This is a genomic window from Paenibacillus oleatilyticus (assembly GCF_018998565.1).
In the GTDB taxonomy this organism is placed as follows: Bacteria; Bacillota; Bacilli; order Paenibacillales; family NBRC-103111; genus Paenibacillus_G; species Paenibacillus_G oleatilyticus.
Map to the genome: position 1 here is coordinate 115343 of NZ_JAHNZO010000015.1, position 57671 is coordinate 173013.

A 57671-nucleotide genomic window follows, 5' to 3' on the forward strand; every position below is an offset into this window, starting at 1 on the left:
CAGCTTGGACTGGAGCCGCCGATGCTGCTGGAGCTTTGGCAAGCGCTCCCGGCGGCCGTTCGCAGAAGCCATACCCCGCCCCGCAGCATCGAAGCGATGAAAGCTTTTTTGCAAAGCGGCTATGGGGCCGCAGGCGCTCTTTAGCAAGCAAACCAAGCGGCTCCGCCTCCGCTGGAAATACTGCCTTTTTAAAATAATACTTGTATCATTATCGGTTTAGTTGTATATTGTTACAGAATCACAACTGAATATTGTGGGAACAGGTGCTCCCCTACGTTCGCGTATCGGAGCTTAAAAGGGAAGCCGGTGAAAAACCGGCGCGGTCCCGCCACTGTAACGGAGGAGTTTTACGCCATACTTAGCCACTGATCTGCGGATTGGGAAGGCCGGCGCAAGACCATGATTCCGGAGCCAGGAGACCTGCCTGTTCTGACAGCACTGCTTTACCTACGGGAGATAGGGAGGTGTTAAAGATGGCAGCCGCCGTACGTATTCAACGAGGGGCATCTTTATCCTTTTTCGCTTTAGGGTAAAGATGCCTTTTTTTGTATGTTCAGCAGGAAAAAGTCAGATAAAAAACAAAACCTGAGGAGGCATATAAACATGAGTCGGATCGTAAGCAGCAATATCGGATACCCGCGCATCGGCGCGAAACGGGAATGGAAAAAGCTACTGGAATCGTTCTGGGCAGGCAAATTGCCGGAGGAGCAGTTCGTAAGCGGGCTGGAGGCACTCCGCCTGGCGCATCTCAAGGTTCAGCAGGAAAAAGGAATCGAGCTCATTCCGGTAGGAGATTTTTCGTTATACGACCATATGTTTGATACGGCGGCGATGTTCGGGCTCGTTCCGAAACGTTTTGCTTACGACGGCGGTCCGGTCCCTCTCGCCACCTATTATGCCATGGCCCGCGGAAACCAAGGCGCTCCGGCGTGCGAGATGACCAAATGGTTCAATACGAACTACCACTACATTGTGCCCGAATTGAACGGTCTGACTCCAACATTGACCGTGAACAAGCCGCTGGAAGCTTACCGCGAAGCGAAGCGCAAGCTCGGGATCGATGGGAAGCCGGTTCTGATCGGACCGTATACGTTCCTCAAGCTGTCCAAAGGCTATTCGCCGGAGCAGTTGGACGCCTTGATCGAATTGTTCCTGCCGCTTTACAAACAAATTTTGACCGAATTGGAGCAGGAAGGCGCGACATGGGTACAGATCGACGAGCCGATTCTGGTTACGTCTTTATCCGAGACCGATATGGAGCGAATCGCAGACATTTATTCGCAGCTGCACGCAGCCACTCCCGGTTTGAAGCTGATGCTGCAGACGTATTTCGATTCGGTCGAGCACTACGAGCGGACGGTCGCCCTTCCGGTACAAGGCATTGGATTCGATTTCGTCCACGGAGCGGAGCGGACTATCGCCGCCCTGCGGACGCATGGGTTCCCGACCGGCAAGGCGCTGGGCGTCGGTTTGATCGACGGGCGAAACGTATGGCTGGCCGACCTCGAAGCCAAGCTGCAGCTGCTGGATGAGGTGTCCGCTCTCGTTCCGTCGGGGACGTTGATCGTTCAGCCTTCCTGCAGCCTGCTGCACGTCCCGGTGACGACCCGGACGGAAGAGCAGGCGAACGCCGATCTGCTGCCCTTCCTGGCCTTCGCCGACGAGAAGTTGGACGAAGTCGTTCTGCTGGGCAAGACGGCGGCCGGAGAACGAACGGACGCCGTACGGTCCGGGCTGGAAGCAAGCGCACGGCTCGTCCGGGAGCTGAACGCCTCCCCGCTGCGCAACCGGGCAGCCGTGCGTGCGGCTACCCGCCATATTGCCGGGGGGCTATCGGCCAGACAAAGCCCTTATTCCGTGCGCCATATTCTCCAGCAAAATAAATTCCAGCTTCCGCTCCTGCCGACAACGACGATCGGCAGCTTCCCGCAGACGCCGGAAGTGCGACAAGCGCGCAAACGCTGGAGAACCGGGGAATGGAACGAAGCGCAGTACCGTACCTTCGTACAGGAGCAAATTCAAGCCTGGATTAACATTCAGGAAGAGCTTGGCTTGGACGTGTTGGTGCACGGCGAATTCGAACGGACGGACATGGTGGAGTTTTTCGGCGAGAAGCTGGACGGCTTCCTGTTCACCCGGAACGGCTGGGTTCAATCGTACGGCTCCCGCTGCGTCAAGCCGCCGGTCATCTACGGCGACGTCGAATTCGTCCAGCCGATGACGGTGGAAGAAACGGTCTATGCGCAGTCGCTGACGAGCAAGCCGGTCAAGGGCATGCTTACCGGTCCGGTCACCATCCTGAACTGGTCGTTCGTCCGCGATGATATTTCCCGGGAACAAGTCGCCTACCAGATCGCCCTGGCGCTGCGCCAGGAGGTGGAGGCGCTGGAGAACGCGGGCATCGGCATGATCCAGATCGACGAGCCCGCGCTGCGCGAAGGCTTGCCGTTGAAACAGCAGGATTGGCAGCATTACCTGGACTGGTCGGTGCACGCCTTCCGCTTGACTTCCGCCGCCGTGAAGGACACGACGCAAATTCACACGCATATGTGCTACTGCGAGTTTCATGACATTATCGATGCGATCCGCGCTCTCGATGCGGACGTCATTTCCATCGAAACGTCGCGCAGCCACGGCGAGCTGATGCAGAGCTTCGACGAGCACACGTACGATCAGGGCATCGGTCTGGGCGTGTACGACATTCACAGCCCGAGGGTGCCAGCCGTCGACGAAATGGTTCGCACGATCGAACGCGCGCTGTCCGTATTGGAGCCGGAGCTGTTCTGGATCAACCCGGATTGCGGGCTCAAGACGAGAGGCGTCGAAGAAACAGTCGCTTCCCTGCGCAACATGGTCGCTGCCGCGGAACAATTCAGAGCGCGCTGCGCCAAAGCGTAGCTCATACGGAGCCGTCCCTTAAGGCATAGAACGGCTTATGGCTCCCCTCTTCGACAATCGTAAAAAAAGAAACCGTTTCTTTGCACAATGGAGTTGGAGGCATACTCCCCATTGCAAAGGAGACGGTTTCTTTGTCGTCGCAGCTTTTGACGAAAGAAGGCTGCTTTAGCGTTGTTGGCTTCGCGCCGACAGGTCAGTTGACTTTGACAAACGACCACTTTTGCGCATCCGTTCCATTGTCGCTCCACTGCTGGACCGCCGCGCCGTCGGCGGTCGAGGAACCGGATACATCCACGACGAGCCCGTTCGTTTTTGAAACAATCTTATAATAGCCGCCGCCCGCATCGACGATACTCCACCTTTGCGCAGCGCTGCCGTTATCGTCCCATTGCTGCAGCTGCACGCCGCTGGAAGTCGACGAGTTGGGCACATCCAGCACTTTTCCGCTGTGAACGGCCGTGAGCTTGTAGTAGCCGTCCCCGGCGCTCTCCACCTTGAACTTCTGGTTATTGGCGACGTAGTTGGTCCATTGCTGTATTTTGGCCCCGCTCTGCGTCGACACGTCCACGACATCCATCACCTTGCCGCTGGCCTTGGAGGCTATCGTATAAATGCCTCCGTTGACAATACCCGGCGAAGCTTGGTACACGCGCACGTAATCCACCAGCATTTGCGCCGGGAACGGTGTGGAAGGATCGGGGCTGCCGGGCCAATTGCCGCCCACGGCAAGATTCAGCAGGAGGAAGAACGGCCGTTGAAACTCCTCCGTGTTCCCGGTGCCATTTTCAATATAAAAAGCGTTGTACTCCTGTCCGTCCACAAACCATCGGATATATTTGGAGTCCCACTCGATGCTGTACACGTGATACTGGGAAAAATCGAGATTGCCGGAAACCCGCCCGTAATCGGCGTGTCCTCCCGCATCCCAGTGTACGGTGCCGTTGACATGCGGGTTGTTGTTGACCCGTTCCATAATGTCGATCTCGCCGCACCCAGGCCAGCCCACCGCATTGATGTTCGAGCCCAGCATCCAGAATGCCGGCCACAGCCCTTGACCGGAGGGCAGCTTGATACGCGCTTCGATTTTCCCGTAAGTAAAGCTTTTCAAATTTTGGGTTTTGATCCGCGCAGAGGTGTAATTCATGCCGCCATAAGACTCCTTGCGCGCCGTAATGACGAGATTCCCGTCCGCAACCCGCACATTTTCGGGCCGGTTCGTATAATACTGCAGCTCATTGTTTCCCCACCCGTTCTGGCCCGTGCCGATTTCCGCAGACCAGTTGGCGGAATTTAAAGCATTGCCGTTAAATTCGTCGCTCCAGACCAGATTCCAGTTCGGGGCCGCATTCGCACCGCCGACGGGCACCAGGGCGACCAGGAGAGTAAACAGCAGAAAAAAACTTAGCAGCTTTCCTCTTTTCAACATGAAATTCCCTCCTCATTTTCGGATTCTGTCCCAAAACAGCATCAAATGACAACGTTTACACAAGCTGTAATTTCATTATAAACGGCCTCCACTGGGTTGATCAACCTAAATTATGGTTTTATTTACATTTTGAAGGATTTCGAGCACCTATGACAATAAGCACAAATAAAGCGGCAGCCTGGACAGACAACTAAAAACATTTCACTTATAAATCGGAAAATGTGGTGGTATTTTTCTAAAGACTTGATTTGTAACGATATCTTAGTACAATAGTTTTATGACTACTCAAAAAATAACAAGTGATGAGCTCAGAGTCAAAATATTCAAAGCATTAGCTGATGAAACAAGATTAGACATCATACGAGTTCTATACGCCGGCAAGAAGGAAATGAATTGCGGAGAAATAGGAAACATTCGCGATACTTCCAAATCGAATACTTCGTATCACTTGCGTACTTTGAAGGAGGCGAAATTAATCAACGTACGAAAAGATGCCCAAGCAAAGTATACGAGTCTCGATTTGGAGACTTTTCAAACTTACTTACCTGGATTTCTGGATACGTTGTAGAAGGGAATCTCTTTTTTTCTTCATTAGTTCAATTATCATTGAACTTTAGAACAAATAAATGGAAAGGGTGGATACCATGTTAAGATTAACAATCTTATTATTCCTCGTCATGTTTGTCATCGGCACGGATACTTTTTTGATTTCTCCGCTCATCCCCACGCTTCAACAATTGTTTCATATCCCGACCGAATCTGCCGGTTGGATGGTCGGAGCCTATGCTTTAGGTTATGCCCTATTCGCGCTGATTGCCGGACCGCTTTCCGATGGTTGGGATCGCAAAAAGGTTATGCTTTCCGGCATGGTATGCTTCTCGGTTTCAACCCTGTTATGCGGCTTTGCCACAGGTTTTTGGTCGATGTTCTTATTCCGTTTTTTAGCCGGAATCAGCGCGGCATTTACGGCTCCTCAAGTCTGGGCCTCGATCCCTGCCCTGATCCCGACGCCGAAGATCGCCAAAGTATCCGGAATCGTCATGGCCGGCGTGGCTGCTTCCCAAGCGTTCGGCATCCCTATTGGAAGTCTGCTTGCCTCCATCCATTGGTCTTATTCTTTTTTTACAATCGGAACATTCGCGTTATTCGTGGCAATATTCATCTACTATGCTTTGCCCGAAATGAAACCGGATCAAGGCCAAATCACCAAATCTCCTATTTTCAGTAGATACATCCCGCTATTGAATAGTCCAATGGCGAGAAGAGCTTTCTTCGCTCATTTCTTATTTCAATGCGGATTCTTTGCCTCCTTCTCTTTCATCGGAAAATGGGTGACGGATCGCTTTCACCTTCCAATCGATCAAGCGGGGTATGTGATGTTTTTTCTTGGTCTCGGGAATATAGTCGGGAGCCTCTGCGGTGCCTATGTGATCAAAACATTAAACCGTTTCAACACGCTGGTTGCGGGCATTCTTGTCTCTATTGCATGTTTTATCGTTTTGCCCCACTTGCCATCGGTTGCGGCTTTCGATAGTGTTTACTTTTTCATATTCGTTACCATGGGAATCGCTTTTCCACTCATATTGGGACTGCTGAATTCGTTAAATCCGACCATCCGCGGCACGATCTCCAGCTTGGCCAGTTCGATCATGTACGCAGCGACAACGCTCGGTTCTTGGATCGCAGGCCTGATTTACGCGTCTTTTAACGGTTTTTCCGCCGTTGGCTTGTTTGCGGCTATTTGCTTTGCCGGTTCGTTGTTATTGTTTATATTCAGCGGTATTTTGGCCAGTGACGCGAAAACAAAGAAGGAGATTGCAGCATAAATGCATAGAAGAAAATCAAATGGATATTTTAAATCTTTCGAAATTCAACATCCTAAGTATTTGTGAGAATGAATTCGATTTTCTAATTCAAGTGGTGGCGAACTCTCCACCTTTGACTTGCCCTCATTGTGGATGTATAGCCAACCTTTATAAACACGATAGCAGGGAACAGATTTGTATGGACTTACCTATTCACGGCAAGCGTGTAGAGCTTCTTATAAAGCGTCAGAGGTATCGCTGTAGAGACTGCAATCGAACCTTTTGGGAGCACCTGAACCACACCATAGACGAGAAACGAAATTGCACCAAACGTTTATTGTCTTATATAGAGAAGCAAAGCCTCAAACGCACGTTTGTCAGTATATCCGAGGAAGTTGGATTGCATGAAAAAACGATACGTAACATCTTTCGTGATTACATCAATCGTCTTAAGTAAACTATTCGATTTGAAACACCTAGTTGGCTTGGGATTGACGAATTGGGTTTGGGCCGCTCCTGTTTTTCTCAAAACATCCTGAATTTACATTGCTCTTTCCTATCCCCTGATCCAGCCCTTCTCGTAGGCATAGCGCATCAATTGCACCCGGTTGTCCAAATGCAGCTTATGCAAAATATTTTTCAAATGGTTTTTCACCGTATGCTCGGAGATGGATAAAATTTCCGAGATTTCCCGGTTGGAGTTCCCTTTGGCCACGCATTCCAATATTTCCTTTTCCCGCCCGGTGAGCGGCGAATGGTCGGGAATGCTCTGCCTGACGGAGGAAAACTCCTGAAGCAAGCGCACGGCGATTTCCCGGGACATTGGGGCTTCGTCGATGGCGACGGCACGCAAATATTCATGCCAGGACGCAGGATGAAGGTTTTTCAGCAAATAGCCCTGCGCCCCTTTCTTCAGCGCCTCGAACAAATGCGTAATATCGTCCGATACCGTAACCATGACAATTTTGACATACGGGAACCGTTCTTTGATCAGCTTGGTCGCTTCCAGGCCGTCCAACTCGGGCATGCGGATGTCCATCAGAATGACATCGGGCATCCACTGCTCCGCCAGCATCACCGCTTCTTTTCCGTTCGTTGCCTCGCATATGATCTCGAACTCCGGGTCCGCTTGAATAATTTCCCGCATCGCCTGGCGCGCATGCGCATGGTCGTCGGCCAGCATAATTCGAATCGGTTGACTCATGGAATGGAATCCCCTCTCTTTCCTTACCGGCGGCGCTCGTTTCGCAACTTCTCGCCGTCCGGATCAACGATCTTACTCCTGTGATTCCATCTAACCATACCCTTCCGCAAACCCCCATGACTCGGTCGGGCTATTTCCCGCCGGACGATCGACAATTTCGTGACAAATCCCCGGCGGAAGCGCTTCAGTCTGACTCCAAAGTGCTATATACAAGCCGGAAACGAAAGTGCTAGGATTATCCTGAAAATGAAAGGAGGCGCATGTATGCATCGATGGATTATGGTGTCCCTGTGCGGAATTGCCTGCGTTCTGGGCATGGGATTTTTGTTCGCCGAGGTGCAGCGGCATTCGAGCGAGGCCAAGCAGGAGGCGGCCGCTCCGGCCCTTCCCGATGCTCCGCTGAACGCCCAGGCCGCCGAAGCCGTCTACAAGCAGTCCTGCATCGCCTGTCACGGCAACGACCTGGAAGGCAAAATGGGACCGAATCTTCAGAAGATCGGCGGCAAGCTGTCGACCGAGCAGCTGTACAAAGTGATCCAGAACGGACGCGGAGGCATGCCGGCGTTCAAGAGCAGCCTGAAGGACGAGGAGATTGCCAACGTCGCCCGCTGGCTGGCCGAAAAGAAATAATACGCGCGGAATAGGCGAAACGAATGGCGAAAAGATAACGAAACCGGAGGTTGAACAATTCACGGATGAAGCCATGGATTCAAAAGAACGGATTTAAATTGACGGTTGCTCTCCTGCTGGTCGCTCTTGCGATCTCCCTGTTTACCTGGTTCAACCAAGGTCCGCCTCTCCCGGTTTTGAAGCAGGCGCCGAACTTTGAGCTGAGCGGGCTGGACGGCGGGAAGGTTTCTTTAAACGATACGAACGGCAAAGTGCGTCTGGTGGAGTTTCTGTTCACCAATTGTCCGGACGTGTGCCCGGCCACGACGTACAACATGGTCAAGCTGCAGAACGAATTAAAGAAAGAAGGCATGTGGGGAAACAAGGTCCATTTTCTATCGGTCACCTTCGACCCCGAACGCGATACGCCTCAAGTGTTCAAAACGTACGGAGACAAAATGGGGATGGATTACAGCGGCTGGACGCTGCTGACCGGGACGGAGAAACAAACGGCGGACGTCGCGAAAGATTTTGGCGTGATGGTGCAAAAGATGAAGGATGGCGGGTTCGTGCATACGGTCACATCGCTGTTTCTGGTCGACCAGCAAGGCCAAATCCGCAAAATTTATACGATGGGCGAAGAGATGGACAACGACGAGATTCTAAAAATGATCCGGCAAATCGCCGGATCAAAATAACGCTTACGGCGTCGGCTCAAGCAGGGGATCGGAAAGGTCCTCTGCTTTGTCTTTTTCTCTCCGGTACCACTGGAAGAACACGAGGCCGAGCAGACAGCCGTACGAAATTTCCTGCATAATCTTCATGATCACGCCCCCAAGCTGCTGGTCGGACAGCGGCGTCAGCCACGGGCTAGAGAACGTCACCGGCTCCACCGGAATCGCATAGAACGGCAGGCAAAGCAGATGCGCGCCGGCGATGTAGGTCTCGTACATCGGCGCTTTGGCAAAGATGATGAGCGCGCAGGCCGGCGTCAGCAAAATGCCGTTTATGAAAATATACCCCATTTTTTTCAGCTCGCTCATCGCATAGATCGCCCCGGCCGGACTGAACACGGACCACCATAAAGCGAACGCCGAGAAGAACAGCAGCAAATGCAGCGCATTATGAAGCGCATAATTGGACATCGCCGCATCGAAAATCATCGGGATGTGATAGAAAGAAAAAGCGCCGTTGAACAAAAACATCGCAAAGATCGGATTGCCGAAAACAAGGATCACCTTCCGGCTCCACGGATTGTCGCTGAGCGACCGGAAAAAGCCTTCCGGCATCCCCCGGAGCAGCAGCGGCGGAACGATCAGGTACATCACGGACTGCTGAAGCATATGAATGCTGAACCAGAAATGCCCGCCCAGATTCAGCGGCCCTCCGAGCGCAAAGTACAGCAAGAACAGCCCGACAAAAAAGCTCGCCATTTGCCGCCCGGACACCGTGCCGCCCTTGTAGCGCATGTAAAATACGGCCGCCAGCGCAACCGTCAGAAACATCTCCGGCCCCCACACTACCCGGAACCCGTACGTTTCCATCATCAACTGAAAGTCCAAGATCAAGCCTCCTTACCTTCTTCGACTTCTGGCATCCCCTCCATCTTACCTAATTTCGCTCCCGGTTCCTATGACACGAAAGGGCCATCTCGCTGTCACAAAGGAGACAAGCTTTGTTCACCGGACCGACGACGAAATGACTCATTCGGGGCATGCCGCCCGATCCGCCTAAGGCTACAATGAGAAGCGTGAAGGAGGAACTGTCATGACCTTAGCTTACAAAATGCTCATCGCCGACGACGAGGACCGGATCCGCCGCATATTGAACCTGTATTTGAATAAAGACGGCGCCGCCGTGGACGAAACCGGAGACGGCACGCAGGCGCTGCAAATGGCTTTAGACCGCGATTACGATATTTTGCTGCTCGATTGGATGATGCCCGGGCTGAACGGCCCTGAGATTTGCCGGCTGCTCAAACAGGTTAAGGCGACGCCGGTGATCCTGCTGACGGCCAAAGCGGACGAAAGCGACCGCCTCCTCGGCTTCGAAGCCGGGGCGGACGATTACGTCCTGAAGCCGTTCAGTCCGCGCGAGCTGATCTGCCGCATCCATGCCATTCTGAAGCGGACCGCTCCGGGAAGGCTCCGGCTGGAGAACAAATCGCGCCACGACATCGTGCTGCCGCATTTGGTCATCGAGCACCTGGCCCGGCGTGTGCTGATCGAAGGTCACGAGATCGCTCTGACTTTGAAGGAGTACGACTTGCTGCGTTATTTTGCCTTGAACGAGAACAAGACGTTGACCCGCGAAGAGCTGCTGAAGGAGGTATGGAAGTACGAGGTGATTGTGGATTTTCGGACGGTGGACTCCCATATCCGGCGCATCCGGGAAAAAATGCACGCCGTCTCGCCGCATGCCGCCTCGATGCTTCGCACGGTCTGGGGCATAGGCTACCGCCTGGATGTGCCCGCTTCCTTCGCCCGCGGAGGGGGCGCCTAGCCCCGGTTCGGGACCGTCCTCCGTACCGGGTGCAGAAAAGAGCCGCTTCCGAACGAGGCGGCTTGTCCGTCCTATGCGCTAATGAAGGTTAAAGGAAGCGTTGGCTCCCTTTTGGAAGACAACACGGTATGTATCCGGCTGCACCAGATTCACTTGTCGTTGACAAAAACGCTTTGGGCTACGGTAAGAAAGGCTCGAACGGCCGGCGAAGCATCGGAGACGGAAGGACATGCTAACGCCACATTACGCCAGTCGGATACGTTCAAGCTGCGGATTTGAAGATTTTGCTGGGTCTTGAGAAACAATTCCGGGCCGATCGTGATTCCGAGCCCTTCCTGAACCATGTTGGCAATGGTGCTGCAATCCTGCACTTCAAACCGGATAGACGGCTTGGCCTTCGCTTGTTGAAAAATTTCTTCGATGTGCGATTGATACATTCCTTTTGGCATAATAAAGGGCTCGTCTTGCAAATCTTCCACCGCAATTATTTCGCGCTGCTGAAATTTATGGCCCGCAGGAAAAGCGACAACCATCTTATCTTGGATGAGCGGTACCGTGTCCCATTTCGTATGCTTGTCCTGCTGCACAACAAATCCGATGTCGATGACTCCTGTATCCAACCATTCCGCCATTTCCTCATACGTGCCTTCGTAAAATCTGAATTCGATTCGGGGATGCTTCTTCTGGAATTTTGCAAGAATTTTAGGCAAAAGACAGGAGGAAGCGCTGTAAAAAGTGCCGATACGCACAGTCCCCGCCTCCAAGCTTGCCGCTAAAGCCAGCTCCTGTTGAATGCGTTCCGTCCGATTTAAAATTTCCCGGATATGAATCAGCGTTTTTTGTCCGACCTCGGTGAGAACAAGCTCCTTCTTCCGATCGCGAATCAATAGCGTCGCACCCCATTCCGCCTCCAGACTGGCGATCGCATGGCTCACGGCCGATTGAGTCATGTTCAGCTCTTCGGACGCTTTGGTGAAGCTGCCAAGCTCGATCACTTTGGCCAAAACCTTAAAGCGGGCAATAGTCATGAGCTTTTACTCATCCCCTTTATGAAAAATAACAATTTTACTCATGTTACCACGCGATATAGAATAAGGGCAACGTGTATGACGAGGAGTGAAAAGGAATGAACCGATTTTCCATTTATTTGCTAGCTTTAGGCGCGTTCGTATCGGGTACGGCAGAATTCGTCGTATCCGGCATTTTGGAAATCATCTCTAAAGATTTCCAGGTGCCGATTTCGTTGGCCGGACAGTTGGTCACGATCTATTCTTTATCGTATGCGTTAGGGGCTCTTGGATTGGTGATGCTGACGGCAAAGTTCGGGAGAAAAAAAGTGTTGCTCTATTCCATGGTTACTTTTATCGCTGGAAGCATGATTGCCTTTTTCAGTTCTCATTTCGGCCTGCTGATGTTTTCCCGAATTGTATTGGCCATGAGCGGGGGACTGTATATCGTTATTGCCACCAATTACGCAGCCCGGCTCGCCCCGCCTGCCAAACAGGGGAATGCGATGGCCACGGTCATTACGGGATTTACCGTTTCTTTAATATTGGGCGTCCCTGTCGGAACGCTGGTTGCCGCCTATATGGATTGGCGCTATATCTATCTCATGCTTGCCGCCGTTACGCTGATCGTTCTCCTGCTGCTGGCGAGATTCATCCCAAGGCTGGAGGGAGAAAAACCGATCCCTTTAAAGCATCAATTGCTTTTCATTCGCGACAGGCGGTTGATAAGCGGATTTCTCACTACCGTATGCTGGATTCTCGGGTATACGATGGTTTTTGCTTACATCGCTCCGCTGTTGAGCGCCTTTGCCGGTTTTTCGATCGAAATGGTCAGTATATCCCTTTTGACTTTAGGCATGTTTGCTTTGATCGGGTCGCGTTTTGGCGGGTATGCCGTCGATAAATGGGGACCTGTCCGCACCATTTCCATTAGCTTGAGCATTCACGCGATGGCCTTATTCCTATTGACCTTTACGGTGACTTCTACGATAGGGGTGCTGTTGACCCTTATGATATGGGGAGCCGCCGCATGGACAACGACTCCCGCAAAACAATTTTATTTTATTTCTTTAAAGCCTCAAGCGCCGGAAATTGTTTTAAGCTTCAATACCGCCTTAATGAATATAGGGATGACTTTAGGGGCCGGTCTGGGAGGACTGGTGACGGAGTATTCCTCCGTTCTGCATTTGTCATGGATTGGCGGCGTTATGGAATTGGCCGCCTTGGCCGCTATCTCTTATTCGTTTAGGTCGAATATAAAAGGCGCATAAACCGGGCGGGGCCCGCCCGCCGAAGTTACAACGGCAGGCCCGCTTCCAGCTTGCTCAGCGCTTCGTCCAGCAATCCGGCGAAGTCCGCATCCGGATGTTCCGCATAGTATAGCATCACCGAGATGTTGACGCCGATGACCGCTCCGGCGAAGGTTCGCACGGCCGCGTCGTCCGGCTCCCGGCCGGTGCGCTTGGCTGCCAGCTCTGCGATCAACTGCATCGTCTGCGTCAGGCTGTTCAGCGATGCCGCCCGCAGCTCCGGCACCGTCATAATGAGCTCATTTCGTTCGCGCATCGTGGTGAGCTCGTCGGCAGACATGTCGGCAATCGCCGAAACCATGGCCTGGCGCACTGCTTGTAAAGGACTCAGATGTGACGGTTGAGCTTCAAATGCATCAACGAGAACAGGGTCGTAATTGTCTCTTAACAGCACGTCTTCCTTGGTTGAAAAATACCGAAAAAAGGTGCTGGGCGAAATCTCCGCTGCCTCCGCAATCTGCTCTACCGTCGTGGCGTTATAGCCCAGCTCGCGGAACAGCCGCAGCGCGTGCATTTGAACCGCTGCCATGGTCTTTGCTTTTTTGCGCTCGCGCAGCCCCATGGTTCGTTTATCGTCCGGTGGCATCTTGCTCACTCTCCGATCTTGTTTTATGTATAGCTTCCCGCCGGGATGGTCCGCTCCAGAAATTGTTCAAGCTGATGATCCCGATCCTCCATTCCGAATTCGGCTAACAGCCGCTCTCCCTCGCCCGATGCATCGGCGGCCAGCACGGTGCGGACCGCTTCCGCGTTCAATAATGCCCGCGGCGATAGGAGCAAACCGTTCATCATCATATATTTTCCGAATAATTCCATATCGAGCTTGCCGACGGCTTGCTTGCGGTACAGCTCAAAATATTTTTGGGCGAAGGCGATCCCTTCCCGCGAATGCGATCCTGTGTATTCCACGCCGGGCCAACACAGGTCGGCAACGGCAGTAAGCCACCAGGCGGGATCGATTGCCTCCTGCATTCGCCTCAATGCCTCGCGTTCGAAGAACGGCTTCGGATATGTACGCCGTTCGCGCAATTGAGCCGCCAATAATTCCGCTTCGATGGCAGCGACGGTAATCCCTTGACCGTAAATCGGGTCGAAGTTGCAGAGCGCGTCCCCCATCACAAGCAGCCCGGACGGCCACCGCTCCATCCGCTCAAAGCGCTGCCGGAAGCATTCCGGCACCCGATACCCGCGCGGCGGCCCCAGCGGCTCGCACGCTTGCAGCAGCTCGGCAATCGAAGGATCCGGCAATGCGGCCAGCTCCTGTTCGTATAGCCCGGCATCGGTCGTCGGGTAACGCTGTCCGCCCGCGTAATACAATACGACTTCGGCCGTATCCTGTTCAACCGGTCCGAATACGGCGGTGCCGATTCCTTTGGCCGGAACGCCTTCGGTGACGACCACGCTCCATTGCTCCGCCACGTGCGAAGGGATTCTGTAATAGCGCGTGCTGTACCCGAGCGAGGCTTTCAGACGTTCCGGTTCCGGCACGTGATAGCCGAGAGCCTGAAGCCATTTTACCAGCTTGGAGGACCGGCCGCTAGCGTCCAGCACCAGATCGGCTTCGAGCGTCATTGACTGCGCCGTCTTACTCCGTTCCCGAACCGTCACGCCTGTAACTGTTGCGCCGTCCGAAGCCATCTGCAGCCCCGTCGTTTCGTACCCGCTTACAAACCGCACATTGGGGATCGCTTGAAGGCGCCGGCGAATGACCCATTCCAGCAGAGCCCGGCTGGCGCCCGCATCTTTCCGGTCAACCACTTCCATGGTTCCGTAAACACTGACGGACCGGATGCGTTTGCCCTCTTTCGGGAAAGCCCCTTGCGCCAGCAAATCGTCCGTCCAGCCGGGGAACAGGCTCTCCAGAATAAGCTTGCCGCGCGGCAGCAGCCGGTGCGGATGAAACGCCTGAGGCGTACCCGGACGGTTCCCGGGCTTGTCCGGAAAGTCGTCCTTGTCCACGACGAGAACTTCGTCGTAATGCTCCGACAGCACCCGCGCAGCCAGCATTCCAGCCATACTGCCCCCGATGACCAGCGCTCTTCTCCAATTTGGCTCGTTACTCATGCTCGCAGCTCCTTTTCAGATCGTTGGATTATTTTGATAGTTACACGATAATGATAATATATGTCTTTTGATAGTTACTGTCAAATTATAAAGCGATACCGTTCGGCAAAAAAAGAAAACCGCTCCCCGGAAGGAACGGTTGACCTGAACGAATATTGTCTGCTGAACGGATGATCCTAACTAGACTGCTTCTTCTCTTAATTTTTTCCGAATCAGCCGGATAAACGATTCTGCGACCGGCGTTAACGGATGATCTTCGGCTGTGCATATCGCAATCGGCCGTTTCAGCTCGACATCCCGCACATACACTCGGGCTACCTCGCCCCGCTCGATATATTCGCGTGCCGCCATGGCCGAGATGAGATTTGCCCCGTACCCGGCACCGACCGCTCGAATCGTCTCGTGCAGTCCGTTAAACTGCATCCCGATCTTCGGCTGCCTTACGTTATAGGTCCGGCACATCGACAGGAACCTTTCTCGAGTCGAGCTTCCCTCCTCCCGGATGACGAACGTTTCTTCCATCATTTCCTTTAAAGAGGCTTCGCGGTTCGCCAGAGGATGCCCGGCCGGAACGATGAACCACAGCTCTTCGTCGAACAGATGCTCCCATTTTATTCGGGGCTGCTCCCAACCTCCCGCAATAACGGCTACGTCTGCCCGATGTTCCCACAGAAGGGCGAACGCTTCGCGGGTATTGACGGTGATGACGTTGATGGCAACGTCTTCATGCCGGGTTTTGAAATATGCGATCCATCTCGGAAGCAGCACCGTTCCGGGGAGGTTGGTCACGGCAAGCGTCAGTTCCCCTCGTTTTCCCGCCGCAATGTCGCTCATCCGGTTCTCGATTTCGCGTTCCGCAGCGAACAGCTTGCCGGATAGAGCATACAGCTCCCGGCCTGCATACGTCAGAGCAATGCCCCTGCCGTCCGGCCGAACCAGCTTGAGGCCGATTTCTTTTTCCAGATTTCTCAGATGCTGGGTGACGGCAGGCTGACTGATGCGAAGCTCTTCTGCCGCTTGGGTTACATGACCGCTCCGGGCTACGGCATGAAATACTTTTAGCGCATGCAAATTCACGGCTCTCCCCCATTCGCAAGGAATTCATAAGTATATCTTATCGGTTGGTGATCATTATATATTAGTTTTTTGCGAGGGCGTGAACTATTTTTAGTATGATCGGCTTACGTTAAAGCAGCGTATGAGGAAGAGAGTGAATGTGCAATGGATAAGACAACGATTCGCGGGAAAAAGGAAGTGCTGCGAATCTCATGGATTACGGCGCTTTGTCTGACGGGGGACTCGATGCTGTACATCGTGCTGCCTTTGTACTGGAAGGAAGCCGGTCTGGACTCGCTCGTTCAGGTCGGCATTCTTTTGTCCGTCAATCGGCTGGTACGGCTGCCCTTGAACCCTATCGTCAGCCGGATTTACCGTCATATCAGCCTGCGGCAGGGCATGCTCGCAGCGGTCGTGCTGGCGATCCTGACGACCGCTTCATACGGTTTCATCCACACGTTCCCCCTCTGGATTGCAGCGCGGTGCGTCTGGGGCCTGGCTTGGTCTTTGTTAAGGCTTGGCGCCTATTACGCCATCCTGGAGCTGTGCCGGGATCGCAACGAAGGCCGGCTGTTCGGCCTGTATAACGGTCACTACCGGCTGGGGAGCCTCGTCGGGATGCTGCTCGGAGGCGCCCTTGCTGAGATGCTGGGGCTTCGTACCTTAGCATGGCTTCTTGGTGCAGCGACCGTTTGCGGCGTTCCTTTCCTGCTGCGTGGCCTTCGAATCGACGATGTGCAAAAGAAATCCGTCCGGCTGGCGGAGGCTTCCGTTCCGATTCCGCAGCAGCGCTCCGGAACAGCCGCGTTCATGACCGTGCTGAAAACCAAAGACGTCCCTTGGCTGCTCGCCGCCGCTCTAGGCTCGGCCATGATTTACGAAGGGATGCTGACCTCCACGCTCAGCAATTATGCCGAAACGAGACAGGCCTCGATGACGGTCCTCGGCTTTACGCTCGGCGGCGCGTTTATCGCCGGGGGACTGCAGGCGCTGCGGTGGGGCTGGGGCCCCTTCCTGTCGCCGTTCATCGGCAGCCTGTCGGATCGGCAGTCCAATAAAGCCCGCCTGCTGACGTGGACGATGGGCGTGGCAGCTGCCCTGCTGTTTTTGTTTCCGCTGCCTTTGCCCATGTGGGGCTGGATTGCTGTGGCCGTTGGGCTTTTGATGACATCGACTTGTACGACGACGCTCATGGATGCCTTGGCCGGCTCCGTCTCCGGCACGCTAAGCATGTACGATCGAAGAACCGTCATGACGGCCTATTCCGTCACGTTGGACGTGGGAGCGGCGCTCGGTCCGGCCGTCTCGTTCTGGGTGGTGCAGCATGCGGGGTATCCTGCCGTTTATTGGGGGGCTGCGGCGATGTGGCTCGGGCTTTGCTGTTATTTCTTCGTTTCGAGGCCGTTCGCGAAGCCGTGAATCGCGCCATGACTCAGGAAGAAGCCGAAAAATCGCCGGCTGGAAGTACGAGGAGCTTATTTTTTTTACAATATGGACGACGATCCGGACGATTACGAGGAATTTCTCGATCCCGTCAGGAGAGGCCGCCGTTACTACAGCGTTTATACCGAAAGCGGACTTATGGGATTCTTTTCTTTTACACCGCAAGAGCAGGAAGGGCTAACGCTTGCCGAAAAAGCTTTTGCCCCGCGTCTCTTTGTTTTGTCCGTGGCCACTTTGAATCAACGGGCGATCCAAGCGTACGAAAAAGCGGGATTTGTGCAGACAGAGACATTTGTACAGCAGACGAACGGAGGCAGCTATGACTTTATCCGGATGATCAAAAAAGCAAAACGGGCTGCCCCGCTGTAAAACGATCGCAGAGCAGCCCTCGCCTTGATCAAGCTACGTTTATTCGAAACCTTTGGCGCGCAGGTTGTTCAGGCTGGTTTGAAGGCAGTCAAACGGATTTTTGCCGTAGCAATCATCCTGTTCGACGGCTCCCCATTCGACGCCGATCTCCCTGCACGCGTCCAGGATGCGCGTGAAATTCATGTTGCCTTCGCCGACTTCGGCAAAGCGCTGCTCCTGCTTGGCCGTTACGGCCATATCCTTCAGGTGGATGACCTTCATCCGTCCGTCAAGCTTGCGAATCCAATCGGCCGCATCGCCTCCGCCCGCTTGGGCCCAGTACACATCCAACTCGAAATGGACCGCCTCCGGATCGGTTTCCCGGATCAGAATGTCCATTCCCGTCGCTCCGTCGAATTTGACGAATTCAAAGCTGTGGTTATGATAAATAAACTGCAGCCCCGAACTGTTCAACTGCCGGCCGATTTCCGTCGCCTTAGCGGCGAACGCTTCGTATCCTTCCCGACTGGTGCGATACTGCTGCGGCATACCGCCCAAGCCGACATAACGGCAGCCCCACAAGCGGTGCATCGCAATAACCTCATCCAGCTTGTCCGTCAAATCCTCGTATCCGATATGCGTCGCGCAGATCGTCAAGCCTTCCCGGTCCGTTATCTCCTTAAGCGCCTCCGGTTCGATCGGACCGAGCCCGGAAACCTGAACCGCGCGATATCCGATTTCTTTCACCCGCTTAAGCGCAGCTTCGATATCCTCCGGCGTTTTCAGAAAATCCCGCAGCGTGTACAACTGAGCAGCTAGTTTCATCAGTATCTCTCCTACGTTTTGTCATCGGTTTGGTTGGATGATTTTGGAACAGACATTCAACCCTATCATATCAAAGTTTCCTAGTCACAGCCATAGGAAAACGGTTACTTTTTTTATGTGCATGCTCGATAAAAAACTTCCTTCAAGCGGCACTCCGGCAGCTCAAAGGAAGCTTTTTCTTTTCTTACCCCGTCTGTTGTCCTTCTAGCCAGCGGACCGCTTCTCCGAAATGACCGCCCGACCGCTCTAACGCCGCCGACGCTTCCTGCCTGCCAATAGCAAACCGGTGCATCAGGATCGCCAGGCGCGCATCGCCTTCGGCCCGCAGGGCCAGCTCCTCCGCCGCCATCCGGTCCGCTCCGGTCGCTTCGCCGACGATGCGCACGACTCGGTCGCGCAGCTTGGCGTTCGTCGCCTGCACGTTCACCATCAGGTTGCCGTACACTTTACCGAGCTGAACCATCACCGTTGTGCTGATCATGTTCAGCACCATCTTTTGCGCAGTGCCGGCCTTCATGCGCGTCGAACCGGTGACCACCTCGGGTCCGACCGGTACCTCGATGCCGTGTGCCGCCTCCCGGCTAAGCTCGGTGCCCGTGTTGCACGAGATGCCGACGGTCAAGGCACCGATGCGGTTGGCTTCGCGGATCGCCCCCAGCACATACGGCGTCCGGCCGCTCGCCGTAAGGCCGACGACCGCGTCCGCTTCTGTCGCATGGCGCGCGATATCCGCCGCCCCGGCTTCCAGGTCGTCCTCCGCGTTTTCGACGGCGTTCACCATTGCTGTCTCGCCCCCGGCAATAATGCCGCGCACGAGCGACGAATCGACCCCGAACGTCGGAGGACATTCGGACGCGTCCAGAATGCCGAGCCGGCCGCTCGTGCCGGCCCCGATGTAATAAAGCTTGCCTCCCTGCCTCAACCGCGCCGCAATCGCGGTGATCGCTTCTTCGATTTGCGGCAGCGCGGTTTGTACGGAAGCGGCAATCGTACCGTCCTCGCCGTTGATCGTCTCGATGATTTCCCGCACGCTCATCCGGTCCAAATGGACGGACTTGGCGTTCCGCTGCTCCGTAACCGGCTGCCGTTGTTCGTTATGCGTCATAAATTCTCCTTCCCTTCTCGGCTCCTGATCGCATTAGCTGCCTTTCTCGTCCCGTCTTACTTGACCGCGCCCGCCGTCATGCCGTCCATGAACTGTCTGGAGGAGAGGGCGAACAGCACGATCATCGGCAGCGACGACAAGGTTAGCCCCGCGAACAGCACGCTCCAATCGGTGGAGTATTCGCTGAACAGCGTCAGCATGCCGACGGGAATCGTCTTTTTCACTTCGTCTTGGATGAAGATCAGCGGGAAGAAGAAATCGTTCCACACCGTGATGAAATTCATGATCATGACCGTTCCGAGCGCCGGTCGCATCAAGGGCGCCACGATGCTCAGCAGCAGGCGGATATCGGAGCAGCCGTCGATCCGGCCCGCCTCCTCCAGCTCCTTCGGCAGCGTCCGAAAAAATCCGGTCAAGATCAGGACCGACATCGGGATGCCGATGGCCGTATACATCAAAATCAGCGAAATAACCGTGTTCATCAGCCCCAAATTTTTCATCAGCATGAACAGCGGAACGATGCCGAGCTTGACCGGAATCATCATGCCGAGCAGGAAGAAGAAGAACAGCGCCGGATTCCAGCGGAACGGATATCTGGCAATATAGAACGAAGCCAGCGATCCGAACAGCAGAATCAGGGCGACGGAAACGACGCTGACCGTCAGGCTGTTCCAAAAATAATCGAAGTAAGGAAGCTGGTCCAGCAGCTTCTTGTAGGCGGCCATACTCCAGGCCTTCGGCAGTCCGATCGGATTTTTGAAAATGTCGATGTTCGTCTTAAAAGAAGACAAGAGCATCAGAACGATCGGATAGAGGCTGAGAAGCGCGAACAGACTGGCGATAACGTAATGCGATGCGCGTAATGCCGGGTTTGTTTTCACGAAGCGTCTACCCCCTTTCTAATACTCCATGTCCCGCTTGCGAACATAGGCCATAAACAATGCGGACAGTGTAGCGATGATCAAGAACAGCACGACCGCCAGCGCCGAGCCGAGACCGACCGCCACGCCGTCGCCCGACGAGCCGCCGAAAGCCGTACGGTAAAAGAAAACCGCCAGCGTATCCGTCGAATGATACGGTTCTCCCTGCGAGCCTTGCATCGCATATATAAGCTCGAACGCTTCGAACGCGTGAATGAACGTAAATACGGTGAGAATGACGACAGATTGCGTCATCATAGGCAAAATGATCGAACGAATCAAGCGGAAACCCTGCACCCCGTCCAGCCTCGACGCCTCGATCACCTCTTGGGAGATCGACTGCAAGCCTGCAAGCAGAATCAGCACCGCGAAGCCGACGCCGAACCAACTGTTCGCGAGAATGATCGCCGTCAGCGCCGTGTCCGGCTCGCCAAGCCACGGCCTCGCCCATTCGGTGAGACCGATGTTTTTGAGCGCGAAGTTTACGACGCCGGAATTCGGGTTCAGCATGAGCTTCCACAGGAAGCCGACGACGATGACCGACAGCAGCCGAGGCACGAAGTAGGCCATTTTGAACAACTCCGCGCCCTTCACTTTCGTGTAAATAATGTATGCCAAAATGAAAGCGATACCATTTTGCACAACCATTTCCAGTATAAAATAGTAAACGTTATGACCAAACGCGTTCCAGAACAGCCCGTTGAACGGCTCCGTCGTAAACAGCTTGACGAAATTGTCAATCCCGACAAAAGCGCCCTTCTGAAGCCCCTTCCAGTCGAACAAGCTGTAGCTGAAAGCCGCTACGATCGGGTACACGACAAACAGCGCGTAGACGGCGAGGGCAGGAACCGGGAACAGGTGGATGATCCCTCGTTTCCAGTTCAAACCCGGCTGCCGTTTGCTTGTGCGGTCCCATACCGCCACTTCTCGATTCATTGCGCCCCGCCCTTTCTATAAGGTTTGTGTCGACCGGCGGTTTATTTGGCCGCGGGCTTGAACCAGGAATCGGCGCTCTTCTGCACGACATCCGTCACCGTGTCCGGTTTTTCCTTGCCGAGGAACATTCCTTGGAGAGCCGTCTCCAGTGTAGCCTTGGTCGTCGGATTGCCTGCACTGAAATGGACGACCATTGCATACGGCGTCGAATTGGCGGCAGCGAGCTGGATCATTTTCGCGACGAGCGGGTCGGAGGATTCCACGCCCGGAATCGTGCTCGGCTTCTTCAGATCGTCGGCCACCATCTTGCCGAATTCCTTCGTCGTCATGAACTCGATAAACTTCATAGCCGCTTCTTTATTCTTGGAAGCCGCGTTGACGGCGAACGAGCCGTCCACCCAGTTGGTCACGCTGGCCTTGCCGTCCGCCTTCACCGGAGGAACCGGGAACAGATCCAGATCGAGGTCCGGGTTCATCTTTTTCATGACCGCAATTTCCCAATCGCCCATCACGATCATCCCCGCCTGCTCGGTGACGAACAGATTGCGCATGTCATCCATGCCGAGACCCGTATAATTTTCCGGGAAATAATTTGTCAATCCTTGGAGCATCGTGATCGAGTCGGTGAACTCTTTGCTTTTGAAGTTCGTTTTGCCTGCGAGCAGGTTATTGACAAACTCGGTGCCGCCGTAAAACTGCGGGCCAAGCGCGCCGTGCGTCAGGGACAAAATCCAGCCTTCCTTGGAGCCGAAGGCAAACGGCGCAATCTTGTTCTGCTTCAGCGTATCGGCCGCCTTCATCAGCTCATCCCAAGTTTTCGGCTCAGACAGGTTGAATTTTTTGAACAGCTTTTTGTTATAAAAAATTTGCGTCGAGCTGTAGACCGTCGGCACGCCGTATACTTTGCCGTCCTTGCCGGTGGCGGCCATCTTCGCTTCCTTCGGAATCGCTTCGAGCCCCTTGACGCTGTCGAGCGGCTCCAAATATTTGGCGTCGGCGAGCGCAATGCCGGCCGCATACGGTCTGAGATGGATGATGTCGGGGCCGCTTCCGGTTTGCAGCGCCGTATTCAGCACCGTGTTGTATTCGGTGTTTTTGGTCGGCTTGAATTCGATCTCGATGTCGGGGTTCGTCTTGTTGAACGCTTTGATGATCTTCTCGTACACTTCCTTGTCTTCCGTCCGCCAGCTGCCCATCGTCAGCTTGACCTTCTGAGCTTCCGTTTTCTTTCCTCCGCCCCCGTTTGCCGCCGGAGCTTCTTGCGCCCCGTCCTTCGACGGGCTGCTGCAGCCCGTTGCGATGAGCGATATGGCCGCAGCGAGCGCGATGGCCGATTTCATGGTCTTTGTCCCCTTCATACTTAAGCCCTCCCTTGGGTGATGATTCGCTATTTATCCTCGATGAGCGAGGTATAAACCGTCGTATGCAGAATCGGCCGCAGCTCCCGCATGATCGGACTTCGTCCGAAATGCACCGCGTTGGTCAAGAACACGACAATCAACTCGTGGAACGGGTCGATCCACAGGCTCGTTCCGGTAAAGCCGGTATGCCCGAAGCTGCCGTGCGGCCAAGACGCCCCGCAGGACGGCGCCCGCTCCTGACCATGCCATATTTCCCAGCCAAGCGCCCGGCCTTGATACGGATTGCGGAAGCAAGCGTTGATGGTTTCCCTGCTCAGCAGTCCGCCACCGCTCGGGTCAAGCCAGGCTCGGGCGTACTTGCGCAGGTCGTCCGCCGTTGTGAACAGTCCCGCGCTGCCGCTGACGCCTCCCAGATGGTAGCTCTTCTCGTCATGGACGACTCCGTGCACATATCCAGCGCCGTCGTCCAGCGGTTCCGTGGCGGCGATTCGTCCGAGCAGCTCCGGCCGCGGATTGAACATCGAATCGGCCATCCCCAGCGGGTCGAACACGTACCGGCGCGCGCACGATTCCAGCGATTGCCCGGATACGACGGCGGCGACTTCGCCCAGCAAAATCATCCCGAGGTCGCTGTACACCGCCTGCTCCCCGGGCTCCGTCACCAGCTCCTGCTTCAGCACGAGAGGAATGACGTCCCGGCGCTCCGTCCGCTTGGCGTAAGGAAGCTCGGGAGAAAGCCCGGACGTATGCATCAGCAGGTGACGCAGCGTCACGTTCGGATGGCGGAAGCCGGTAATATACGCCTGGACGGGATCGTCCAGGCGAAGCCTTCCCTGTTCCGCCAGCGCCAGAATGACCGGCAAGGTCACCGTCACTTTCGTTAACGAAGCGACGTCGAACATCGTACGCTCGGTCACCAGGCATTCGGCGGTGCCGTCCGAATAGGACCCGTAAGCTTGGCTCCATCGAACGTCAGCCCCCAGCGAGATATCCACAACGGCTCCGGGAATCGCCTTTTCCTTCACCCATCGCCGGATCAACCGGTCTACCGCGCTCCATTTCTTTGGATCGGTCATCTCTCCCTCGCCGCCCCTCTTTCTAATGTGCCAATATTTTTGTAAACGCTATCATTCTTCATACTCATATTATAAAATATTATTTCATTTTGTAAATAGTGACATGAAATTTTATTTCCGGGAATAAAAAAGCCTTGCGCCTAAAGCGCAAGAGGAGAGTGTGGAGAAAGTGATCTTATAAAGAGATGTATACAGAGGGGGGTATCCACTGGAAAATGATAGAGGCCCCTTTGTCTTCGGGAAATGTCCGCTAGTAAGTAGCTTTTCAATCAAATTTCCCGATGACAACAGCGGTCGGAAGTAGATACCCCGCCCCTACGTAATTTCTATTACCTCAATTGACCACTTTCTCATCAAGCTTCCCTTGCGCTTAAAGCGCAAGGGGAAGTGATCTTCACTAAAAACAGAGGGACATACGGGGATGGGGTAGACACTCGGGGAGCGATAGCCTTCGCCTTTGTCCGCGGGAAATATCCGCTGCGAAGCGGCTTCAAATCAAATTTTCCCGCAGGCCCGGGGTCCCTGCGAAGTACTTGGATTACTCGATCATTGGGCATCGTGAAAAATAAGGCCCAGACTATAGCGTGTGCCCGCTGTAATCGTGCTTACGCCGTGACGGAGCGTCGTCCGGTACGTTCCGCGCGTGCCCTGCACCGGACGATGCTGCGTCGGAAAAATCAGCCCGGCTCCTTGCTCCAACGTAATCGCATGGCCTCTGGACTGCGCTCTCGGCCTTTGCTCAACTAGCAAAAATTCGCCTCCCGCGAATTCCTTTTCGTGCTGATTCAAGACAAAAACGATCTGGAACGGGAAAAATACATCCCCGTACATATCTTGATGCAAGCAGTTATAGCCCCCTGCCTCGTACTTCAAAAGCAGCGGCGTCGGACGGGTCTGCCCGTGCTCATGGCAGCGCTCCAGAAACTGCGCCAACTCGGGAGGGTACACGGCTTCCTGACCAAGCTGCGTCTGCCAACGGTTGGCCGCTTCAGCCAGCCGAGGGTAAAACGAGACGCGCAGCTCCTGCAGCAGCGGCGGCAGCGGAGCCTGAAAATATTGGTATTCTCCGATGCCAAACCGGTACCTGGCCATATCGATCCGGGTCCGGAAGTGCGACTCCACCTCGTACATGCTTATGAGCTCGCGGCACTCCTCGTTTCGCAGCAAAGGGGGAAACGCGGCAAAGCCTTGCTCGTCCAACGTTTGTTGGATCGAAGGCCAATCCAACCCCGCGACGCGCTTCGTTATTGAATCCGTCATACCAAAGGCTCCTTCCGTGATAAGTTAGCGGCTGCCTTCATCATAACCAAAAAGCACTGGCAGCGTCTTTCCATATCATGCTTACCTATTTGGGTTTACGGCAGACGCTGTGCAAATCATCCATTTTTACCATTTCGAGCGTGTGACGGGACTCCGTTTCAATACCCGCAAGGCACTTGCTAAAATTAGCGGAACAAAACCGCATCTATTTCCGCCCAATAGGCCCGTTTGCACAAAATAGAGAACCTGTGGTGCGTAAACGCCCCGGAATCAGCGAATATGAACATTTTTCGACACGATTTAGTCACCTCAGTTCCTCTATCCATGGGACCAAGCGTCAAAAGCTTCATTAGCGCACTGTAGTTCCTTTATGTTCAAACCGGGGCGTTCAACGGCTTCAAGCCGCCGCAGATGCCAAGCAAGCCGAAGCCCCCGGCTATCTCCTCCGAATAAAAAAGAGACCGCCCCTCGGCAAAAACATCTGCCTCTGGAACGATCCCTTATCGGTACTATTGTTACTCCCGCTCGCTACGAGCCCGCTGCCCCGGCCTGGCGACGGCCGGCATCAAGCCTCGCCGCCTGCGCCCAGCCGGTTCGCCTTGGCCCGGCTCACCGCAAAATCGGCCAGCAACCGCGCACCGTAGCCGGTCGCGCCGGCCGGGTAATAGCCTCGCGCAGCCTTGGCCTGCACGGTGTTCGCCATGTCGATGTGCACCCAGCGCATCGTCTCGGCCACGAAGCGGCGCAGGAACAGCGCCGCGACAATAGCTCCGCCGTACGAAATCGGCGGAATGTTGTTCATGTCCGCGTAATCGCTGCGCAGCAGCTCCTCGTAGTCGTCGACGAGCGGCATCGGCCACAGCCGGTCTCCGCAATGCTCGCCGATGGCGGCCAGCGTGTCGACCAACTGGCGGTCGCCCCACGCCCCGGCGAGGCCCAGCCCAAGCGCCTCTCCGACGTTGCCCGTCAGCGTCGCGATGTCGATCACCTCCCGGGCGCCGAGACGCCCGGCGTGCAGCAGCGCATCGGCCAGCACGAGGCGGCCTTCAGCGTCGGTGTTGCCGACCTGAACGGAGAGACCGTTCGGGTACGTGACCACCGTGGACGGCACGAACGCCGCCGCATCGGGCATATTGTCCGCGACCGCGATCAGCGCGACGATGTTCGTCTGCAGCTCCGAGCGGCTGATCATGTCCATCGCGCCAAGCACGGCGCAGGCGCCGCCCATATCGAACCGCGCATCGCTGATATCCCGTCCGGACTTGACGTTCATGCCGCCCATATCGAACGTAATGCCTTTGCCCACAAGCGCCAGCAGCGGCTGCGACGGATCGGTGCAGAACGTCAGCTCGATGAGCGCGGGCTTGTACCGGCTTCCCTGCGCGACGGTCAATAGCCCGTTCATGCCCAGATCGGCCAACTCTTGCTCCCCATAGACGCGAACGTTCACCGGCCGCTCCGCAAACCGCTCCCGAACGAACTCAACGAGCGATTCCGGATGCAGCACGTTCGGCGGCTCGTTGCACAGGTTGCGCGCAAACATCGTTCCTTCCGCGCGAATGGCCGTCTGCTTCAGCGCTTCTTCATAAGAAGCTTCCCCGCCCCCGGCGCATACCAGGTGCAGACACTCCACCGTACGGGCTTCCTTGCGGGATTTATATTTGTCGAACGCATACGAACCGAGCAGCCAGCCCTCCGCCCAAGCCCGCACCGCTTCTTCCTCGGAAAGCGAGCCGTTCAGCGCACGGACGAACGATTCCAGCATGACGGTCACGGTCGCAAAGCCTTCCTTATGAACCGCTCTGGCCGCATTCCCGGCCGCTTCGCGCAACCGTTCCGCATCGATCTTCGCCTCCGGTCCGAGACCGACGATCAGCACGTGCGCCTCCCCGCCGCGCCCGTAAAACCAAGTGACCGCGCCGCGGGCTTTCATCGCCGGCCGCAGCTCCAGCTGCGGAACCGGCTGACCGGCGTGCTCCGGGCACAGAAAAACGGTGACATCCGCCGTTTGAACGAAACCTGTCGTGATCTTCATCCTTTGCTCTCCCCATACAAGTGGCAAGCCACGTAATGGCCCGGCTCCTGCTCCTGGAACACGGGCGCCTTCGTCCGGCAAACGTCCATTGCCACCGGGCAGCGGGTATGAAACCGGCAGCCGGACGGCGGGTTGACCGGGCTGGGCAGGTCGCCTTTCAGCACGATTTTCTCACGCTTCAGCCGCGGGTCCGGTACGGGCACGGAAGAAAAGAGCGCCTGCGTATACGGATGCAGCGGCTTTTCGTAGATCGAGTCCTTATCTGCGAGCTCGACCATCGAGCCGAGATACATGACGCCGATCCGGTCGCTGATATGCTCAACGACGCTCAGATCGTGGGAAATAAACAAGTACGTCAGCCCGAACTCCTCCTGCAAGTCCTGCAGCAGGTTCAGCACCTGCGACTGGATGGACACGTCGAGCGCGGATACCGGCTCGTCGGCTACGATCAGGCTCGGCTTCACGGCCAAAGCGCGGGCAATGCCGACGCGCTGACGCTGGCCGCCGCTGAACTCGTGCGGGTAGCGTTCGCCGTGGAACGAGCTTAAGCCGACGACTTCAAGCAGGCGCTGAACATCCTTCTCCCGCTCCGCCGCCGACATCTTCTCGTGAATAAGCAGCGGCTCGGCGATGATGTCCTTAATCTTCATGCGCGGATTCAGCGACGCGTACGGGTCCTGGAACACCATCTGCATCTGCCGCCGCAGCGGACGGATGCGGGCCTCGTCCAGCTTCCCGATCTCCTGCCCGTCGAACCAGATCTCGCCTTCGCTCGGCGCCAGCAGCCGCGTAATCAGGCGGCCCGTCGTCGACTTGCCGCAGCCGCTCTCGCCGACGATGCTGAACGTCTCGCCCTTGCGGATGGAGAAAGATACGTTATCCACCGCCTGCAGCAAAGCCGGCTTCCCGAACCACCCTTTCTTGATCGGAAACACTTTGCGCAGGTTTTTCACTTCCACCAGCGGTTTCGTCACGCTTCCCCTTCTCCCTTCGCGCTATCGTTCTCATAGAGCCAGCAGCGGCACTTTCGGCCGCCGGTTGTCTGCACCAGCTGCGGCTCCCGCTCGCGGCAGATGTCCATCACCGCCGAGCAGCGGGGAGCGAACTTGCAGCCGGTCGGCATATTCGTCAAGTCCGGCACGTTGCCTGGAATCGATTCGAGACGCCTGTGATTCTGGCGCAGCTTCGGCACCGAATGAATAAGCCCCTTCGTATACGGATGCTGCGGATCGTCGAAAATATCCAGCACGTTCCCTTCCTCGACCACACGTCCGGCGTACATGACGATCACGCGGTCGCACATTTCGGCCACCACGCCCAAATCGTGGGTGATGAGCATAATGGACATGTCGTTCTCGTCCTTCAGCTTCTTCATCAGGTCCAAAATTTGCGCCTGGATCGTCACGTCCAGCGCGGTGGTCGGCTCGTCGGCAATAAGGAGCTGCGGATTACAGGACATCGCCATGGCGATCATGACCCGCTGCCGCATGCCCCCGGAGAGCTGGTGCGGATATTCGTCGATGACATCTTCCGCGCGCGGAATGCCGACCAGCTTCAGCATATGAACGGCGTGCTCACGCGCCTTGCTTTTATCGTATTTCAAATGCAGGCGGATCGCTTCCACGAGCTGCTTGCCGATTTTGAGCACCGGATTGAGCGACGTCATCGGCTCCTGGAAAATCATCGCGATATCCTTGCCCCGGATCGAACGCATCTCGCTTTCGGACAGCGCCACCAGATCCTTCTCCTGAAAACGGACGGTTCCCCCGACGATGCTCCCCGGAGTACCGTGCAGCAGCCGCATGACGGACAAGGACGTGACGCTTTTGCCGCAGCCGGATTCTCCAACCAGACCGAGCACTTCGCCTTTGTTCACATGAAAATCGACGCCGTCGATCGCGTTGACTTTGCCTTGATCCCGGGTGAACTGTGTCTTGAGGCCTTTCACGTCAAGTAGTTTTTGAGTCATTCGCGTTACTCCTGTTCTAATTCTTGATCTTCGGATCGAGCGCGTCTCTCAAACCGTCTCCCAGTATGTTGAACGCGAGAACCGTCAGGAAAATGGCGGCTCCCGGAAAATAAACGACATGCGGCGCGATGCTGAGGTAATCGCGGCCCATGCTCAGCATGGCCCCCCAGTCCGGGTCCGAAGGCTTCGCCCCGAGGCCGAGAAAGCTCAGGCCCGATGCGGCGAGAATCGTCGTCCCGATCCGCATCGTGAAGTAAACGATCAGACTCGGAACGGTTTCGGGAAAAATGTGACGGGCAATAATCCGCACATTGTTCGCCCCGATGGAGCGGGCCGCTTCCACATACAGCGATTCTTTCGTTTCCAGAGTGGCGCTGCGGATCAGCCTCGCGAACGATGGAATGCCGAAGATTGCAACGGCGACGACGACGTTCATCAGCCCCGGCCCGAGGATTGCGACGATGCCGATCGCCAGCAGCAGATCGGGGAACGAAAACATGACGTCGCTGCTCCGCATGATCAGCCGGTCGAGCCAGCCGCCGTAATAGCCGCTGATCAGCCCAAGCAGCGTGCCGATGGCCGCGCCGATCAGCACGGCGCTAAGGCCGACGGACAGCGACAGCCGGGTGCCGACGAGAATGCGGCTGAAAATATCGCGGCCGTACTCGTCCGTACCGGCCAAATGCTTCGCCGACGGACCGGACAAAATGTTGTCGTAATCCGGCACGGACGGATCGTAAGGCGCAAGCGCGGGACCGATCACCGCGACGATGACGAGCAATAAGATAAACAAGCCTGCGGCGAACGCGAGCTTTTGCTTTTTCATTTTGATCCAAAAATCGCGGAGCGGACTGCTTTTCGTTAACGGAACGGCCGTGTCCGCAGCGTGGTCGATGACGATGTTTTGACTCATGGTGGTCCTCCTCAGTTCTGGCCCGACAGGCGAATTTTAGGATTGAGCACGCCATACAGGACGTCAACGAGCAAGTTGACCAGAATGAATTCGACGGCGAACAGCAACAGCTCCGCTTGAATGACCGTATAATCGCGGAAGGCGATCGAATCGATCAGCAGCCGCCCGAGCCCGGGGATACTGAATACCGTCTCGACAATGACCGAGCCGCCGAGCAGAAAGCCGAACTGAAGCCCGGCCACCGTAATGACGGAGATCATCGAGTTTTTCATCGCATGCCCCCAGACGACCGCGCGCTCGTTCAAGCCTTTGGCCCGGCCGGTCCGGATGTAGTCCTGCTTCAGCGACTCCAGCAGGGAAGCCCGGGAAAAGCGCGCCAGCATCGACATGATGCCCGCTCCGAGCGTAATCGACGGAAGCACGTAGCCCTCCCACGAATCGATGCCTCCGGTCGGCAGCCAGCCGAGCTGCACGGAGAACAGCTGGATGAGCAGCAGCCCGAGCCAGAACGGCGGCACCGAAATGCCCGACACCGCAGTCAGCATGCTCAAATAGTCCGGCCAGCGGTTGCGCTTCGTCGCCGAGATGACGCCGATGACGATCCCGATCAGGAGCGCCCAGCCCATGCTGAAAATCGTCAGCCAAATCGTCGGCATCATGCGCGAAGCGAGCATTTCCGTTACCGGCTGGCCGGTTTTGAGCGACTGACCCAAATCTCCCTGCAGCAGATGCGACATATAGATGAAATATTGCTCCCAGAGCGGCTTGTCGAGGCCGAGCTCGGCCTGAATGCGGCTGATGTCTTCAAGCGTAGCTTCCTTGCCGGCCACGAGCCGCGCCGGATCGCCGGGAATCAAATGAATGAACAGAAAGATCAAGACGGAAACGATAAAAAGAATCGGAATGACGGCAACCAATCGTTTAAGCACATACTGAGCCAAGCTTTTACACTCCTCCTCTGAAAACCTGCCATTAGGCGAGATGCTGTGGTGAGCACCGCACCAGAGGGCGGGTCAACACAGCATCAGGTCAGGACTTACTTCTTGATTTCGGCTTCGCGGACGTTGATCGAGCCGTCCGGATATACTTTCACGCCTTCGAGGTAGTTTTTCTTGCCGGATACGATCTGGTCGACGGCAAGGAACACCCACGGAGCGTCTTTGTAGATTTGCGCTTGAACATCGGCGTAAACGGCTTTTTGCTCATCGGCGTTCGACAGCTTGTTCGCTTTTGCGATCAGCTCGTCGACCTTGTCGTTTTTGTAGTAGGCGGTGTTCGCTCCGTTCGGAGGGAACATTTCGCTCGCGAACAGCGGGCGTGTCGCCGCGTCGGCGTCGGCCGAGGACGGGGACCAGCTGACGTACCACATTTGCACCTTGGATTCCTGCGGCGTTTTGGCCGAGTTGATCTCGTTGGACAGCGTGCCTTCCTCCATCGGCTTCACGTCAAGCGTGATGCCTACGGCTGCCAGCTGCTGCTGCACGAACTGCATGCCTTTCACCGTCTCGGAGTCGGAGCTGCCCCAGATTTCGGCTTTGAACCCGTTTTCCAGGCCGGCTTCCTTCAGGAGCGCTTTCGCTTTCTCCACGTTGCCGTCATACGGCGTTTGCTTCGCATAGAATTGCGTTTTGGACGACATGGTCGAGTCCAGCTTCTCGGCAAAGCCCGATTTGACGACTTTGATATAGGCGTCTTTGTTGATCGCATAGTTGATCGCCTGACGGACGCGAACGTCGTCGAACGGCTTCTTCGTCATGTTCATCGTGATGTAGCGCGCAATCGTCGAAGGCGTCTTGTCCACGACGATGCCGTTCTTCCCGTTCACCTGCTCCACCTGCTCGGTCGGCAGCGGATAGACGAAATCGGCTTCGCCCGTCTTCAGCATCGCGACGCGGGAACCGTTCTCCGGCACCGGCTTGAAGGTGATGGTATCCACCTTCGGCAGACCTTTTTCCCAATAATCGGCGTTCTTCTCGATCGTCATCCGGTCGCCCTGCACCCATTCCTTATACTTGAACGGACCGGTGCCTACCGGGTGCTGGCCGATATCTTTGCCGTACTTCTCCAGCGCCTGCGGGCTGATGATCATCAGCATGGCCAGCTTGTTCAGCATCGCGGAATACGGCTGGGACAGCGTGATTTTTACCGTTTTGGCGTCAACGACTTCGGTTTTCTCCACGGCGGCGAAGCTGCGCGCCATTTTCAGGTTGTTATCCTTGTTTTTCACCCGGTCGAGGTTGACCTTGACCGCTTCGGCGTTGAACGGCGTGCCGTCGTGGAACTTGATGTTCTCTTTCAGCTTGAACGTGTATACCTTGGCGTCCGGGCTCACTTCGTACGATTCAGCCAACACGGGCACGACCTTCATATCCTGATCGAAGCCGAGCAGACCTTGATACATCGTGCGGTAGCCGGAAATGGACAGCGTATCCGCCGCGTTGTGCGGGTCCAGCGTCACGAAGTTGGCGTTGACCGCAATCGTGATGCCGTTGCCTTCCTTCTTGGCCGTCGGCTGCTGGGCCTCGCCTTGCTGCTGCGGCTTGCCTGCGCCGCCGCTACAGCCTGCAAACATCGCGCCGGCGAGCACCAATGCCGTAAATGCTGCGAAACGTTTTTTCATGGAAAATCCCCCCGTTTTTCATTGATTTATGCTAAATCTTCCTGCGAGACGAACGAATCCATTCGTCCATAAAAAGGAAGATCGTTACCCATGTGTCAGTGAAGCGCCCAACTATAAACGGAATACGGTTTTTCTCTCGCCTACGACGATATGGTTATCGTTTTTGATCTCCTTCGGAGCCAGCGCGTACAACCGGTCGATCGTATCGCGGTTGTCGTAGCCGATCTGCTCCAGAATCGAAGCGGCGATAATCGGCCATACGAGCTCCGAGCCGTCCAGTACTTTTAAGGCGAAGCTCATGCGCTCCTTTTTGAGCCCGAAGCCGTATACTCCTTTGGCGCCGCCCTTGGCGACAATGTTCGGATCGGTCAGCAGCGCGGTGCAGATAAAGTCGTGGCTGGCGATGATCTCCGGGTGCGCGTTCATGTAGCCGGCGATTTTCGTCACCGCCGCTCTCGTATCGGCATTCGCTATCAGATCAGGGCACGCCAGCTTCAGGTAGGCGCGAGCGATGTTTTGGAGTGGCATCGCATACACCGGAAAGCCGCAGCCGTCCACTCCGATGCGGATGTCTTCCTTCGGGTAGTCGGCCATTTCAGCCATTGCTTCCAAGCTCAGCTGCTGCGCCGGGTGGTCGATGCTCCAGTAGGTTTCAAGGTCGTAGCCGAGCTCCTTGGACAGCGCGAGAAAACCGGAATGCTTGCCGGAGCAGTTATGGTACAGCTTGCGTTTCTCCAGATGATCCCAGTAGCAGGCCGCCCGCGGTGCTTCGTTGAGCGGGTAAGTCGGACAGCACAGAATGTCTTCTTCCTTCAGCCCGGTTTTCTCTAAAACCGACTCAAGCGCCTCGATATGATACTTCTCTCCTCGGTGCGAGGCGGCGAACAGAGCCGCTTCCTTCGGGCTCAGCTTGAATTTTTCGTCGATGCCGTTCTTGATGACCGGGATCGCCTGAAACGGCTTCGCCGCCGAACGCAAAAACGTCATATGCTGTTCGTCGCCGACGGAATACACAATACGGCCGTTCTCGTCCATTCCGCAGACAAGGCCCATATGTACATTTTCCAGCACGCCTCCGCGGTATTCTTCCACCAATCGTTCGAAGCCCATAAGTAACTCATTTCCTTTCGGCATGTGAAGTTCAAGATGTTCCGCTGCGGTTAAATGTCCGAGCATCCCGCTTTGCTAACGCTTTCAAGTCGGGTTCGTCGGGTCCGGAACCGCTTTAAATGATTCCTTGAACAAATTTAACTCGTTTATTTTCACCACTGATGTTAATAATAACAGCCGTTTTTTTCGCTTGTCAATAAATATTTGAATAAATTGTGAAGAAAAACAGCGGTTTCCGGGAAGGAATGGAAGAGTTTGAATTTTATTTATTCCAGTGACGGTATTAATTTCATCTCCTGTCGTTTTTGCCCTTCGTAAAACAAAAAAGACCGCCGTCTTCCCAGCCATTTGGCCAGAGGCGTGCGGTCTTTCGGGTTTCAACCTTGTGGCTGTTATCCGTGCGTTGAGTATTTTTTTGGAATCACGGAATGGTGGTCGTTTTTGCGTTGTACATCCTCTCAGGCCCGACCGGAAGGATGCATCCAAATTTCTGCAGGCTCGCTTGCGTCAAGCCTGATGACCGAAAATCTTTGCAAAATTAGCCATGTTTCGCATCAAGGCATCCGACTTCGCAAGCGGTGTCTGCTCCAGCTTACGGTTTATGTCCAACAGGAAGGAGGCCATATTGGACGTATTAGCGCCTGTGAACCGGTTATCGAGCTTCGTCGTCTTCAGCTCATGCATCAGTTGCTTCGTTTCCTCGCGATACTTGGTCACCCACTGCTCGTTTTGCGGGATTTTTTGCACAAACGAAAACAAAATGCTGCCCCAGTCGCCGCTGCCGGTTACCGCTTCGTTCAGCTTTTTGTAGGTAGCCGGTTCGAACCGCTTCATCAGCTCGTTGATGTCAACATAGTCTTCGGGCGCCCCGACCGGCCGGGATGGCGGCATCTTGTAGGAGACGCTTCCTGTTGCGGAATCAACCGTTCCCTTTGCGCCGATGACGGCAATCTGGTTCATGATCGCCATCAGCTCGGACGATTCGCCGCCCGACATATAACGGTCCGCCACATATTTTGCCTGTGCCAATCCCGCTTCCCGCAACGCAGCGCGCTCCCCTTCGTCCGAGACGGAGCCGCCCGGCAGCAGATTGGAGCCGATGATCGTGTGCACCGCATCGCTTACTTCCTGAGACTTCCCTTCGAGCAGCCGGTTCAGCGATTCGTCGATTTGGGCCGATACGAAGATTTTGCCCACATGATGCTTAATTGCGCCTTCGGCCAATTGCCGGCCGGTCGGACTGATTTCGACCGTATCATGCTTCAAGCCGGCAATCGTCCCCGGTCTCAGGCCGGGCTTGCTCTCCTGTTCGCGGATCGCGTACAGGTTCAAGACGCTGCTTTCTCCGCCGGAAACTTTCACGTTACCCCTCCTCTTCAAAATAAAAGAAAAATGACATCCTACTGGATATATCGTCCATTTTCTTTCATTTATTTAGAAGGGATTCCATTTTCCATGCCCGCGCCAGCAGCCTTACGCCTTCCCGGATGTCCGTTTCGGACAGGCCGCCGAAGCCGAGCAGCACGGTCGGAGCCTCGTCGGCCTCCTGCCGCAGCCGGTAAGCCGAAGCCGGGTAGATGCCGACCCCTTCCCGGAACGCTGCACGCACAAGCTCCGCTTCGTCCTTATCTCCCCGGACCCGAAGCAGCAGGTGCAGCCCCGAGTCCGCGCCGATCATCTCGACGCCCGCCGGAAAAGCATCGCGTACCGCGTGCAGCAGCGCATCGCGCTTTTTATGGTAGACGCTGCGCATTTTGCGCACATGCCGACCAAAGTCGCCGGATTCCATGAACAGCTGCTGCGTCTTCTGGAAAATCGGCGAGGCGAGCTGATCGTAGCTGTGCCGACGGCTGCGAAACCTCGCCAGCAGCGCTGGCGGCAGCACGAGATAGCTGAGCCGGAACGCCGGCGTCAGCGCCCGCGAGAACGTGCCGACGTAGATGACCCGGCCGTCGTCGTCCAGGCTTTGCAGCGAAGGAATCGGCCGGCCGCTGTAGCGGAACTCGCCGTCGTAATCGTTCTCGACGATGTAGGCCCGCCGTTCCTTCGCCCATTGGAGCAGCTTGAGCCGCTTGCCCGCCGACAGCGTCATGCCGTACGGAAACTGATGCGACGGAGTGACATAGACGGCCTGGGCGCCGCTGGCCTGCAGCTCTTCGAGGCAGATGCCGTCGCTTTCCAGCCGAAGGGGCCGGCAATCGAACCGGAACTGCCCGAACAGCGCTTTTACCCCGTCGTTGACCGCTTCTTCGGAGGCGATACAGACGACGTCCTCGCGCAGCAATTGAAACAGCAAATCGAGCGAATGGTACGTGCCCGCCCCAACGACGATCTGCTCCGGCTGGCAGCGCACCCCGCGCATATGGTGCAGGTAGGCGGCAATTTCGGCGCGCAGCTCCGGCTCGCCCTGCAAATCGCCGTACAGCAGCAGACGGTTGTTTTCCGGTAGCAGACAGCGGTTCATCAGCCGGCGCCATTTCGCCAGCGGGAAGCTCGCGATATCGACGCTGCCGTAGCCGAAGTCGTAACGGAACGGCTCGTCCTGAGACGCGTGGTACGCGCGCTTCGGTGACGGCGAAACGACGGAACGTTCCCCCGCCGCTTCGATCTGCGCCTTCAAGGAAGTGGACGTGTCCAGCTCGGCGGCATACAGCCCGCTGCGCGGTCTGCTGTTCACATAGCCCTCGGCGAGCAGCTGCTCGTAGGCAAGGGCGACGGGCGACCGGCTTACGCCCAGGTAAGCGGACAGCGTGCGGATGGACGGCAGCCGCTCGTTCGCCGGAATGCGGCCGGCGGCGATTTCGTCGCGGATGTAGTGGTACAGCTGCATATACAGCGCTTCGCCCGACGTTTCGTCGAGCCTCGGCATCAAGTCGATCATCCCGGCTTCTCCTTTGCAATAATCTGTCACTTGAAAAATCATAAAACTGACCATTTTTCCAATGTCAAAATGCAGTTATGCTCATCTTATCATCCCGTTGCGCAAAGCGGAAGACGTGCATCCCATCATCAAATCACGCGCTGACCCCGTCAGCCGGATATTTTAGGAGGTACCAAACCAATGACCCTTATTTTGCCGCATATCGACCGACTCACCCCTTACGCCTTGGGCGACCTTCCGCCGGAAGGAAGCGGCGCGATCAAGCTGAATCAGAACGAAAGCCCGTACCCGCCCTCGCCGCTTGTCCTGGAGGCGCTGCGCACGCTCGGCGAAGAAGAGCTGCGCCGTTATCCCGACGCCCGCTGCGCACAGCTGCGCGCCGCACTTTCGCGGCTGCACGGGGTCAAGGAAGAACAAATCTTTTGCGGGAACGGCTCCAGCGAGATCATCTCCTTGATCGTTAAAGGCTTCATCGGTCCGAACCGACGTCTGGCCCTGCCGGACCCGTCGTTCTCGCTGTATCACACGGTAGCCGCATCTTATCAGGCCTCTTCCATCGCCGTCCCAACGCGAAGCGACTTTACCGTCGATACGGAGCTGCTGATGAACAGCGGGGCAGATGCGATCGTGCTGGTCAATCCGAATGCGCCAACCGGACACCTGCTGCCGCTTGAAGAAGTTGAACGGCTGATCAGCCGCTTCCCGGGGCTGGTCGTCATCGACGAAGCCTATATCGACTTCGCCGATCCCGGCGCGACCGCCATCCCGCTGGTGGATCGCTATCCCAACGTGATCGTCGTCCGCACGTTTTCCAAGGCTTACGCCCTGTGCGGGGCCCGGGTCGGCTATTGCGTCGCCGCCGAGCCACTCATCGCTGCGCTGGAAAAGAGCAAGGACATCTACAACATCAACGCGATCAGCCGGAAGCTTGCCGTGGCCGCTCTGGAGGACCGGGAATACACGGAGCGCACGGTAGCGCTGGTCAAGGCGACGCGCGACAGCTTCATCGTCGACCTTCGAAGCCTTGGCTTCGATGTCATCCCTTCGCAAACGAACTTTGTGCTGTGCACGCCTCCTGCGGGAGCCGGAAAACCCGATGCCCGCCAGTGGTACCGGAGGCTGCTGGAACGAAACGTCTACGTCCGCCATTTCGAGCACCCCCGTCTGGCCGACAAGCTGCGCATTTCGATCGGCACGGACGCAGAAATGGCTGCCGTGACCGCTGTACTGCGCGGACTGCTCGCTTAAAGACAAGTAGCTCCCGCCCCTTTGTGAAGGGGACCGGGAGCTTTTTTCGCGATCGAAGCGGATTCAATGCTATAATCTTACTATTCATATCATCATTTGCCGATAGTTACGGACGACGGAGGAACCTTCCTATGAACGGCAGCACAATAGAACACATGATGCAGCAGCTTAACGCAACAACCGATTTGGCCGAACGCAGGCGCACGGCAAAGGAAATCATCGAAGAAATCACGACTCCCGAAATGGTTTCAAAAGCCGTTGCCCTGGCCAAGAACAGCTTGGAAGACGCGTTAAAGGATCGCCAAACCGGCGAATTGGGCACCTATCTGGACGTCAACGATCCGGAACAGGTTGTCGCGCTAATCGAAATTGTTCACCAGTGCCTTGAAGCGGGCGGAGATTTATCCGGGTTCATAACACCCGTTGCACGGCTTCATCATCTGGATCGGAAGGAATCGGCGAAAACCGATACGGAGCTTTATCTTCAATACCGCGCTGCCGCCCTGCTCGATGCACTCCTGGCCGCAGAAGTCCCTTTTCCGGATGAAGCGGTACAGCTTATTCTTGCTGCGGGCAAGCGCTATGTGAAGGATAAGGCAACCGAACAATACATTTGCAGCATCCACTGGAGACTGGCGGAGAGCGGGGTCAATATATCGGGCGCGATTCCATCGCTCGTGACGATTTTTAAAAACGGGGAGACGAGCGAGCTCGTTCATTATTCGCTTTTAGCGTTATGGGCCGCCGTTAGGCAAGGGTACTTCGATACGCGAATTCCCGACAGCGATCAATCGTACCAAGTTTGGCTTAAACATCTTATTTCCAACAGTACTTATAAGCTTAAGAAAAAAGAGGAGCCCCACCAATTAGGAATCATCGGCTGCCTGATCGAAACGGTAAGAACCTATCCCGAATACAAAGCGCTTGCCGCCGAATATTTGGAGCAATGTAAAATACGGGAGCCCAAACGTCCGACCACGGATTTCCAGCACGATCTGAAACAATATTTTGACCTATGCCGGGAATAGCACGGAAGGTACTTGAAAGCAGCCTCGGAGTTCATTTCATGCCGGGCTGCTTTTGTCATGGGCACGATTTCTGTGCGTTCTTGAGGTAGTGAAGAAATATATTGATACCGTCAGTTTTAAATGGTATTTTTTAACTAGAATGTGAACTTATTGAATCGCATTCCAGAAAAGATTTTAGGAGGGATTTTTAATGAAGCTTAGCAAGGTAAGCAAGTCCATTCTATCACTTTCATTGGCTGTTTCAACATTATTGTCTGTCAATGTCATTGCAGCGCAAGCCAACGGAGAGAACGTTAAGCCATCCGCATGCACAAAACATATTTCTATTCCTGTCGAGCATGAGTTTAACTTAAAAGTCGGCGATACAGGGTCAACGCCGTTCTATTGCGGAGCCCCTCTAGGGGATCAAATTGAGTTTTCGTGGGAAGATGTTGCAATTGGAACTGACAATACATCCGTTGTGGACAATATAAGACTGCAGGATAGCGTTTTATATTTTGATGCCATTGGAGAAGGATTTGCAGAGATCACGGTTTACTGGAAAACGAAAAAAACGGGAGTCCGATATACGTCACTGGTTATTCATGTCGCCAAATAATATGTATTGAATAAGGCAATCCATACCAGAGAAGAGTTACTTATCGCCTTGTAAAAAATGGCCTTGAACCTTACCGTACACGAAAGGTTCAAGGTCTGAATCATAACAGCCGCCCCGCTCCAAGGCTTCCTGATAGCACTTCATTTACAGCGGTCAGCCTGTACCCTATTCGGAGGAGCCTAGGCCGTGCCGCCTCCTTCATCGTTGCATAGCAAGCATCCGTGGCAGGACAAATAGACGCTGTGCCTGGAGCACATGGGATACCCCGGAGGGATGGTCGGACAATCGTCATCCTCGTCCACCTCGGCCCATTCGAGATAATAGCTTGGATCAAGGTGCTCCGCTTGAAAAGCATCGATCATCAGCTGAAAGTCCGCCAATCGTCCGACGACCATCTCCTTGTTCGGAGTATAGCTGAGCTTCTCCCAGCCGGATTCGTTCATAGCCCCCTGAATCGTCCGCGTCATAAACGCCTTCTCATTCGCAAAATTGTCCGCCGACCAAGGCATTTCCTCCAGACTAAACCCTACCGTTCCAATCCCGACGACCGACTGGTCGCGTTGAGCAAGCCAAATGATCAGTTCCTTCTCTCGGTCCGTATTCGCGATTCGAGAACCGCTAAGCACCAGGACATCAAGAAAGACGGAGGTCAACCCGTTCGACATGGAAAGATAGGGCGCCTCGTCTTCCTGGGCTTCAGGCATGGAAATCACATTTCCCATGAGTGTCCCCCTCCTTTTTCACGACAATTCCCCCGCAGAACAATTCGAGTCCTATAACTGCATGCCAAATCTTTTTAATTCGATAAAAATGCCTTCCAATCGCCTTCCTTTTTCCGTCAACGTATATTCGACGCGCGGAGGCACTTCCGGATATACCGTTCTTTCCAGCATGCCGTGGTCTTCCAGTTCTTTCAGACGGAGCGAGAGCGTTTTCGGACTAATGCCATCCATCGATTTCAGCAGGTCGCTGAATCGCATCGTCCCTTCGATCAGCAGGTCGCGAATAATTAAAAAGGTCCATTTCGTCCCGATCACATCCAGCGTCTTGGCAATGGGACAAGGCACGCCAGGCGTTCCTTTGGTCAGAACGACCGGTTCAAGCTCATTCATCCAAGCACTCTCCCAATATTTTTTTTCGCTTAATTATTCCCATTGTATCACATAAATATACTTTCGGAAACTATATGAATTAAATATCACTACTTCCCTAAATGAATTTACTACACATATAATATCGTTGTGAGCCGATCATTCCACCTTGCCTGAGGAGGTGAACAACATGTCTACGGAAATTCAGCGAAGCAAGCCGCCCTTGGCACTCGTCGCTCTCTTGATCAGCGCGTTCGCCATCGGCACGACGGAGTTCGTCATCATGGGCATCCTTCCGGAGGTTGCGGCCGATCTGCAGGTTACGCTAAGCGCCGCAGGCTTGCTCGTTACCGGCTATGCGTTGGGCGTCGCCATCGGCGGGCCGGTGATTACCGCCTTCACCGGGCGGCTGCCGCGCAAGTCGCTGCTGTTCGGCCTGATGCTCATCTTCGTCGCCGGCAATCTGATGGCCGCCGTCGCCCCCAACTATGCGGTTCTGATGATCGCCCGCATCCTGGCTTCCTTTGCGCACGGCACCTTTTTCGGCGTCGGCTCGATCGTGGCAACGCGTCTCGTTCCCCGCGAAAAACAAGCGAGCGCAATCGCCATGATGTTTGCCGGACTCACGCTCGCCAACATTCTTGGCGTCCCCTTCGGCACCTTCGTCGGGCAAATGTGGGGGTGGCGCTCCACTGCGGGTGCTTCAGAAAGCAAAAGGCTCGCCGAACATCGCTTCCGCTTTGAACATCAGCTCATTTAATTTGGCCAATGCCGGCGGAGCTTACTTGGGAGGCTGGATCATCGACAACGGCCCCGGGCTTCACGCTTTGCCTTGGGTAGCCGCCATCGTGACCGCTGCCGGACTCTTGGTTGCACTGGCCAGTTGGTTGCTGGACCGGCAGGATGCCGAATTATCTTCACAAGCCGGGCCTGGCCGCACGTTAAACAGATAATAAGGAGATGGAGACAAAATGAAAATTTTAATCATTAACGGTCATCAAAAATACCGCTCGGCGGAGGGGAAACTGAATCAAACCTTGATCGATCGAATGGTAAGCACGTTGAGCGAAAATAACGAGGTCCAAACGACCATTATTCAAAACGGCTACAACATCGAAGAAGAACAGCAAAAATTCATCTGGGCCGACGTGATCATTTACCAGACGCCTGTATACTGGTTCAGCGTTCCCGGACTCCTGAAAACGTATATGGACGAAGTGTATGCTTACGGGTTGTTTTTTAAAGGCGCGGAGCAGTACGGCAGGGGCGGTATGTTAACCGGCAAAAAATATATGTTCTCGACGACTTGGAACGCTCCGAAAGAAGCGTTCAACGATCCGACGCAGTTTTTTAGAGGAGCCGGTCTGGAAGAAGCGTTAAGCCATTTGCACCGGGCGCAGGAGTTTCTCGGATTGCAGCCTTTAAAAAGCTTCGCCTGCTACGATGTCATCAAACATCCGGAGCTCGACCAGTTCACGGCCGAGCTCGACGCCCATCTGCAATCGGTATTAAATCAATAATTCGCTTACCCCAAAAGGAGGATATCTCATGTTGCAAAATCAAAAAGTGATCATCATCGGCGGCAGCTCCGGAATCGGTCTGGAAACCGCGAAACAGGCGATTGCGCTCGGCGCGGAAGTGATTATAGCCAGCCGCTCGGAGCATAAACTGCAGAGCGCCAAAGAACAGCTCGGACCAAAGGCTGCAGCTTATACGCTCGATACGACGGACGAAGGACAGGTACAGGCATTTTTTGCAAAAGTCGGAGCGTTCGATCATCTTGTCGTCAGCGCCGCGGAAACCTCGGGCGGGCCGTTCCTTCAAACCGATACGGCGCAAGCCCGCAAGTTGTTCGAAAACAAATTCTGGGGCCAATACTATGCGGCCAAATACGGTGCGCCTCACATCTCGAAGAACGGGTCGATTACCCTGTTCTCCGGCGTGGTCGCCTACAAAGCGATGGTCGGCTCGTCCGCCCTTGGCGCGGTCAACGCGGCGGTCTCGAACCTGGGCCAAACGCTGGCGCTGGAGCTTGCTCCGATCCGGGTCAATATCGTTTCCCCGGGGATCATCGATACGCCTTCGCGCAGCAAAATGCCGGAGGATGCGCGCAATCAGTTTTACGAAACCGTGGCCGGCAAGCTCCCGGTCAAACGGGTCGGCCAAGCGGAGGATGTCGCGCGGAGCGTGCTCTATCTGATCCAAAACGGGTTCGTAACCGGCACCGTTCTGCATGTGGAAGGCGGGCATCTTTTGACTTAAGCTGATGTGGGGGAAGAACGTTCATGTCGGGCTTCTCGTAGCCCTGTGAGCTTGGTGAGATTAAAAATTTAGGTTAATTAGCATAACGAAACGGCGGCAGTTGAGGAAGAAAATATACCCTCGTCTGTCGTCGTATTTTATGGTCGATAAAACATATGTGAAAGATGCGGCTTATCGCTTCCTGAATAATAACGGATAACGAAATTTATACTTGACTATGACATAAGGTTATAGCGCATTATATATTAGATCATATATTATTTTTAAAGAAGTAGAGGATCTTTGGGATGAAAACACAATTTTTCACAGTTAAAGATATTGTACGAATAACAGGTATCACTGCTAGAACATTACACTTTTACGATAAAATCAATTTATTAAGACCAACTCGTTTGTCGGATAATGGTTATCGGGCTTATAGCTTTACTATCAAAACAACGACGATTAGGTACAATTATTACTGCGTTAGAGGATTATGTATCCGGAAAAGATATATTTAATTTGAATATCTTTAATAGCTCACCAATTTTTCCATTAGAAGAACAATATAGTCGTGAAGCCAAAATGATATATGGTGAAACAAAGATATACAAAGATTATGAGAAAAACCTGGAAAAACGATCTGATCATGAAAAAGCAAATTTATCTAATGAATTTTCAAATAATATGGAAAATGTATTTAAAAAAATAGCAAAACAAATTCATAACCCACCTTCGTCTGACGATGTTCAGGAATTAATTGCAGAATGGAAAAGCTATCTGGAACAATATATGACTTGTGATACAAAAATTTTGAAATGCATCGCCAATACCTATAAATCTGATAGCAGGTTTAAAAATTACATCAACCAATTCAGCGATGAGGATCTGAGCGACTTCGTTTATCAGGCCATTATATGCTATTGTCAAAAATATAGACAATAATAAAGCATGCTGCATAACCAGCATGCTTTACTTTACTAACATTAATTTAAGCTTCAAAATAGCCGGATGACTTCATGATTTCATCACCATCTATCATGGTAGCCTTCTCTATTGTCATACCCGTTTTTCTTAGGTATGCCTGTACGGCATGATATCCTACAGCATACCCTCCGCAGAAAGGCATGCCAAAGCCTTCCGTCTCAGGCATCATTGGATGTTTTCCATATATATATTTGCGAACCTCCATAAACCCTTTGACATCAAGCGATGTTGAAATGATTCTTCTTGCGGTTTCCAGATCTGCTCCTTGCACACTTGTTACCCAGGGGCCAATGTACTCCTCACCAAACATGCTGGCTGCAAAGCTTTCGGCCAAACCTTCAACAGCAAGATACTTCCCGACGGATACATCCGTCATAAAGTTCCATTGTGCATGATGGAAAAGCACATTGTGATGAAACTCGTGAGCTATGCATGCCCCCAGCTTTGGCAGGTTCTTTTCATTGGGATCAATCATTATTAATATATAGCCAGGTATAGACCCCATCCCTGTATATCCTTCCATCATGGCTAAAAATTCAGGATTGCCTAGGAAGATTCCTACGACAACCTTTTCAGGCAATGGAATGCAGGCTTGTTCAAAGCGCTCTACTGCAGCTTCCATGGCCCTTTTAGCATGATTCCAGGCATCGGCTTTTTCAAGCCTTTCTAACATTTCTACCATCTCAGAGTCACGGCCGGCTAGTTGGATACACCCCATGGCCTCGGGTGTCTTAGGCATATGCATGATTTCCAGCATCGGATGAAAAGGTTTTATTAATTTACCGCTAAAGAACTCACTTCTCTCCCCTTCAGGTAAGTTAAGCATTTCTTTATATAAGCCTAGGGTGTCTTGGATCATGATTTCCACTAAACGCATCTCCTTGTTATTCGATTGAACTTGTGATATCACTTAGTACAATCTCAACTATAGGGTATGACGTTACGTGAAAGTCAACAAAGATATCAAATTATTTCCTAAGCAGTTGAATGATGCCGGGAGATGCTTTGGTTACCGGTACGCCTGCAATCTCCGATTCAAGTCCCGGGTGCTGGCGTAAACCGATTGATAAATGCCGAATAAGTCCTGGTACACCGCCGCACGCTTCGGGTCCGGTTCGAACTGCCGATCATAGCCGACGAACCGGTTTGCGCACTCCGCGATGCTGGCAAACCAGCCGCAGCCGACCGCGGCAAGCATGGCCGCTCCTAAAGCGGGGCCCTGCTCGCTAGTCAGCTTCACGACCGGAGCTTGAAAAATATCCGCCTGCATTTGCAGCCAAGCCTCATTTTTGGCTCCGCCGCCGATAGAGACGATCGTCCCTACTTCGACTCCCGCTTCCCTCAACAGCTCGACCGACTCCTGAAGGGAGAACGTAATCCCCTCCATCACCGCTCGAACCAAGTGCTCGCGCCGATGCGAGCCGTCCAGCCCGATAAAGCTGCCTCTGATCACGGAATCCGCGTGAGGCGTGCGCTCTCCGACGAGATACGGCGTAAATAACAGCCCTCCCGAACCGGCCGGAACCTCGGAAACCTTCGCCAGAAAAGCGTCATAGCTTTCCCCGGCCGCGATCGTTTTCTTGAGCCAATCCAGACTGTACCCCGCCGCAAGCGTGACACCCATCGCATAATAGCTGCCGGGCTGCGAGTGGTTAAAGAAGTGGATGTTCCCCGCGAAATCCTTTTCCCGATCCTCGTAGGACAGGATGACCCCTGAGGTTCCAATGCTGCACAAAGCGTCGCCCTTCCTTAAAATACCGGCCCCGACCGCGCCGCACGCATTATCGGCCCCTCCCGCATACACCTTCGTATCCGGCGAAAGCCCTGTCCGGGCCGCGATTTCCGGCAGCAAGCAGCCGACGAAATCCAGCGATTCCGCAAGCTGCGGACATAGGCTCATGTCGATGCCGAAGGCCCCGCAAATCTCCCGGCTCCATTGCTTCCGCATCACATCGAGCAGCAGCGTGCCTGCCGCGTCGGAAATATCCATATGCAGCTTGCCTGTCAGACGGTAGCGCAAATAATCTTTGGGAAGCAGGAACACCGCCGCTTTGCGGAATAACTCCGGTTCATGCTCCTGCACCCACATGATTTTCGGGAGCGTGAAGCCTTCCAAAGCGGCATTTTTCGTAATGCGATACAGCCTCGGCCCAAGCTTGCTTTCGATCGTTCTACACTGTGCCGTCGTTCTCGTATCATTCCATAGAATCGCCGGGCGAAGGACCTGCCCCTGCTCATCCAGCAGCACCAGGCCGTGCATTTGTCCCGAGAAGCTGATCCCTTCGATATCCTTCGGTTCCACTCCCGACTCCTGCACCAACGCGCGCAAACCGTCCACGGTTTGACTTACCCATGCCTCCGGCTCCTGTTCACTGTAGCCGGGCTGCCCGTGCTGCAGCGGATAGCTTCGCGACGTCTCGCAGTGCACCTTCCCTTCCTGATCGACAAGAAGAGCCTTAACGGAGCCCGTGCCTAAATCAATCCCTACAACATATTTCATGCCCTATCCTCCCCAAGGAGTGATCGTTCCCCCGCTTATAAGGAAAAAATATACTCGTTCAGCTCGGCTTTGATCCGCTCAAGTCTGCCGGATTTGTTGCTTATGGTTGGGTTGCCGAGCGCATACTGCTCTAATTGGCGGAAATCCGCTTTGCCCGACACGATGTCGAGGCCGATGCCGCTCTTGAAGCTGCTGTAACGCTCATCCGTAATTTTCTCAAAAAAGCGGTCCTCGATCAATTTTGCCGCAACCTTCAAGCCTTTGGCAAACGTATCCATTCCCGCAATATGCGCATGGAACAAATCTTCCGGCTCGAATGACGATCTTCTGACCTTCGCGTCGAAGTTCACGCCGCCCGATCCGAGGCCCCCGTTGCTCAAAATTTCATACATCGCGAGAGTAACCGCATACAGATCGGTCGGGAATTCATCCGTATCCCAGCCAACCAGCAAATCGCCCTGATTCGCATCGATGGAACCGAGCATGCCGTGCAAGCGGGCTACACGCAGCTCATGCTCGAAGGTGTGTCCGGCGAGCGTCGCGTGGTTCGCTTCGAGATTCAGCTTGAAGTGATCCTGGAGCCCGTATTTTTGCAGAAAAGCAATGGTGGTCGCCGCGTCAAAATCATACTGGTGCTTCGTCGGCTCCTTCGGCTTCGGCTCGATCAAAAATTGCCCCGTAAAGCCGATTTCTTTCGCATAAGCGACCGCCATATGATAAAATCTCGCCAAATTATCGAGTTCAAGCTCCATATCCGTATTGAGCAGCGATTCGTATCCTTCGCGCCCGCCCCAGAACACGTAATTTTCCGCGCCCAGCTCTACCGCCGTTTCCAGCCCTTTCTTCACCTGCGCCGCCGCATACGCGTACACGTCCGCATTGGAGGTCGTCGCCGCGCCATGAACGAATCGCGGATTCGTGAACATATTGGCTGTGTTCCACAGCAGCTTCACCCCGCTCGCTTTCATATGCTCTTGGATGGAGGCCACGATCACATCCAGATTGCGGTTCGTTTCTTTCAGCGAATCGCCCTCGGGCGCAATATCCCGGTCATGGAAGCAAAAATAAGGAGCACCGATCTTCTCAAAAAATTCAAAAGCCGCCTCGACGCGTATTTTCGCCAAGTCCAACCCGGTGTAGTTCGCCCAAGGACGGATGGCCGTATCGGCGCCGAACGGATCGCTGCCCCCGCTTGTCAAGGTATGCCAGTAGGCCACGGCGAAGCGGAGATGCTCCTCTTGCGTTTTGCCAAGCACGATTTCCGATTTGTTGTAATGCTTGAACGCCAACGGATTTTTGGAATCCTTCCCCTCGTACTGAATCTTGCCGACCGTATTGAAATAACTCATATCGGTTCCTCCCCATGTTGGAAAAATGGCTTAATCTCATGTTAGCATCGGATACTTTGTTTGTACAGTAGACAAAGTAAGTCCATCTTTTATTTTTTGCAATCCGTGTTATGATAAGGAAAAAGAACCGAAATAGCAGGCTTTGGAGGATGGCATGAAAATCACCGGCGATTTGCAATTGATGAAAAAAATAAACAAATACCTTGTTCTGGATACGATCCGCCACCATTATCCGATTTCCAGAGCGGATATTTCCGTGAAAACCGGTTTAAATAAAACGACGGTATCTTCCCTTGTCACCGAATTGATCGACAGCCACTTTGTCACCGAAATCGGGCTTGGGGAGTCCAGCGGCGGAAGAAAACCGATGATGCTGCTCTTTAACCAACGGGCCGGTTACGCGATCGGCGTCGATCTCGGCGTGAACTATATTTTGGCGATGGTCACCGATTTAGGCGGGGCCGTCGTCAAGGAGAAAAAAATCGAAATGACCGATTTGAACGTGGAGACGGTGACGGAGAAGCTCAAGAAATGCATTCATTCGCTGATCAAGAAAACGCCTGCGTCTCCCTACGGCATTATTGGAATCGGCGTCGGCGTACCGGGTCTGGTCGACGATCAAGGAAACGTGCTGTCCGCCCCCAATCTGGGATGGACGGACGTTCCCCTCCAAGAGATGCTTCAGCAGGAGTTCAACCTCCCGATCGCCATCGATAACGAAGCGAACGTCGGGGCTTTGGGCGAGAAGGAGTTCGGCGCCGGGCGTTCCGTCTCGAATATGATATACCTCAGCGTCGGGATCGGGATCGGCGCGGGAATTATTTTGAACGACGCCTTGTATCGGGGAGTGTCCGGCTTCTCCGGCGAAGTAGGGCATATGACCCTGGCGCAGGACGGGCCCCTCTGCGGGTGCGGCAGCCGCGGGTGCTGGGAAACGTTTGCCTCGGAGAAAGCGCTCATCCACCAAGCGAAAGCCCTTCAGCTCGTTGACGAGAAAATTCAGGTCGCCGAGGCGATCGACAAAATCAACCTGAACACTTTGCTGCATCTGGCCAAGCGTGGAAATCGTCCGGTCATCGATTTATTTGCAAGCACGGGACATTGGCTGGGAGTCGGCATCACGAATCTGGTGAACGTGTTTAACCCCGAGCTCATCGTGATCGGGAACCGCATATCGCTGGCATCCGAATGGATAGCCGATTCCATCCGTGAAACGCTGAATTCGCACAGCCTCTCGTTCCATCGCCAAAAAATGAACGTCGTCTACGCACAGCTGGGCATGAATTCCTCGGCTGCCGGCGCCGCATCGATTGCGATCAACCGCTTCTTTTCGGCTATGAAGGCGTTAGGGGATTGATGTTTGCGGTCGCCCCACCCCGTGCAGAGGGGCAGGGACGAAGGCGACTTTAACAGCTCTTCCCCATCAGGAGGCGGCATTCACATCCTGCGGGTTGTTCTTTTTACCTTTTACCGATACAACAAAACAAATAAACAATATTAGGCACGCCAGGGTATACGGATAATTAACGTTCAGATCGAATAAAAAACCGGCTACGATAGGACCTGCGATATTGCCAAGACTGGTAAAGGCAGAGTTTAAGCCGGCAACATAGCCTTGCTGATCTTTTGCCACCATTGACATTTGCGTACTGATGGCCGGTCGTAAAATATCGATTGCCAGAAATATAATGAAGGTAACGGCAAAAATCAACCAGAATGTGTGGACAAAAAGCGTCAGCAGAATAAACAAACTGGCAAAGATCAGGCAGAGCGATATGACACGCTGCTCCCCGAAGCGCTTCATGATCCAGCTGAAGGCCGTAGCCTGAACGACAGCGCCGGCTATCGACCCGAACGTTATGATAAAGGCGATATCTTTAGGCCCAAACCCAAATTTGTGATCCACAAACAGTCCAAAGATCGTCTCAAAATTAGCAAGCCCAAACGACATGACAAAAACGATGATCAAGCTTAAAAAATAGGGCTCTTTATAAGCGTATCTCAATTGCGAGAGAAGACCGCCCCATTCTCTTGCGTCAGATGGAGTATCAGCTGTATTCTCTTTTGAAGGGAGCGATTCCCGAAGAATAAACAATGTAATACATGCAGCCAAGATCCCCGCAACCGCCGCGGCGTAAAAGGGCACGCGGATGCCGAATTCGGCAATATAACCGCCAATACCAGGTCCGATAATAAAGCCTGTTGTAATGGCTGCGTTAATGTAGCCCATCCCGGCCGCCCTTTCTTCCTTTGTCGTGATATCCGCCGCGTAAGCCATAACGGCCGGCATAATCATTGCAGCACTAATGCCGCCGAGCAGCCTGGAAACAAACAGTAGAGCAGGTGAACTTGCTATCCCGAACAGCACTTCAGAGAAGGCGAACACGGTCAAGCCGATGACAATCATCCTTTTTCTACCGAAGGAATCGGCCAACCGGCCGGCCAACGGCGAACAAAGAAGCTGCGTCAATGAAAAAGCCGCAACCAACAGGCCCATAATCCCCCCGGTGATGCCCAAGCTTTCCATGAACTTGGGCATAATGGGGACGATAAGCCCGATCCCCGAGAAGACCAGAAATAGATTGAACACGAGAATCAGTAAGGCGCCCCGATTTTTCGATAATAATTTCATTCTTACATTCCTCCATACTTCTGTAACAAAATACTGAATATTTATTCAGGATAGCGGCAAAAAAAAGAGCTAGCGGGTGCGGGTTGACTTCGCAATGCCATGCAGAAACACATCCATAGCTAATCGATAGGCCTCCAGCGCTTCCTCTCTTTCCATTCTCCGGCTATGTTGATTCAATCCAAGCATCAGACTATCCAAAATAATGGCGAGCCCGGTAACATTGGTGGTTTCGAATTCATGGTTATCGATCCCCCTCTGCAGCAGCTGCCGATTAAAGTCAAGATAACCTTGGACCATTTCATGAATTCGCTCCTCTACATCCGGAGCTTTCTCGGAGTTGTTGAAAAATTCATCGGCAGCCTTGGTTAGCGGATGGTTTAGTTGATCAAGCGCCAAATGCTCGGCCATACCATATAATTTATCGATCGTGGTGGGATACAGCGTTTCTTTGTCCAGCCATGTCTTATCCCATTCCGTGTTCCACTCTTCAAGTAAGTATAAAAAAAGCCCTTCCTTGTTCTTGAAATGATAATAAATGTTCCCGGCGCTGCACCCGGTCGCTTTCACGATATCTTCTATGGATGTTGCTTTATAGCCTTTTTGGGCAAATAAAGCTCTTGCAGCATCGGCGATCTTCTTCTTCGTTTGCTCGGTTTGCTGTTTCTTTTTATTCACATCTACTTCACCACTTTTCTGGATGACGGATTCTTTAAAGAGGACGCCAGTATAACACTGAACTTTTATTCAGTATTATAGGCGATGAACGAAGTCTTTTGCAAACCTTATCTCATCAATTCCCAAAATACGGATTTCCATAAACGTAAGGACTTGTAGGCACTTTTTGGGTGTCTATCGATTTGGCATCGATAGACAATACGCTTTTGCCGTCAAAATTACGTTTTTCAATGGTGCCGAGAGCGACCACATACATATCGTTTTGCCATTGTTCGGGGGTGTCGGTTTCTACAAGGATAGCAAGCGGTACGGAGTCTGCGACACAGCACCGCATCGCGAATCTTCCCACGGCAAATTGGTTTTTATTCATACTGTCGAGACGGTAAACATAACCGCTAATCTGCACTTTTTTACCAATAAATTGCTCTTGATACAAGTCCATCGACGTCAGCGATTCAATATAAAGATCATCGTTAATCGAAATGAGAGGCTGATTGTACATATCCGCAGCCTGTTTGGCATAGGGCCTTGTGTAGTCATTGAACGGAAAAGACGGTCCCGAATCCAATTGTAACTTATGATTGGGAATTAAGTTTGGAGCTGCATCACCAGAATTGCTAGTAAGCAAAATGCCTGAAGGGGTTAAATTTAATCCTTTTTGGGCCGCCATCTTACTTCCTAATACCGCATCGGGAATGAAAAAGGCAAGAACAAGCGGAACGATCAAAGCCGCATACATGATAATAACGCTTGGTTTCCATTGCTCGTGACTATGTGATGAACAAGCACAAGTGATCGCAGCGGTTTTCTTGTTGGACAAGACATCCCGAACCGCCAAATAAAGCTGGTGCATGGCCAGTACATACAGACCAAAGGCAAGACCCTTTACCCAAAGCTCCATTCTTGGAGCCACATAATAGCTCAACGCATCCGACCAGCTAATCCGGACAATAAAAAAAACAAATGCAATCAAGACCGCAGCTCGAATCGTTCGATGCGCAAACGCGGAATTTATTTTCATGTTTCCCCCGCCTCCATGTTATAAGTGCATATACAGTTGATCGAAGGCGACAGCCCCCAACAGAACAACGACCGCTGAAATGATCAGAACCGTAGCGACGGTTTTGAAGCGAAAGACTTTTAGCAGCATCAAAGTGCTTTTGATATCCAGCATGGCGCCAAATACGAGAAAAGCAAGCACTGCACCTAAACTAAAATCGGGAATGAACGTAGCTCCGACAAAAGAATCTGCTGTGGAGCAAATGGAAAGGACATAGGAAAGCCCCATCATAAACAAATGTGGGGTCCAGTCCCCGTCACTTAACGCAAGAAGCCACTTCTTGCTTACAACGGTTTGCAGCAAAGCTGTGACGGTAGCGCCCAAAACTAAATATTTGCCTACATCAAACATTTCAATGGCAGCATGCTCCAACGTTTCATGCAATTTCGTTTTCCATGCTGCGTTTGGCGCTTTGTTGGAATGCGGGGGCTTGATGTTGTTTTTGTCTGCAGCGGCCTGTTCATTAGCATTGTTCACTGTATTACGGAGTGCAGAAGCATGTACTCCCCGAGAAGCCCATAGCCCAATGAAGGCCGACGCGACAAACGCCAGCACCATGCGGGAGATAGCCATCTCCGGCTGGGCCTGAAAGGCACGAACGTGGAAGTAAATACGACCGGATTGATGACCGGCCCTGCCATCATAAACACAATGCCGATATACGGCGGCATGCCTTTGCGAATCAACCGGTGCACAACAGGGATGATCCCGCATTCGCAAAGCGGAAAAACGATACCCAAGAAACATCCGAAAAGGATGCCGGGAATCGTTTTTTTCGGTATCCATCGCTGCAGCAGTTGATCGCTAACCAGCGTTTGGAGCAAAGCAGAAATGACGACACCAAGTAAAATAAAGGGAAACGCTTCGAGTAAAATGCCAATCACCATGGTGCGAAAATCACTTAGAAAACTCATCGGGCCACCTCATCAAGAATAATCATCACAAAAACAACAAATTTTAAATTCGGATCATTTGTTTACCGTGTTTTTCCCTTTATTTAGTTTAACTTCGGATTGTTATATCAACATCAACGCATGATTAAGAAAATACGAAGACCACTTCAAAAGCCCTCTTTTCCTTTACAAAAACATCACCTCTATTTAATCTCACAAAAACAAAATACAAATAAAATGCAATAAAACAACTATAAAAACAACTAATTATTATGTTTTTGTATTGTTTTATTGTTAAAGGAGGGAATGCCTATCTAAGCCATCGGTACGAGCACACATGAAGCTATTTACATCAATCCATCATTCAGGCTTATGAAAAGGAGGACTTCACTTGTTGAACGCCAAGAAATTTGTATCCGCATTCCTGGCTTGCACCATAGCAACTTCTGTTGTTAGTTCAGCAGGAGCAGGCTCTATTCCGGCAGCGATCGCAGCAGCTACAGTCGACACGCCGGTCGTTTCCGTACCCGCAGGACGCTATGAGCAATCTGTTACCGTTGTGCTTAGCTCCACCACCTCAGGTGCAGACATCTATTACACGTTGGACGGAACCATGCCTGACGAAACAAGCCTTAAGTTTAACGGAACGCCGATTGTCCTTAAGGAGTCGACGAATATCTCAGTGATCGCCTTGAAAGACGGCGTCTGGAGTAAACCCGCTACATACGGCTACATCATCAAAACAACCGAAAAACCGCTGCTGAAATTCGCCGCGATGTCGGATATCCATATCGGTCCCGGCACGGAGGCTGAGAATGCCAAGACACGCGCAAGGTATGCTAGCAATTTCGATGTTCTTTCTTCCATCTTTCCCAATCCGGACGCCATAGTTATTGCAGGCGACATCATCAATGACAACGGTGATGGCAAAGGGCCGGATCATCAGTTTGCACGCGATGTACTGCAAGAACAATTGGCACGCAAAAATTGGTCGGACATGCCCGTTCAGATTGCGATCGGCAACCATGACGCAAGCGTAGCCGAAGTGAAAAACTATTACCCGGCGGAATGGTTTACCGATCAACCGAATGGCTATTACGAGAAAACAATCGGCGGCTATTCGTTTTTCTTTTTGAATGGGAACAATTATAACGGCGACACAGGACAAAGAAACTGGCTGAAGGGTCGGCTCGCAGCCATAACAGCCGATCCGGCGAATCTGAATAAGCCGATCTTCATTACTTTGCATCATCCTGTGTCCGGCACCGCCATGGACGGCCAGCAAGGAAGTAATCAGAACCTGTATACGGATTTGAAGGATTATCCGCAAGTCTTTGTTTTATCCGGCCATTCGCATTTGAATATTAACGATGATCGTTCGATCTATCAGAAAGATTTTACCGCTGTCAATCTTGGGTCCATGTCATACATCGAGGTAGATCATGGCTATTCCGCTGTCACGGAAGAAGGATTGATGGATGGACGATTCGAATTCCCTGTCAACCAATCCCAACTCATTGAGGTATACAAGGATCGTGTAGAGATTGAACGCGTGGAGTATAACGGAGATCCAGGCTCTATCTATCTGGGTGGCAAATGGCAAGGCAATAATTCCCCAACACCTTATAAAAGTGCAGGCGCATTGGCAGGAAAAAAATGGGTAGTGGAATTAACAGGCAATACGAAGGATGAAATAAAAAGCAATTTCACGTATACCTCAAGCAACCGCAACAAAACGGCACCGCAATTCCCGGCGAACCCCGACCTTAAAGTGCTGCCGGGTTCGAATATCGTGCCGATGCTCTCGTTCAAGCAAGCCAAGGACGATCAATCCGTGCATCATTATGAAATCAAAGTGTATAACCAGCGTACGGCAGAAGTCGCAAAGTCGTACAATGTTTTATCGGACTTTTACTTCTCTCCGATTCCGAACAAAATGAATATCCCGATAGCGGGTCTGAGCCCGGCTACGTCCTACGTCCTTACCATTGCGGCAGTGGATGCTTACGGCAACAAGAGCGCGCCTTTGCAGACTTACTTACGAACGGAAGGCACGGCACCGGAATTGACGCCGATCGATCCGAGTACGATGTGGAAGCAGCTTGTGTCCGACATGAAATTTGACGGCAATTTGAATGATGATGCTGCCGGTGCAACAGGACTGGCCACCTCTGCCGGTAATGTCACTTATGTGGCGGGCAGATCCGGACAAGCGGCCAGCATTCCGGCCGGCAATGCCAATTATATCGATCTTGGAGACAGATCCGACTTGAAGTTCGGTAGTGGCGATTTCACCGTATCGTTCTGGCACACCGGCAATTTGGCGGGCGATCAGGCGGTAATCTCTAACAAAAACTGGAATTCCGGTAAAAATGCCGGATGGTATATTGGGCCTGCGACTACGAACAACATGACGCTTAACATGGCAGACGGCACCAATCGTATCGATTATTCGGCTCAAAGTGTAGGTTCAGAATGGCACCACTTCACCATATCCGTAGACAGGACGAACAAGACGGCCACCACTTACGTCGACGGTGTCATGAAGGCGACCAAGGATATCACCGCACTGGGTACGTCCAGTATGGATACTCCTTATCACGTCATCATCGGCGCAGACGGTAATAAAGGAAACGGCGGAGCAACCGTTACGCTGGACGATTTAAAGATATGGAAGCGCCCCCTATCCGCTACGGAAGCCAAAGCGTTATCCGATTCGTACCGGTCGACAACTTTGTACAACTTTAATCAATTGACAGAGAAAATTCAGGAAGCTGAACAATTCATTGCGTATGTCAAAGGAACTACAGGATTATCACTTCCCGTACAGGCACAAAATGAACTGGATACTCGACTTGCTAACGCCAAGGTTATTACTTCTGGCGACAGAGCTGCTGCAATCGATCAAGCCTATCTCGATTTGATGTGGGCTTTGCAAACTGCCCGGAATGGCATCATCTATACATTCGTTCCAAAAATGGCTTTCTCTATCCACTCTTTTAGCTCTTATGCAGACAATGAGAACGCTGTAGCCAGCAACATCTTGGACGGTCAAGAAACAACCATCTGGCATTCCAAATGGGAAGCGCCCGCTGCGCCATTCCCGCACTGGGTCATTATCGATATGGAGAGCACGTATAAACTGAATGGGATTCAGAGAAAGAGCCGGCCTAACCAAAGTGCGATGGAATTTCCGAAAACATTCGAATTGTACGCGTCCGATAACCCGGCCGACTTAAACGGTCCTGCTTTCTTGAGCAATACGGCCAACAAAGCCTCCGGCACGTTTGGGAAAACTTGGACAGGCAACGTATATACAGACTTTGTCTCTTTGGATAAGGCTGTGCAGGGCCGCTACGTAAAATTCGTAGTTACCGGAACCTACAATACGGATCCATCCAAAACATTTACAAGCATGAGCGAGATCGATTTTACCGGTGATAAGGTTGCGAGCGGGAACGCGAACCTGACGGATCTGAAAATTAACGGTGTCTCGGTAGACGGCTTCACACCGGATACATTGGAGTATTCGCTGAACGTTCCGAATACTGTGACGAATGCGAAAGTTACCTATACGACTTCAGAACCTCAGGCAACGGTAGTAATCAATGGCGACTCCAACCTCCAGGTTGGCAATAACGTTGTGACAGTGACCGTAACAGCACCGAACGGAAACGTCAGATCGTATGTCATCCATCTGAACCGTGCCGATATATCGCCTGCTACTTTGAGTGATTTGCGCGTTAACGGGGTGACGTTGAGCGGTTTCGCATGGGATAAGTTTGACTATTCATTATCGGTACCGTATGAGACTACGGTGACAAGCATAACTTATTCAACAGCAAGTCCTACTTCGACCGTGGTGGTTACTGGCGGAGATCAATTAATTGTCGGTAAAAATACGGTTACGGTTACGGTAACAGCTCAAGACGGGACTAAGAGCATTTATAGCATCGTGATTATCAGACAGCCTCAGGGGCTATCGTCCGACAGTTCCTTGCTCGATCTGCGCGTAAACGGAAAGACGTTGGATGGATTCGCTTCAGACAAGCTCAATTATTCATTGTCGGTACCGTATGAGACTACGGTGACAAGCATAACTTACTCAACAGCAAATCCAGCTGCAACCGTTGTGATTGCCGGTGGCGATAAATTAATTGTCGGTAAAAATTCGGTTACAGTTACGGTAACCGCTCAAGACGGAACGAAGAGTATGTATAGCATCGCGATAACCAGACAACCTCAAGTGCTATCGTCCAACGCGAACCTGCTTGATTTGCGTGTCAATCAGATCGCATTGAACGGATTCGCACCGGACAAGCTGAGTTATACGGTTGATGTCTCCTATGGCACAACGGTAGCGGCGGTGACTTATTCCGCCGAGCATGCCACATCCCAAGTCGTTGTTACTGGCGGCAGCAGCCTGCTCGTCGGCTCGAATCGTATCTCTGTCCTTGTCACTGCACAGAACGGAACGACTAAAGAATATGTGATACTAGTTAATCGATTGCCAAATTCGTCGGAATCATCAGATTCGTCGGGGTCATCAGAATCGTCACCTTCATCTCCAACGGCAGTAGCACCGCCAATGAAGCCGGAGCTGCCGGGTAACTCGGCAGTGATCAAGGACGAAGACCTGCAAAAGAACTCTGTATCTGTATCCGTCGCACTGACGGAAGGACAGAA

At 53.5% G+C, this 57671-nt stretch carries 49 protein-coding genes, 4 pseudogenes and 1 riboswitch (2 of these 54 running past the window's edge); of the genes and pseudogenes, 21 read left to right on the top strand and 32 right to left on the bottom strand.

Features of this window, described 5'->3' with window-relative positions; translation table 11 throughout:
- Both KQX66_RS19970 and metE read left to right on the top strand, forming a co-directional pair.
- Nucleotides 1-144: the final stretch of an energy-coupling factor ABC transporter ATP-binding protein gene (locus tag KQX66_RS19970; RefSeq protein WP_216794568.1), read on the top strand. Its footprint begins 708 nt before the window's first position; only the last 144 of its 852 coding nucleotides appear in the window; its start codon lies off the left edge, out of view; its stop codon occupies nucleotides 142-144.
- 100 nt (nucleotides 145-244) lie between these two features.
- A riboswitch (cobalamin riboswitch) is annotated at nucleotides 245-442 on the top strand.
- Nucleotides 443-603: 161 nt separating this feature from the next.
- A complete protein-coding gene (metE, locus tag KQX66_RS19975; RefSeq protein WP_216794569.1) occupies nucleotides 604-2898 on the top strand; it encodes a 5-methyltetrahydropteroyltriglutamate--homocysteine S-methyltransferase in 2295 nt (764 codons plus the stop codon).
- Between the two features lie 193 nt (nucleotides 2899-3091).
- On the opposite strand, the gene KQX66_RS19980 is transcribed toward metE, so the two are convergent.
- Entirely contained in the window at nucleotides 3092-4324 is a 1233-nt protein-coding gene (locus KQX66_RS19980) for an RICIN domain-containing protein (protein ID WP_216794570.1), read from the bottom strand.
- Between the two features lie 277 nt (nucleotides 4325-4601).
- On the opposite strand from KQX66_RS19980, the gene KQX66_RS19985 reads away from it, so the two are divergent.
- The 3 genes and pseudogenes from KQX66_RS19985 to KQX66_RS19995 form a co-directional block, all read left to right on the top strand.
- Entirely contained in the window at nucleotides 4602-4892 is a 291-nt protein-coding gene (locus KQX66_RS19985; RefSeq protein ID WP_216794571.1) for an ArsR/SmtB family transcription factor, read from the top strand.
- Nucleotides 4893-4968: 76 nt separating this feature from the next.
- Nucleotides 4969-6150, top strand: coding sequence for an MFS transporter (locus KQX66_RS19990; RefSeq protein ID WP_216794572.1), 1182 nt, complete (start codon nucleotides 4969-4971; stop codon nucleotides 6148-6150).
- Between the two features lie 19 nt (nucleotides 6151-6169).
- Nucleotides 6170-6583: pseudogene (locus KQX66_RS19995) on the top strand (transposase family protein); the annotation flags it as partial.
- A 102-nt stretch (nucleotides 6584-6685) separates the two neighbouring features.
- On the opposite strand, the gene KQX66_RS20000 reads toward KQX66_RS19995, so the two are convergent.
- Nucleotides 6686-7333 (bottom strand): response regulator, encoded by a 648-nt coding sequence (locus KQX66_RS20000; RefSeq protein ID WP_010498018.1) that lies wholly within the window; start codon nucleotides 7331-7333, stop codon nucleotides 6686-6688.
- 264 nt (nucleotides 7334-7597) lie between these two features.
- Between KQX66_RS20000 and KQX66_RS20005 the strand changes: the two genes are divergently transcribed.
- Both KQX66_RS20005 and KQX66_RS20010 read left to right on the top strand, forming a co-directional pair.
- The gene (locus tag KQX66_RS20005; protein WP_216794573.1) at nucleotides 7598-7963 is read left to right on the top strand and encodes a c-type cytochrome; all 366 of its coding nucleotides are present in this window, start codon (nucleotides 7598-7600) and stop codon (nucleotides 7961-7963) included.
- 65 nt (nucleotides 7964-8028) lie between these two features.
- Complete coding sequence (locus KQX66_RS20010) at nucleotides 8029-8640, top strand: SCO family protein (RefSeq protein ID WP_216794574.1); 612 nt, start codon at nucleotides 8029-8031, stop codon at nucleotides 8638-8640.
- A 3-nt stretch (nucleotides 8641-8643) separates the two neighbouring features.
- Here the strand turns inward: KQX66_RS20010 and KQX66_RS20015 are convergent, their stop codons facing one another.
- Nucleotides 8644-9504, bottom strand: a complete 861-nt coding sequence (locus tag KQX66_RS20015) for a cytochrome c oxidase assembly protein (RefSeq protein WP_216794575.1) — start codon at nucleotides 9502-9504, stop codon at nucleotides 8644-8646.
- A 205-nt stretch (nucleotides 9505-9709) separates the two neighbouring features.
- Here KQX66_RS20015 and KQX66_RS20020 point away from each other — a divergent pair, with 205 nt between their 5' ends.
- Nucleotides 9710-10444, top strand: coding sequence for a response regulator transcription factor (locus KQX66_RS20020; RefSeq protein WP_216794576.1), 735 nt, complete (start codon nucleotides 9710-9712; stop codon nucleotides 10442-10444).
- 149 nt (nucleotides 10445-10593) lie between these two features.
- Here the strand turns inward: KQX66_RS20020 and KQX66_RS20025 are convergent, their stop codons facing one another.
- The gene (locus tag KQX66_RS20025) at nucleotides 10594-11472 is read right to left on the bottom strand and encodes a LysR family transcriptional regulator (RefSeq protein ID WP_216794577.1); all 879 of its coding nucleotides are present in this window, start codon (nucleotides 11470-11472) and stop codon (nucleotides 10594-10596) included.
- A 98-nt stretch (nucleotides 11473-11570) separates the two neighbouring features.
- Here KQX66_RS20025 and KQX66_RS20030 point away from each other — a divergent pair, with 98 nt between their 5' ends.
- Entirely contained in the window at nucleotides 11571-12722 is a 1152-nt protein-coding gene (locus tag KQX66_RS20030; protein WP_216794578.1) for an MFS transporter, read from the top strand.
- 25 nt (nucleotides 12723-12747) lie between these two features.
- On the opposite strand, the gene KQX66_RS20035 is transcribed toward KQX66_RS20030, so the two are convergent.
- The 3 genes from KQX66_RS20035 to KQX66_RS20045 all read right to left on the bottom strand — a co-directional run bounded on the left by KQX66_RS20035 (nucleotide 12748) and on the right by KQX66_RS20045 (nucleotide 15902).
- Nucleotides 12748-13347: an acyl-CoA-like ligand-binding transcription factor gene (locus KQX66_RS20035; RefSeq protein WP_253957294.1), complete on the bottom strand. Its 600-nt coding sequence runs from the start codon at nucleotides 13345-13347 to the stop codon at nucleotides 12748-12750.
- 23 nt (nucleotides 13348-13370) lie between these two features.
- The gene (locus KQX66_RS20040; RefSeq protein WP_216794579.1) at nucleotides 13371-14825 is read right to left on the bottom strand and encodes an FAD-dependent oxidoreductase; all 1455 of its coding nucleotides are present in this window, start codon (nucleotides 14823-14825) and stop codon (nucleotides 13371-13373) included.
- 180 nt (nucleotides 14826-15005) lie between these two features.
- Nucleotides 15006-15902 (bottom strand): LysR family transcriptional regulator, encoded by an 897-nt coding sequence (locus tag KQX66_RS20045; RefSeq protein ID WP_216794580.1) that lies wholly within the window; start codon nucleotides 15900-15902, stop codon nucleotides 15006-15008.
- A gap of 144 nt (nucleotides 15903-16046) precedes the next feature.
- Between KQX66_RS20045 and KQX66_RS20050 the strand changes: the two genes are divergently transcribed.
- Both KQX66_RS20050 and KQX66_RS20055 read left to right on the top strand, forming a co-directional pair.
- Nucleotides 16047-17300: an MFS transporter gene (locus tag KQX66_RS20050; protein WP_216794581.1), complete on the top strand. Its 1254-nt coding sequence runs from the start codon at nucleotides 16047-16049 to the stop codon at nucleotides 17298-17300.
- 72 nt (nucleotides 17301-17372) lie between these two features.
- Nucleotides 17373-17693: a GNAT family N-acetyltransferase gene (locus KQX66_RS20055; RefSeq protein WP_216794582.1), complete on the top strand. Its 321-nt coding sequence runs from the start codon at nucleotides 17373-17375 to the stop codon at nucleotides 17691-17693.
- A gap of 39 nt (nucleotides 17694-17732) precedes the next feature.
- On the opposite strand, the gene KQX66_RS20060 is transcribed toward KQX66_RS20055, so the two are convergent.
- From KQX66_RS20060 to pdxR, 16 genes are all read right to left on the bottom strand, one after another.
- Nucleotides 17733-18497 (bottom strand): sugar phosphate isomerase/epimerase family protein, encoded by a 765-nt coding sequence (locus KQX66_RS20060; protein ID WP_216794583.1) that lies wholly within the window; start codon nucleotides 18495-18497, stop codon nucleotides 17733-17735.
- A gap of 184 nt (nucleotides 18498-18681) precedes the next feature.
- A complete protein-coding gene (gene murQ / locus KQX66_RS20065; protein ID WP_216794584.1) occupies nucleotides 18682-19602 on the bottom strand; it encodes an N-acetylmuramic acid 6-phosphate etherase in 921 nt (306 codons plus the stop codon).
- A gap of 56 nt (nucleotides 19603-19658) precedes the next feature.
- Complete coding sequence (locus KQX66_RS20070) at nucleotides 19659-20483, bottom strand: carbohydrate ABC transporter permease (RefSeq protein ID WP_216794585.1); 825 nt, start codon at nucleotides 20481-20483, stop codon at nucleotides 19659-19661.
- Between the two features lie 18 nt (nucleotides 20484-20501).
- A complete protein-coding gene (locus tag KQX66_RS20075) occupies nucleotides 20502-21458 on the bottom strand; it encodes a carbohydrate ABC transporter permease (protein ID WP_253957295.1) in 957 nt (318 codons plus the stop codon).
- Between the two features lie 41 nt (nucleotides 21459-21499).
- Entirely contained in the window at nucleotides 21500-22816 is a 1317-nt protein-coding gene (locus tag KQX66_RS20080; RefSeq protein ID WP_216794586.1) for an ABC transporter substrate-binding protein, read from the bottom strand.
- 29 nt (nucleotides 22817-22845) lie between these two features.
- Nucleotides 22846-23895: a serine hydrolase domain-containing protein gene (locus KQX66_RS20085; protein WP_216794587.1), complete on the bottom strand. Its 1050-nt coding sequence runs from the start codon at nucleotides 23893-23895 to the stop codon at nucleotides 22846-22848.
- Nucleotides 23896-24441: 546 nt separating this feature from the next.
- The gene (locus KQX66_RS20090; RefSeq protein WP_216794588.1) at nucleotides 24442-25155 is read right to left on the bottom strand and encodes a 2OG-Fe(II) oxygenase; all 714 of its coding nucleotides are present in this window, start codon (nucleotides 25153-25155) and stop codon (nucleotides 24442-24444) included.
- 565 nt (nucleotides 25156-25720) lie between these two features.
- Nucleotides 25721-27190, bottom strand: a complete 1470-nt coding sequence (locus tag KQX66_RS20095) for a leucyl aminopeptidase family protein (protein WP_216794589.1) — start codon at nucleotides 27188-27190, stop codon at nucleotides 25721-25723.
- Nucleotides 27187-28164, bottom strand: coding sequence for an ABC transporter ATP-binding protein (locus KQX66_RS20100; RefSeq protein WP_216794590.1), 978 nt, complete (start codon nucleotides 28162-28164; stop codon nucleotides 27187-27189). The genes KQX66_RS20095 and KQX66_RS20100 overlap by 4 nt, the downstream gene beginning before the upstream one ends.
- Nucleotides 28161-29159, bottom strand: a complete 999-nt coding sequence (locus KQX66_RS20105; RefSeq protein ID WP_216794591.1) for an ABC transporter ATP-binding protein — start codon at nucleotides 29157-29159, stop codon at nucleotides 28161-28163. The genes KQX66_RS20100 and KQX66_RS20105 overlap by 4 nt, the downstream gene beginning before the upstream one ends.
- Nucleotides 29160-29175: 16 nt before the next feature.
- Nucleotides 29176-30072 carry an ABC transporter permease subunit gene (locus KQX66_RS20110; protein ID WP_216794592.1) on the bottom strand — a complete coding sequence of 299 codons (897 nt, stop codon included), beginning with the start codon at nucleotides 30070-30072 and terminating at the stop codon, nucleotides 29176-29178.
- An 11-nt stretch (nucleotides 30073-30083) separates the two neighbouring features.
- Entirely contained in the window at nucleotides 30084-31013 is a 930-nt protein-coding gene (nikB, locus tag KQX66_RS20115) for a nickel ABC transporter permease (protein ID WP_216794593.1), read from the bottom strand.
- 95 nt (nucleotides 31014-31108) lie between these two features.
- Nucleotides 31109-32692: a glutathione ABC transporter substrate-binding protein gene (locus KQX66_RS20120; RefSeq protein WP_216794594.1), complete on the bottom strand. Its 1584-nt coding sequence runs from the start codon at nucleotides 32690-32692 to the stop codon at nucleotides 31109-31111.
- Nucleotides 32693-32803: 111 nt separating this feature from the next.
- Nucleotides 32804-33802, bottom strand: coding sequence for an asparaginase (locus KQX66_RS20125; protein WP_216794595.1), 999 nt, complete (start codon nucleotides 33800-33802; stop codon nucleotides 32804-32806).
- A gap of 507 nt (nucleotides 33803-34309) precedes the next feature.
- Nucleotides 34310-35164 carry a hypothetical protein gene (locus KQX66_RS20130; protein ID WP_216794596.1) on the bottom strand — a complete coding sequence of 285 codons (855 nt, stop codon included), beginning with the start codon at nucleotides 35162-35164 and terminating at the stop codon, nucleotides 34310-34312.
- Nucleotides 35165-35228: 64 nt separating this feature from the next.
- Nucleotides 35229-36683 carry a MocR-like pyridoxine biosynthesis transcription factor PdxR gene (pdxR, locus tag KQX66_RS20135; RefSeq protein ID WP_216794597.1) on the bottom strand — a complete coding sequence of 485 codons (1455 nt, stop codon included), beginning with the start codon at nucleotides 36681-36683 and terminating at the stop codon, nucleotides 35229-35231.
- 180 nt (nucleotides 36684-36863) lie between these two features.
- On the opposite strand from pdxR, the gene hisC reads away from it, so the two are divergent.
- The 3 genes from hisC to KQX66_RS20150 all read left to right on the top strand — a co-directional run bounded on the left by hisC (nucleotide 36864) and on the right by KQX66_RS20150 (nucleotide 39557).
- Complete coding sequence (gene hisC / locus KQX66_RS20140) at nucleotides 36864-37931, top strand: histidinol-phosphate transaminase (RefSeq protein WP_216794598.1); 1068 nt, start codon at nucleotides 36864-36866, stop codon at nucleotides 37929-37931.
- 131 nt (nucleotides 37932-38062) lie between these two features.
- Complete coding sequence (locus KQX66_RS20145) at nucleotides 38063-38959, top strand: hypothetical protein (protein WP_216794599.1); 897 nt, start codon at nucleotides 38063-38065, stop codon at nucleotides 38957-38959.
- Nucleotides 38960-39149: 190 nt separating this feature from the next.
- Complete coding sequence (locus KQX66_RS20150; protein WP_216794600.1) at nucleotides 39150-39557, top strand: hypothetical protein; 408 nt, start codon at nucleotides 39150-39152, stop codon at nucleotides 39555-39557.
- A gap of 179 nt (nucleotides 39558-39736) precedes the next feature.
- Here KQX66_RS20150 and KQX66_RS20155 read toward each other — a convergent pair whose 3' ends face one another.
- Together KQX66_RS20155 and KQX66_RS20160 are read right to left on the bottom strand one after the other, a co-directional pair.
- On the bottom strand, nucleotides 39737-40279 hold the full coding sequence (locus KQX66_RS20155) for a hypothetical protein (protein ID WP_216794601.1): 543 nt from the start codon (nucleotides 40277-40279) through the stop codon (nucleotides 39737-39739).
- 51 nt (nucleotides 40280-40330) lie between these two features.
- Nucleotides 40331-40669 (bottom strand): winged helix-turn-helix transcriptional regulator, encoded by a 339-nt coding sequence (locus KQX66_RS20160; protein WP_108534079.1) that lies wholly within the window; start codon nucleotides 40667-40669, stop codon nucleotides 40331-40333.
- Between the two features lie 169 nt (nucleotides 40670-40838).
- Between KQX66_RS20160 and KQX66_RS20165 the strand changes: the two are divergent.
- From KQX66_RS20165 to KQX66_RS20180, 5 genes and pseudogenes are all read left to right on the top strand, one after another.
- Nucleotides 40839-41342 (top strand): annotated as a pseudogene (locus KQX66_RS20165) (MFS transporter); the annotation flags it as partial.
- Between the two features lie 4 nt (nucleotides 41343-41346).
- Nucleotides 41347-41601, top strand: coding sequence for a hypothetical protein (locus KQX66_RS38735; RefSeq protein WP_438804203.1), 255 nt, complete (start codon nucleotides 41347-41349; stop codon nucleotides 41599-41601).
- An 18-nt stretch (nucleotides 41602-41619) separates the two neighbouring features.
- On the top strand, nucleotides 41620-42168 hold the full coding sequence (locus KQX66_RS20170) for an NAD(P)H-dependent oxidoreductase (RefSeq protein WP_216794602.1): 549 nt from the start codon (nucleotides 41620-41622) through the stop codon (nucleotides 42166-42168).
- Nucleotides 42169-42196: 28 nt separating this feature from the next.
- Nucleotides 42197-42910 (top strand): SDR family oxidoreductase, encoded by a 714-nt coding sequence (locus KQX66_RS20175; RefSeq protein ID WP_216794603.1) that lies wholly within the window; start codon nucleotides 42197-42199, stop codon nucleotides 42908-42910.
- Between the two features lie 287 nt (nucleotides 42911-43197).
- Nucleotides 43198-43834: pseudogene (locus KQX66_RS20180) on the top strand (MerR family transcriptional regulator).
- A 46-nt stretch (nucleotides 43835-43880) separates the two neighbouring features.
- On the opposite strand, the gene KQX66_RS20185 reads toward KQX66_RS20180, so the two are convergent.
- The 3 genes from KQX66_RS20185 to xylA all read right to left on the bottom strand — a co-directional run bounded on the left by KQX66_RS20185 (nucleotide 43881) and on the right by xylA (nucleotide 47725).
- Nucleotides 43881-44735: a DUF2268 domain-containing putative Zn-dependent protease gene (locus tag KQX66_RS20185; protein ID WP_253957305.1), complete on the bottom strand. Its 855-nt coding sequence runs from the start codon at nucleotides 44733-44735 to the stop codon at nucleotides 43881-43883.
- Nucleotides 44736-44885: 150 nt separating this feature from the next.
- A complete protein-coding gene (gene xylB, locus KQX66_RS20190) occupies nucleotides 44886-46376 on the bottom strand; it encodes a xylulokinase (RefSeq protein WP_216794605.1) in 1491 nt (496 codons plus the stop codon).
- 35 nt (nucleotides 46377-46411) lie between these two features.
- Nucleotides 46412-47725, bottom strand: coding sequence for a xylose isomerase (xylA, locus tag KQX66_RS20195; RefSeq protein WP_216794606.1), 1314 nt, complete (start codon nucleotides 47723-47725; stop codon nucleotides 46412-46414).
- A 154-nt stretch (nucleotides 47726-47879) separates the two neighbouring features.
- On the opposite strand from xylA, the gene KQX66_RS20200 reads away from it, so the two are divergent.
- Nucleotides 47880-49082 (top strand): ROK family transcriptional regulator, encoded by a 1203-nt coding sequence (locus tag KQX66_RS20200; RefSeq protein WP_216794607.1) that lies wholly within the window; start codon nucleotides 47880-47882, stop codon nucleotides 49080-49082.
- 66 nt (nucleotides 49083-49148) lie between these two features.
- Here the strand turns inward: KQX66_RS20200 and KQX66_RS20205 are convergent, their stop codons facing one another.
- The 4 genes and pseudogenes from KQX66_RS20205 to KQX66_RS20220 all read right to left on the bottom strand — a co-directional run bounded on the left by KQX66_RS20205 (nucleotide 49149) and on the right by KQX66_RS20220 (nucleotide 53006).
- On the bottom strand, nucleotides 49149-50357 hold the full coding sequence (locus KQX66_RS20205) for an MFS transporter (protein ID WP_216794608.1): 1209 nt from the start codon (nucleotides 50355-50357) through the stop codon (nucleotides 49149-49151).
- A 69-nt stretch (nucleotides 50358-50426) separates the two neighbouring features.
- The gene (locus KQX66_RS20210) at nucleotides 50427-51032 is read right to left on the bottom strand and encodes a TetR/AcrR family transcriptional regulator (RefSeq protein WP_216794609.1); all 606 of its coding nucleotides are present in this window, start codon (nucleotides 51030-51032) and stop codon (nucleotides 50427-50429) included.
- A 115-nt stretch (nucleotides 51033-51147) separates the two neighbouring features.
- Nucleotides 51148-52053 carry a TIGR03943 family putative permease subunit gene (locus tag KQX66_RS20215; protein WP_216794610.1) on the bottom strand — a complete coding sequence of 302 codons (906 nt, stop codon included), beginning with the start codon at nucleotides 52051-52053 and terminating at the stop codon, nucleotides 51148-51150.
- A gap of 18 nt (nucleotides 52054-52071) precedes the next feature.
- Nucleotides 52072-53006, bottom strand: a pseudogene (locus KQX66_RS20220) (permease).
- Nucleotides 53007-53376: 370 nt separating this feature from the next.
- On the opposite strand from KQX66_RS20220, the gene KQX66_RS20225 reads away from it, so the two are divergent.
- Nucleotides 53377-57671 carry the 5' portion of a cadherin-like beta sandwich domain-containing protein gene (locus KQX66_RS20225; RefSeq protein ID WP_216794612.1) on the top strand. It continues 1021 nt past the right edge of the window, so the window shows 4295 of its 5316 coding nt (coding positions 1-4295); it begins with the start codon at nucleotides 53377-53379; the stop codon falls past the right edge of the window.

Bases quoted from the DNA above. Each gene is read 5' to 3' on its own strand.
- KQX66_RS20205 (WP_216794608.1), bottom strand. From the start codon at position 50,357: ATGAAATTATTATCGAAAAATCGGGGCGCCTTACTGATTCTCGTGTTC.
- KQX66_RS20020 (WP_216794576.1), top strand. From the start codon at position 9,710: ATGACCTTAGCTTACAAAATGCTCATCGCCGACGACGAGGACCGGATC.
- murQ (WP_216794584.1), bottom strand. From the start codon at position 19,602: ATGACGCATAACGAACAACGGCAGCCGGTTACGGAGCAGCGGAACGCC.
- KQX66_RS19985 (WP_216794571.1), top strand. From the start codon at position 4,602: ATGACTACTCAAAAAATAACAAGTGATGAGCTCAGAGTCAAAATATTC.
- KQX66_RS20050 (WP_216794581.1), top strand. From the start codon at position 16,047: ATGGATAAGACAACGATTCGCGGGAAAAAGGAAGTGCTGCGAATCTCA.
- metE (WP_216794569.1), top strand. From the start codon at position 604: ATGAGTCGGATCGTAAGCAGCAATATCGGATACCCGCGCATCGGCGCG.
- KQX66_RS20125 (WP_216794595.1), bottom strand. From the start codon at position 33,802: ATGGGCTTCGAACGATTGGTGGAAGAATACCGCGGAGGCGTGCTGGAA.
- KQX66_RS20055 (WP_216794582.1), top strand. From the start codon at position 17,373: ATGGACGACGATCCGGACGATTACGAGGAATTTCTCGATCCCGTCAGG.
- KQX66_RS20155 (WP_216794601.1), bottom strand. From the start codon at position 40,279: ATGGGAAATGTGATTTCCATGCCTGAAGCCCAGGAAGACGAGGCGCCC.
- xylB (WP_216794605.1), bottom strand. From the start codon at position 46,376: ATGAAATATGTTGTAGGGATTGATTTAGGCACGGGCTCCGTTAAGGCT.
- KQX66_RS20145 (WP_216794599.1), top strand. From the start codon at position 38,063: ATGAACGGCAGCACAATAGAACACATGATGCAGCAGCTTAACGCAACA.
- KQX66_RS20030 (WP_216794578.1), top strand. From the start codon at position 11,571: ATGAACCGATTTTCCATTTATTTGCTAGCTTTAGGCGCGTTCGTATCG.
- KQX66_RS20010 (WP_216794574.1), top strand. From the start codon at position 8,029: ATGAAGCCATGGATTCAAAAGAACGGATTTAAATTGACGGTTGCTCTC.
- KQX66_RS20025 (WP_216794577.1), bottom strand. From the start codon at position 11,472: ATGACTATTGCCCGCTTTAAGGTTTTGGCCAAAGTGATCGAGCTTGGC.
- KQX66_RS20120 (WP_216794594.1), bottom strand. From the start codon at position 32,692: ATGAAAAAACGTTTCGCAGCATTTACGGCATTGGTGCTCGCCGGCGCG.
- KQX66_RS19990 (WP_216794572.1), top strand. From the start codon at position 4,969: ATGTTAAGATTAACAATCTTATTATTCCTCGTCATGTTTGTCATCGGC.
- KQX66_RS20040 (WP_216794579.1), bottom strand. From the start codon at position 14,825: ATGAGTAACGAGCCAAATTGGAGAAGAGCGCTGGTCATCGGGGGCAGT.
- KQX66_RS20080 (WP_216794586.1), bottom strand. From the start codon at position 22,816: ATGAAGGGGACAAAGACCATGAAATCGGCCATCGCGCTCGCTGCGGCC.
- KQX66_RS20150 (WP_216794600.1), top strand. From the start codon at position 39,150: ATGAAGCTTAGCAAGGTAAGCAAGTCCATTCTATCACTTTCATTGGCT.
- KQX66_RS20090 (WP_216794588.1), bottom strand. From the start codon at position 25,155: ATGACGGATTCAATAACGAAGCGCGTCGCGGGGTTGGATTGGCCTTCG.
- KQX66_RS20215 (WP_216794610.1), bottom strand. From the start codon at position 52,053: ATGAAAATAAATTCCGCGTTTGCGCATCGAACGATTCGAGCTGCGGTC.
- KQX66_RS20175 (WP_216794603.1), top strand. From the start codon at position 42,197: ATGTTGCAAAATCAAAAAGTGATCATCATCGGCGGCAGCTCCGGAATC.
- KQX66_RS20035 (WP_253957294.1), bottom strand. From the start codon at position 13,347: ATGCCACCGGACGATAAACGAACCATGGGGCTGCGCGAGCGCAAAAAA.
- KQX66_RS20075 (WP_253957295.1), bottom strand. From the start codon at position 21,458: ATGAATCGAGAAGTGGCGGTATGGGACCGCACAAGCAAACGGCAGCCG.
- KQX66_RS20085 (WP_216794587.1), bottom strand. From the start codon at position 23,895: ATGACCGATCCAAAGAAATGGAGCGCGGTAGACCGGTTGATCCGGCGA.
- KQX66_RS20000 (WP_010498018.1), bottom strand. From the start codon at position 7,333: ATGAGTCAACCGATTCGAATTATGCTGGCCGACGACCATGCGCATGCG.
- KQX66_RS20105 (WP_216794591.1), bottom strand. From the start codon at position 29,159: ATGACTCAAAAACTACTTGACGTGAAAGGCCTCAAGACACAGTTCACC.
- KQX66_RS20170 (WP_216794602.1), top strand. From the start codon at position 41,620: ATGAAAATTTTAATCATTAACGGTCATCAAAAATACCGCTCGGCGGAG.
- KQX66_RS20060 (WP_216794583.1), bottom strand. From the start codon at position 18,497: ATGAAACTAGCTGCTCAGTTGTACACGCTGCGGGATTTTCTGAAAACG.
- KQX66_RS20005 (WP_216794573.1), top strand. From the start codon at position 7,598: ATGCATCGATGGATTATGGTGTCCCTGTGCGGAATTGCCTGCGTTCTG.
- KQX66_RS19980 (WP_216794570.1), bottom strand. From the start codon at position 4,324: ATGTTGAAAAGAGGAAAGCTGCTAAGTTTTTTTCTGCTGTTTACTCTC.
- hisC (WP_216794598.1), top strand. From the start codon at position 36,864: ATGACCCTTATTTTGCCGCATATCGACCGACTCACCCCTTACGCCTTG.
- KQX66_RS20160 (WP_108534079.1), bottom strand. From the start codon at position 40,669: ATGAATGAGCTTGAACCGGTCGTTCTGACCAAAGGAACGCCTGGCGTG.
- KQX66_RS20110 (WP_216794592.1), bottom strand. From the start codon at position 30,072: ATGAGTCAAAACATCGTCATCGACCACGCTGCGGACACGGCCGTTCCG.
- KQX66_RS20185 (WP_253957305.1), bottom strand. From the start codon at position 44,735: ATGATCCAAGACACCCTAGGCTTATATAAAGAAATGCTTAACTTACCT.
- xylA (WP_216794606.1), bottom strand. From the start codon at position 47,725: ATGAGTTATTTCAATACGGTCGGCAAGATTCAGTACGAGGGGAAGGAT.
- KQX66_RS20095 (WP_216794589.1), bottom strand. From the start codon at position 27,190: ATGAAGATCACGACAGGTTTCGTTCAAACGGCGGATGTCACCGTTTTT.
- KQX66_RS20200 (WP_216794607.1), top strand. From the start codon at position 47,880: ATGAAAATCACCGGCGATTTGCAATTGATGAAAAAAATAAACAAATAC.
- pdxR (WP_216794597.1), bottom strand. From the start codon at position 36,683: ATGATCGACTTGATGCCGAGGCTCGACGAAACGTCGGGCGAAGCGCTG.